Raw genomic sequence first — 57,671 nt, 5'->3', positions numbered from 1 at the left:
ATCAGATGATGCTCAATGTGAAAGTTGACCCGAATAGGCGCCACGCAAGCGCGGGCGATCAAGCCGGCGTGTGTGGTACGGGTATTGCGAAGTACGTCCGGGCTTGATTCCAGACAGGCATGTTCCGCCATGGAACGAATGCGGATGAACAGCGGGAACGGTGTGATGTAGGCCAGTCCCCAAACGCTGTATAGCCAGGCATTTCCACTGATCCAGAACACAGCAAAGAGCAGGGCGTTGGTGAGCAGCATACCGCTGGCGTTTTTGAAGAAGGTCCGTGGATAGTCCCACCAGCGACGACCCTCCTGGGGCAGGCGGCGGATATCGCTGGTCAACGACCACTGAAGCACACCGGCATCCATCAGCAAGCGTCCCATCAGGAACTTGAGGCCGGTGACGCCAGAAAGATCACGCAGGCACTTGCGCATCAATGAGCGGCGAGTCGTAGGCAATCCTGCCACCAGACAGAGATCGGGATCGTCGACAGAAGAAGTTTTGGCGTGATGGGTCAGATGATACGGACGGTACTTGCGCAGCTCATTCCAGATCGGCCGAGCGCACAACCAATCAACCAGTACGTCATTGCACCATTTGGTCTTGAACAAAGTGCCGTGCGCGGCATCGTGCTGCAAAATCCCAAAGCACAACTGGCGTCCGGCAATAATACCCACACCCAGGATCAGTGCGAGGCTGAATCCCCACCAGGGCAAAAAATCGCGGGCCCAGGCCAGACCCAAAAAGGTCAAGGCCAGCACCCCCCAAGTAGAACCCACCGCCCAGGCGCCCCACCAATCTGAGCGTTCGCTAAAGGATTTGATTTCGTCGCGGCTGAGAATATCGCTGATTTTAGTCTTGTTATGCATGTCTATCCTCTACATCAAAGGCCTGTAGTCGGCCTGGGTGATGAGTCAGTTGGGGCTTGAGGGTTGTTGCAAAAAGGTGCGCCAGATCTGGTGACCGTGGTCCACGAAACGTTGGGTGCAGGCAAGGAATTCGGTGCGCAGCGCCACATCGGCCAAGGGGTGCGGCAGCAGGGGGTCGAAGACGATCTGGCGGATGGCTTCGCGGCCGAGGATGAAAGATTCGCGTGCGGCCGCATCCAGCTTCAGTTGCTCGGCGCGCAGGGCCCAGCTCTCCAGTTGCTCGCAATAACGGCGATAGCTGTCGTTAAGCAACTCGCCGTTCCACAGACTTTGTATTCGCTGCGCTTGCGTCTCTTCGAAGCCCGTGGCCTGGAAAACCAATGCCGCCGGCTCCAGGCCGAGCTCGATCAAGCGTTGTCGCAAAGATTCGACATCAGGCTCGACATTGTTCGGACGCACGTACAGATCCTTGTCCAGTTCCGCGAAGCCAAGCATGTGCAGCGCACGTTCACGCTGGCGCAAGATGTTGCGGTCACTGCGCCCCAAGGCATTGCACGCAACCATCAGATAACTACCGTCCCACGGCCGCAGATGCTGCTCCACGCTACGCCACCCAAACAGCTGCGCCGAAATGTCCTTGGCTTGCGGTCCCAACTGATAACTACCGCGCCCCGCACCTTCTAGTAATGCTTCGGTCGTGAGGCGCGCCAGCGTGACCCTGACGTTGTTTTCACTGATTCCGAATAGCTCACACGCGACGATCGCTTCCTTGACTTGCAAGGGAACGCCGTTTTTAGCGACCAGCAGTTCGAGCACCAGGCTTTTTGCGCAAGGTTTCATTGTTTTCCCAAGTCATTACACTTTAGGTGAAAAATTATCGTAATCGGTAATATTACGCAACAGGCTATTAAAATAGTAATTTTGTAATTATCAGGAGTTGATGCGCGAAGGTGGGGCCGCAAGCTATAGCGGCTATCGGTGAAGGTCTTTGCCAGGTGTACTGCTTAAGTCACTCCATCCTCATCTTGGCGAGAAGGCTTTCACGCTGACCAATTTCTTCTTCCACAGCCCTCACTTCCTTCATATAAAGCTCTACCGCGGGTGGCAGTGAGCGCTCTTTGAGGTAGATGAAGCCATAACGGGTACGCAGTGCGAGGTCATGGATGGGTAACGGTACGATTGCACCCGCCATGATTTCCTGCTCAAAGGTCGATAAATTCCCCAAGGCCAGCGCATTACTGGTCTCGACGAACTTGACGATTTGCATCGGTACGTCTATTTCGATCGCCGGTACAAAATCACCCGTCACCGCATCATAAGCGCCAGCACAACCCAATGTTGCCGGGAGCAAATGGCGGGCCAGCCGCAGAGGAAGGCGCGAGGCCACCCACGGATAATCGAGTGTTTGCGCCAACGTCAGTGAGCGACGTTTCGACAGCAGCGGATGGCCGGGGCGGCAAAATAGGCGTCCTTCATGCTCACCCACCAGCTCACAGGTAAATTCCTCCCTGCCGGCTAGCGTGCTGATTTCGGCGATCCCCAGGTCTACTACCCCTGTGGCGACCTGGTGAGCAACCTCACGCCATCCGGCGACATGTGCAGTGACCTTGATGTGCGGATGCCGGGCGTGTAATCGCGCGATGCTGGCGTAACCGCTGGCGATGCTTGGATAGGGACCCAAAGCGACCTTCAGTGCGCCAATATCGCCTCCCGCCAGCAAGGCGATGTCACGTCGCAGGTCTTCCTCGGCCATCAACAAGCGCTGGCTTTTCTCACGAAGCAGCTGTCCAAACGCAGTCAGCACGACGCCTTCTGTGCGTCGGTCGAACAGCGTGACCCCGAGTTCGCTCTCCAATAACTGGATGCTTTTGCTCAATGCCGGCTGGGAAACCCCCAGCGCTTTTGCTGCCCGACCAAAGTGCGCGTGTTCAATCAATGCCAAAAACTGACGTAGGCGGCGTGGTGTCATGTCATAACCTTTATGTTATCGAAAAGCGCTAAAACGGAATTTTTCGTAATCAAATGAATATGCTATTCATGGCCGGACGGGTCAAGTTGACGCGTAACCAATAAATAAAATCGGGCGCAATTCACCGCATTGACGCTCTTGGCACCCCTTTGGCGCAGGAACCCTTCCATGTACAACAAGACCTTCCATCTGGCACTGGCAATCACGCTTGGCAGTGGCGTCAGCCCTGCCGTTTTTGCGGACGATGCAAACGGCGTAAGTTCAGATCCGACCTCAGCACAAAATGTGCACTTCGATAGCAAAGGCAAAGCACCTTCGACCTACACGATCGAACTGCAGAAGGGTGTGCGCAAGGCACTCCCTTTCGCGGACAAGCGCGACTTGGAAGAAGCGAAAAAAGGCTTCATCGCTGCACCGACCTACAACAAGATCATGGCTGAAGCCGGGAACGTCGCCTGGAACATGGGCAGTTATAACTTCTTGCTGGAAGGTAAGGACTACGACAGCATCAATCCGTCCCTGCAACGCCAGGCGGTGCTCAACATGGCCTTCGGTCTGTATGAGGTGGTTCCGGAGAAGATTTACCAAGTGCGCGGGTTTGACTTGGCCAACATCACCTTCATCAAGGGGGATACGGGCTGGATTGTGTTCGATACCCTGTTGTCGAAGGAAACCGCCAAGGCGGCCCTGGACTTCATCAATGAAAAACTCGGCAAGCGGCCGGTCGTAGCGGTGGTGATTTCTCATTCCCACGCCGACCATTTCGGTGGTATCCGCGGCGTGGTCGATGAAGCAGACGTGCGTAGCGGCAAAGTCCCGCTGATCGCACCGCAAGGGTTCATGGAACATGCCGTGGCTGAAAACGTCTACGCCGGCAATGCCATGACTCGGCGCGCGTTCTTCCAATATGGTCTGATGTTGCCGCACAGCCCCTATGGCCATGTCGACATGGCCATCGGAAAAAATGCCTCCATTGGCAACATGGGGCTGATTGAGCCCAATCGCTATATCGCGAAAGACTTCGAGACCTTGACCATCGACGGTGTGGAAATGGAGTTTCAAAGCACTCCCGGCACCGAAGCGCCTGCGGAGATGAATACCTGGTTTCCGCAATTCAAGGCTTTCTGGGCCGCCGAAAACATCATCGGCACGATCCATAACATTTACACCCTGCGTGGTGCCTTGGTCCGTGATCCACTGGTTTGGTCGAAGAACATCAACAACGCTTTGTATCGTTACGGACAACAGGCCGATGTCATGTTCGCATCCCACAGTTGGCCACGTTGGGGCAATGAGCGAATTCAGGACGTCATGCGCGCGCAACGCGATGCCTATGCCAACCTGAACAATGCCGTACTGCACGCCGCCAATCAGGGCGTCACCATCAACGAGATTCAAAACGTCTACAAATTGCCCGAAAGCCTGAAAAACAATTGGGCGACTCATAGCTACCATGGCTCGGAAGAGCACAACAGCCGTGCCGTGATCAACCGCTACCTGGGTTACTGGGATGCCAACCCTGCGACGCTGATGCCGCTGTCTCCGAAAGATTCGGCACCGCTGTATGTAGAAATGATGGGTGGCGCCGACAAGATCATGACCAAGGGGAAATCCCTGTTCGATCAGGGCAAGTACCGCGAAGCCTATGAGATCCTCAATAAACTGGTGTACGCCGAACCCCAAAACAGCAAGGCCAAAGACCTGCTGGCGGATGTTTATGAGCAAGTCGGCTATCAGAAGGAAAGTGCCGGGGTGCGCAACAGCTTCCTCGCTGCGGCGTATGAATTGCGCCATGGCATGCCTAAGGGGGTGCCGCCAAAAACCACCGGACCTGACATGATCCGCGCCATGAGCACCGAGTTGTGGCTGGAATACCTCGGCATCGCTCTGGACGGCAGCAAAGTCGCTGACCAACACTTCGTCTTGAACCTTAAGACTCCGGACAATGGTGAGCAGTTTGTGGTTGAGTTGAGCAATTCGACGCTGACCAATATCAAAGGGCAGCAAGCGAAAAATGCCGACCTCACGATCACCGTTAACCGCTCTGATCTTGAAGGCGTAATGGCGAGGAAAACCGGCTTCGATCAACTCGTCCAGGCTGGCAAAGCTACATTCGAAGGCGACCATAAACCCTTCGCGCAATTGATGGCCGCCATCACCCCATTTACCCCCGCGTTTGAACTAATACCAGGCACCAATCAGTAATCCATCGCCTGCTATACGGTGAAGCAACCTTGCGCACGTGGAGACCTGTCGTGCGCAAGGTGCACAAAATTCGGGAGCACGTTTTTTGGGTTACTGTCCGAGACGAGAGAGTGTGTCGCGCATCGGTTCGACTGATACCCCGATCAACCCATCGAGCGGTCTGTTCATCTCTTGAATAAGCAGGATTGCCGCAGAGGCCGAAAGCGCACACGTTAAAAACGCGGCAATGACCGTCCCGTTGTTGGGGGCGAACAAGCCGAACGCGCCGAAGATAACGGATAGCCATGCTATGAGAATGATCAAAAACAAAACGGGTATCGAACCATGTGCTTGTAGCAGTGTTAACCACCGTGCAGCTAGCACTTCATCGGCAATTTGTTGCGCACGAGCCTTGAGCGCTCGCTGCGAATCATTGCCAGGCTTCAAATCATCAATCTGTTGCCTGAGAGCGTCCGAACGGCTAATGGCCTCTGGGCTGTCGAGTTGCGAGATCGTTGCGCTGTCGTGTGATGTAACAAGCTCGATCACGGAAGCGTAGTTGCGCTTGAGCACCGCACGGATGTCTTGGGTTTCGGGTCCATACCTCGCCAACACCCGGTCAAACTGAAACACCTTGGCCGCATTGACAGTGAGCTCGGTGCTGGTCGTTTCGTACGTAACTTTCGCGGACGAGATCAACAGCCCAAGCACCATGGCAGCCATTGTCGCAATCAGTCCGGTCGCCAGTTTTACAACGGCAATGGATTCATCGCTCAGGTGGTGTTCCGGCAACAACTTCTGTATGTAAAGACCCAGCAATGCGCTGCCGAATACACATGCAAAAGCAATTAGTGCGATGACAAAAGGGCTCAATTCAAATCTCCGGTTATGGCAGCGCAACCGCACGGCTGAAGTCAGCTATTTACTGCACCTGCACAATGGCTGGTGGTGACCAGGTGCCGGAATCCGCTGGAAGACTGACCAGAAAGCATTTGCCGGCCAGGGCTCTCCGGCTGCAAAGGTGAGTGTGTAATTGTGTTGACTGTCGTCGAGTCAATTACCTTTCGCATCGTTGTGAGCGAGAGGATACATGGCTTCGCCAGCATCATTTCCGTAAATGCCAGCCTTTGCAGCGGCGGCGCGAATTAACCAATTACCGTTGTAAAAGGCTTTGTCACCAAAGAGGGAGTCGACTGTCCACCCGGCCAGCCTTTCCCGCACAGCCGGCCAGTAGTACTACTGACATGACACTGTACAGCGCACCCACGAACAGCATGCGTGCTCGTTTCATGTGTCTTTCTCCTTAAAGAATGCGATGACCGTCGGCTTACGTTCGACTGCGGATCAAATCGCCTTTTTGAGTGTCCCGATCAGCATAGAGAGAGTAGGTCAGATTGATAGCTCAGGAAGGCATGGCAGACTTTGTTCACTGAAACAGAGCCCCGGCAATCCTCTCACTCAGGTCTGCATACAGACATTAAATGGTTACATCATCGAGCTCGCCGCCTCTAGATGACTCACCAACCACTCACTAAAACTCCGCGCATTGTTCTCGCTGTCACGATGGGTCAGTAACGCCCAGTTCGGTCCGCGAATGGTGTGTTCCACCAAGGGTTGCAACAACCCGTTGGTGCACGCCTGCCGACTCAGTAACTGGCTGGCCAGCGCAATTCCGAGCCCCGCGCAGGCAGCGTCCAGCAGCAGGCCGGGATCGGAGAAGTTCAGCCCCTGATCTTTCTGGCCAACGTCGATACCGGCTTCTACCGCCCAATGACTCCAGTCCATTTCCCGCTCGCCGTGCAGGGTGGTGCGCTGTTCGCTCGGCAGCGCCAACTGACTTGGGTGACCCGCCGGAAAGAGGCGGTCGGCGTGCAGCACTTTGAAGCTGCATTCAGCCTGTGAACTGATGTCGTCGCGCACCGCAATATCGATCGTCTGGGTGGTCATGTCCGGGACTTCATCGGTGCTGTAAATCCACAGATCCACCTCTGGATGTTGGCGGCGAAAATCCCCCAGGCGTGGCAACAGCCAGTGACGGGCGAACGCCGGTGTGGTGTTGAGCACCAGTTGATTGGGTTTCTGGTATTGCCCGAGACGGCGTATGCCGACGGCCAGTTGTTGCAGCAGCGCCTGGGTAGTGCTGAGCAGGTCGTGGCCGGCGTCGGTCAGACTGACGCTGCGGCCGCTGCGAAAGAACAGGGGTTGTTCAAGGTACGCCTCAAGGCTGCGGATCTGCTGACTGATGGCTGACTGGGTGAGATGCAACTCGTCGGCTGCCTTGTGAAAACTGCCCAAACGGGCGGCGGCTTCGAAGCCGCGAAGGGTGCCAAGTGGGGGCCAGTGTTTGAGCATTGATAAGTACTCCTAATCACTTTTACGCAAAATCCATCGTTTGTTCGCCCGTTTTGGCCGCCGTAGCATGCATGCCAAGACCGCCAAGGCAGTTTTCATTGAACACAATGGCTTAACTAAAAGGGTTTTTTACCATGCAGCAGGTCAAGCAGCAGAACGAAATTCAAAACAGTGGATGGTGGATGCCGGCCGAGTGGGTTCGGCACGCCGCGACCTGGATGGTTTGGCCGCACAACCAGGCGCTCTGGGAGGCGGGTTGGGGCGTCACACTGTCGCTGGTGCAAGAGGATTTCGCGCGTGTGGCCAACGCCATTGCCCGTTTCGAACCGGTAAAAATGGTCGTCGATCCGTCTGCTGTCGCCAGTGCCAAAGCCTTGTGCGGCCCCAACATCGAGCTGATCCCGTTAGCGGTGAACGACAGTTGGTGCCGCGACTCCGGCCCAAGTTTCGTCTGCCATCCGCAACAAGGCCTGGCCGGTGTGAGCTGGCGCTTCAACGCGTGGGGCGGCAAGTCGGCGCATGATCTGGACGAAAGCCTGGCGCGCCGTGCACTCAATCATCTGGGCTTGCAGTGTTTTGGCACACCGCTGAGCAACGAAGGCGGCGCCATCCATGTCGACGGCGAGGGCACGCTGATCACCACCGAGTCGGTGCTGCTCAACTCCAATCGCAACCCGGGCATGAGCAAATCGGAGATGGAAGAGATCTTCACCCGTTTGCTGGGCGTGAAGAAGACCATCTGGCTGCCGGGTGATCCGGACTATGTGACCGGTGACATGACCGACGGCCATGTCGATGGCGTGTGTGCGTTTGCGCGTCCGGGAGTGTTGTTGGTCGACGCCACCCACGACCAAGGCTCGGTGTATGCCGAAGTGGTGCGCGAGAACCGTCGTGCCATGGAGCTGGCCACCGATGCCCACGGGCGCACCTTCGAGATGATCGAGTTGTACGAAGCCACCGATGCTGTCGACACCGACGCCGAAGTGTTCTGCGCCTCCTACACCAATTTCTACATCGCCAACGGCGCCATTATCATGCCGGCCTACGGCATTGATGCCGACGATGTTGCGGCGCAAGTGCTGCGCCAGGCGTTCCCCGGACGTGAAGTGGTGCCAGTGCGGATCAATCATCTGGCCCATGGCGGCGGCGGGGTGCATTGCATTACCCAGCAGCAACCGGCGTGGCCGGTGGAGGGTTGATCTCATGACACTTCTGACGATTGCCACCACGCAAATGCCGTGCACCTGGGACTTGCCACACAACCTCGATCAGGCCGAACAGTTGGTACGTGACGCGGCGGCCGAGGGCGCCCAGGTCATCCTGCTGCAAGAGCTGTTTGCCACGCCGTACTTTTGCATCGAGCAAAACCACAAGCATTTGGCGCTGGCTGAAGAGTTTCGCGACAGCCATGTGCTCAAGCGCTTCGCCGCGCTGGCCAGGGAGTTGGGCGTTGTGTTGCCACTGAGCTGGTTCGAAAAGGCCGGAAACGCGTATTTCAACTCCTTGAGCGTGGCCGATGCAGACGGGCGTCTGTTGGGCGTGTATCGCAAGACGCACATCCCCAACGCCATCGGATACCAGGAAAAGGAATACTTCAGCCCCGGCGATACCGGTTTTCGGGTTTGGGACACCGCGTTCGGGCGTATCGGCGTGGGGATCTGCTGGGATCAGTGGTTCCCCGAAACCGCCCGCTGCCTGGCGTTGATGGGCGCTGAAGTCTTGCTGTTTCCCACGGCCATCGGCTCTGAACCTGGCTGCGCGGCGCTGGACTCACGGGACCACTGGCAAATGACCATGCGCGGCCATGCGGCGGCCAACATCCTGCCGGTTGTGGCTGCCAACCGCATCGGCCGCGAGGTGGCAACTACCGATCCCGAACTGCAAATGAGCTTCTACGGTTCGTCTTTTATCTGTAACCACAAAGGCAAGTTGCTGGCCGAAGCCGACCGCGACAGCACCGGCGTGTTGGTACACACCCTGGACCTCGCTGCCATGCGCGAAGAACGTTTGAGCTGGGGCATTTATCGCGATCGCCGTCCGGACATGTACGGAGCGCTGTTGAGCCAGGATGGCCGTCACCTGAATTCTCGCTGGAACACTCAAGGGGTTTGACATGCACATTGCCAACAAACACTTGCTCGGCGCCTTGGGCCTGGCTGCCCTGTACTGCGCGATACCGTCGCTGCACGCTGAGGAGAAAACCCTGCGGCTGTACAACTGGGCCGATTATTTTGCCGAGAACACGCTCAGCCAGTTCACCGCTGAAACCGGGATCAAAGTGATCTACGACGTCATGGACGGCAGCGAAACCCTGGAAGCCAAGATGCTCGCCGGCGGCAGCGGTTACGACTTGATCTTTCCCGGTGACACGGTCGCCGAGCGCTTGATGCGCGCCGGCAGCCTGCAACCGCTGGACCAGTCAAAACTCACTGCGATGGATGACGTCGAACCCGGTTTGCAGAAGCTGCGTTCGCACTATGAGCATTCGAGCAAGGCCACCGTTCCCTACACCTGGGGCACCATCGGCCTGACCTACAATGCCGAGCAGATCAAACAGCGCATGCCGGACGCGCCGGTCAACAGCCTGGACATGCTGTTCAAACCGGAACTGGCCGCGCGGTTTGCCGATTGCGGGATCTCAATGATCGATTCGCCGGACGAAGTGCTGGCGGTGGTGCTCAACTATCTGGGCAAGGATCCACGCAGCGCCAAACCCGTGGACCTCGCCGCTGCCAGTGACCTGCTGATGAAACTGCGGCCGTACATTCGCAAGTTCCAGTCGCAACCTGTGACTGATCTGGTCAATGGCAACCTGTGCCTGTCCCTCGGCTACAGCGGCGACATGACGCAAGCGCAACGGACGTCGGACACCGCCAGCAAGAAAACCACGTTCCAGTACCGCGTTCCCCGTGAAGGCACCACGGTGTGGATGGACACCATGGCGATTCCGGTCGACGCCAAACATCCGGAGTACGCCTATGCGTTCATCAACTTCGTCATGCGGCCGCAGAACATGGCGGCCATCAGCAACTTCACCGGTTACCCGACCTCCAACGCCAAGGCGCGGCCGAGTGTCGATGTGGCCATGCGCAATAACCCGGACATCTACCTCGACGACGCCACGTATGCACGGCTGATTCCGGGCAAGGATATTCCCCAATCCGATATGCGCGCGCGGATGCGCACCTGGACCAAGTTCAAGACCGCCACTGCTCAGTGACGTTCGGCCGGCACCCCGGTGCCGGCCTTCACCTTTTCAGCAACAACGAACAGCTATCCAAGGATTCACACATGTCGACGCGTCGCGAGTTCATCAAACAAGTCTCCGTGATCGCCGGTCTGGGCGCCGCAGCGTCCATGGGGTGGGTACACGCCGCCACCCGGCGCCCATGGTTCATGCCGGATGAAGGCGATAAACATCAACGGGCTTTCATCGCTTTCGGCGCACAGGATGCGATCTGGGAGGACTTCACCGCCGATGTGCAAGAGGCCGTTGGCCTGATCGCGCGCACCATCGCCCACTATGAACCGGTCACCGTGTTCTGCCGCAGCAACGAACGGAGCCTGGCCGAAGAGCTATGCGGTACGGCCAACATCACCTACGTCACCACCCAGCTCGACGATATCTGGATGCGTGACATCGGCGCCAACTTCGTCATCGACGGGGATGGCGGGTTGGGCGCCGTAGACTTCAACTTCAACGGCTGGGGCAACAAACAGCAGCACGCCAAGGACGCGAAACTGGCCGCCTTGGTTGCCGAAAACGCAGGCGCCAGTTACCTGCGCAGCGAACTGGTGGGCGAGGGCGGTGGTATCGAAGTGGATGGTCACGGCACCGGGATCATGACCGAAAGCAGCTGGATCAACAGCAATCGCAACCCGGACTGGAGCAAGGCAGACGTCGAGCAAGAGCTGAAGGAACGCCTGGGCTTGCGCAAAATCATTTGGCTACCGGGCATCAAAGGCAAAGACATCACCGACGCCCATGTCGATTTCTATGCGCGTTTCGTCAAGCCTGGCGTGGTGATCGCCAACCTCGACAACGACCCCGAGTCCTATGACCGCAAAGTCACGCTGGCCCACCTGGAAATTCTGAAAAACGCCATGGACGCCGATGGACGCAAGCTGCGAGTGCATACCGTGTCGCCGCCGCTGAACCCGCGCAAAAGCAAATTCAACCAAAACAACCCGGACTTCGCGGCCGGTTACATCAACTACTTCGTGATCAACGGGGCGGTCATTGCCCCGCAGTTCGGTGACAAAGCGGCCGATTCCAAGGCCTTCGACCTGTTGTCCGCGCTCTACCCGGACCGTGAAGTGGTGCAGCTCAACATCGATGCCATCTCGGCCGGTGGTGGCGGCATCCACTGCGTGACCAGCCACCAGCCACGGGTTTAATCCGGAGTCGCGCCCGTTGTATCTAAACTTGATTAATGTTAAGTGGCTGTTTTAGAACAAAAATATGTTCTATGGGGGCTTCCCATGCGAACGGAAAGTTGATAAATTTCCGCCCGTTCGTAGCAACTGCTACAGGGGCGTCGCCAAGCGGTAAGGCAGCAGGTTTTGATCCTGCCATGCGTTGGTTCAAATCCAGCCGCCCCTGCCATATTCTGTATAAAAAAGCGCCAGCACCTTACCGGTCTGGCGTTTTTTTATGCCCCTCACTTTCTCTCCAGGCGACATGCCTCAGAGTTCAACGGACTTCGCGCCCTGAACTTGTTGATCCGCATGGTAAGACGAGCGCACCAGCGGGCCGGACGCGACGTTCTTGAATCCCATGCGCAAGCCTTCCTCGGCAAACCATGCAAACACATCCGGGTGCACGAAACGCTGGACCGGCAAGTGGCTGCGCGACGGTTGCAGATACTGGCCGAGCGTGAGCATGTCGACGTCGTGCTCACGCATCCGCTGCATGACCTCGATCACTTCTTCGTCGGTTTCGCCAAGGCCCAGCATCAGTCCGGATTTGGTCGGTACGGACGGGACTAACACCTTGAACTTCTGTAACAGGTCCAGTGACCACTCAAAATCCGAACCTGGCCGTGCCGCTTTATACAAGCGTGGCACGGTCTCCAGATTGTGGTTGAACACATCCGGTGGTTCAGTCGCGGTGATCGCCAGCGCAACGTCCATGCGCCCCCGGTAATCCGGAACCAGGGTTTCCAGTTGCACGCCCGGCGACAGCTTGCGAATTTCCCGCAGGCAATCGACAAAGTGTTGGGCGCCGCCGTCACGCAGATCGTCGCGGTCCACGGACGTGATCACCACGTACTTCAAGCGCAGATCGGCGATGGCCACCGCGAGGTTCATCGGCTCATCGGCGTCCAGCGGTTTTGGCCGACCGTGGCCGACATCGCAGAACGGGCAACGGCGGGTGCAAATGTCCCCCATGATCATGAAGGTCGCCGTGCCCCCGGAAAAACACTCACCGAGGTTCGGGCACGAGGCTTCTTCACAGACACTGTGCAGCTTGTGTTTGCGCAGTAGCTGCTTGATCCGGTCGACCTCGGGAGAGATCGGTATGCGCACCCGGATCCAGTCGGGTTTGCGTAGGAACTCATCGGTCGGAATGATCTTGACCGGAATCCGCGCTACCTTTTCAGCACCGCGCAGTTTGACGCCGACTTGCATTTTGGCCGGGGTGGTGCTGGTTGATTCCACAATTGGGTTCATGTGAGTTTTCTTTTGTTCGAAGGCAGAGACGAGTCCAACACACAGTCCAATGTGGGAGCGAGCCTGCTCGCGAAGGCGGTGAATCATTCAACATTGATGTCGACTGACACTCCGCCATCGCGAGCAGGCTCGCTCCCACAGGGGTTTGGTGGTGCTTGATCAGTCGCGGTAGACCGGGAAGTCACTGCACATTGCAGCGGCTTTTTGGGCGATTTGCGCCTCAATATCGGCATCACCGAGGTGATCAAGCAGGTCGCAGATCCAGCCTGCCAGCTCGATACTCTGCGCTTCCTTGAAACCACGGCTGGTGATCGCTGGCGTGCCGATGCGCAGGCCCGAGGTCACGAACGGCGATTGCGGGTCATTGGGTACGGCGTTCTTGTTCACCGTGATCCCGGCTCGACCGAGGGCGGCGTCGGCGTCTTTGCCGGTCAGGCCCTGACGAATCAGGCTGACCAGGAACAAGTGGTTGTCGGTGCCGCCGGACACAACGTCGAATCCACGGTCGATAAACACCTTGGCCATCGCCTGGGCATTGCGGATCACCTGGGCCTGATAGGTTTTGAAACCTGGCTCCAGCGCCTCCTTGAAGCACACCGCTTTGGCGGCGATCACATGCATCAACGGGCCGCCCTGACCACCGGGGAATACCGCCGCGTTGAGTTTTTTCTCCAGCTCCGGATTGGCCTTGGCCAGGATCAAGCCACCACGCGGACCGCGCAAGGTTTTGTGGGTGGTCGTGGTGACGACGTCGGCGAATGGAATCGGGTTGGGGTACAGACCGGTCGCCACCAACCCTGCAACGTGGGCCATGTCGACGAACAGGTAAGCACCTACCTTGTCGGCAATCGCACGGAAACGTGGAAAGTCCAACGTCTTCGAATAAGCGGAGAACCCGGCAATGATCATCTTCGGCTGATGCTCGACCGCCAGGCGTTCGACCTCGTCGTAATCAATCAGGCCAGTGGTGGTGTCGATGCCGTATTGCACGGCGTTGTAGAGCTTGCCGGAAAAACTGACTTTGGCGCCGTGGGTCAAGTGCCCGCCATGGGCCAGGCTCATGCCCAGCACGGTGTCGCCGGCTTGCAGGAGCGCAAGGAACACCGCGGCGTTGGCCTGGCTGCCAGAGTGCGGCTGCACGTTGGCGTAATCGGCACCGAACAATTGTTTGGCCCGATCAATCGCCAGTTGCTCGACCACGTCAACGTGTTCGCAACCGCCGTAATAGCGCTTGCCCGGATAGCCTTCGGCGTACTTGTTAGTCAGGCCGCTGCCTTGCGCTTCCATCACCCGTTGGCTGGTGTAGTTCTCCGAAGCGATCAGTTCGATGTGGTGCTCTTGCCGTGCGTCTTCGGCGTTCATCGCCGCCAGCAGTTCGTCGTCGTAGCCTTTGATCTGGTCGTGTTTGCTGAACATGGTGGTGTCCTGTGTGGATGACGGGAAGGTGTTGAGGGGCATCAAGCGTCGGCCGATTCCTGGGTCAAACGCGCGTAGGCGTGTTGATCCAGCAGGTGGTTAATGGCCTCGACGTCGGCCGGTTTGAAGCGAAAGAACCAGCCTTCACCCAAGGGATCTTCGTTGACCAGTTCGGGGGCCGTTTCCAGCGTCGCGTTGACCTCGACCACTTCACCGTCCAGCGGCATGCCAATGTTGCTGGCCGCTTTCACCGACTCCAGCACCGCCGCTTCATCACCGGCGCCGAACGTCCCCAACTCGGGCACTTGCACGAACACCACATCGCCCAACGCCTGCTGGGCATACGGTGTGATGCCAACGGTGACGAGGCCGTCCTGCTCAAGCCTCAGCCATTCGTGATCGACGGTAAAACGCAATTCACTCATAACAGCTCCTCATTGTTCAGACCCATCCGCTGCTGGTGGCGGATGACGTTTACAGGCTCGTGCGAGGCAGCGAGCGTGGTTGGGAGAGTGATAGCAAGGGCGGTGCCAATGTGAGTTAGTTGTTTTAAATCAATGAGTTGATATGTTTTTGTGAGAGGCGAAGGTTGCTTTCTGTATTGAATTCAATACAGGCAAAAGGAAGGAGGGCAGCTGGGCAGGAAAACACGGGGTTGTGGTTGGTTGTCTTGAATTCGATACGCTGTAGCGATTTGCAAACACTCACTTCAGCCACAACACAAATCACCTGTAGGAGCTGGCTTGCCGGCGAATGCGGTGTGTCAGTCGCTAAAACATTGCCTGATACGACGCTTTCGCTGGCAAGCCAGCTCCTACAGGGGATTTGTGTTGTTTGAGGGATCAGGGCTTGGCGGGAATTCCATATTTGCGCAGACGAATGGCGATGGCACTGTGCGACGTTTGCAGGCGCGCAGCGAGCAAGCGGCTGGAGGGATAGCTGCGATAGAGCTGCTCCAGCAGATGCTTTTCAAACCCTTCAACGGCCTCTTCAAGGCTGCCCACTTCACCATCGTTTTGCCGCTCCACCGCCGTTCTGGCGATGTCCAGATCGTCAATGTCCACCAGCGGGTTTTCGCAAATCGCCGCCGCGCGGAAAATAACGTTTTGCAGCTGGCGAACATTGCCCGGCCAGCGGTTGCCGAGCAGGGCGGCAAAGGTGCTCGGCGCCAAACGGCACACCGGGCGCTGGATCTGCGCGCAGGCCTGTTGCATGAAGTGATTGGCCATCAACAGGATGTCGTGGCCGCGTTCGCGCAGCGGCGGTACTTGCAGGTTGAGCACATTGAGGCGGTAGAACAGGTCTTCGCGAAAGTGGCCTTCGCTGACCATTTTTTCCAGGTCACGGTGGGTCGCGCTCAGCACCCGAACGTTGACCTTGACCTCGCGATCACCACCAACCCTGCGAAAGCAGCCGTCGCTCAAAAAGCGCAGTAACTTGGCTTGTAGGTAGGGCGACATCTCACCGACTTCGTCGAGGAACACCGTGCCCTGATCGGCCAGTTCCAGCAGGCCGAGTTTGCCGCCACGCTGGGCGCCGGTGAAGGCGCCGGCGGCGTAGCCGAACAGTTCACTTTCGGCGAGGCTTTCCGGCAGTGCCGCGCAGTTCAAGGCGAGAAAGGGCGAATCATGCCGTGCACTGATCGCGTGGCAGGCGCGGGCGACCAGCTCTTTGCCGGTGCCGGTTTCGCCCTGGATCAACAACGGCGCGTCGAGCGTGGCGACGCGTTGGGCGCGGGCCTTGAGCGTGCGAATCGCCGGGGACTCACCCAGCAGCGCATCGAACCCTTCGGCATGGTCATGGTGCAGCGCCGACAGGCGTTCGCCGATGCGGTTTGGCTGATACAGGGTCAGCAGGGCGCCGGCGCCGGTGATCGGCATGGCGTCCAGCAACAACGTCTGACCGCCCAGGCTGACCTCGTGCATTGGCAGGCGAAAACCGTGTTCGATCAACGTGTGTTGCAAGGAAGGATCATCAAACAGTGTCGTCAGCGATTCACCGGCCGGTTCGCGACCACAGAGGGCGATCAACGCCGGGTTGGCCAGCAGCACATAACCGCGGTCATCCACGGCCAATACCGCGTCGGTGCTGGCAGCCAACAAGGCATCGAGCTGCAAGCTTCGGCGTTGCCCCGGAAGGATGTCGACCATCGTCACCGCTTGCACGCCCTCCACGCCGAGAAAGGCCTCGCGCAACTCTTCCAGCACCTCGGCGCCGAGGGTCGGCGCGTCGATGTAAACGTTTGGTGGCACCATCTCGACGGCGTCCAGATTGAACCGGCGCCCACCGAGCAGGGCCAGTACTTCCTGAGTGATGCCGACGCGGTCGATGAAGGTGACGTGGATGCGCATAACGGGCCTGCAAGGGTGGTGAACGGGGTGGCTGCGTCAATGAGTATGCCGGGCGCTGCTCGGGTGTGGCGAGCGGATATCAGCCTTTGGCGGTTTTACGCGAGCTGGCCGCCAGGTCCTCAAGGAAGGCCTGGAGGATCGGCGGTGGTGCTGTTCCGCGTCGGGTAATCACGTCGAACGGCGACACCAACTGCAGACTGTTCGGCGCCAGTTGGTGCATCTCCCCAGTCTTGATCCACTGGTTGGCGAAGTGCGCTGGCAGGAACCCCAGGTAGGCACCGGAGATCAACAAAATGGCCAGGGCCTCGATGTTGTCCACGGTCGCCGCCGCTTTGCTGACACCCAAATGTTCGAGGTCGTATTGCTGCATGTAGCCGCGCACGACAATGCGGCTTGCGGCAATTTCTTCGAGCAGTTCGTCACCTTCGGCCTTGTTGCCATACAACGGATGCCGACGCCCGCAATACAAGCCCAAGGCTTCTTGGTACAGCGGGGTATGCAGCAACCCCGGCACATGGATCGGGAAGTGCCCAATGGCCAGGTGCAGTCGGCCGTCTAGCACCCGTTCTTCCAGTTCCGCGGGGGTGCCGACGTACACGTTGAGGTGCACGTCATGCCCGCGGGACACGAAGCGTTGAGTGGTGCGCGGCAGCGGTGAATCGGGGTCGGTGATGGTGGTGTCGATGATCCCCAGGTTGAGCTTGCCGCTGATGTGCTGTTTGAGCACGTCGGCGTCCATGCAGAAGTTCTCCACCGCCGAGAGCAGGCGCTGCGTCGCTTCATGAATCGCCACGCCTTGTTCGGTCAGGCGAAAGCCGCTGCGCCCACGCTGGCAAAGTTTGACCCCGAGTCGGGTTTCCAGATGAGTCATCTGTTCGCTGATCGTCGACTGGCCGGCATTCAACGCCGCCTGCGCGGCGCTAAAGCCTCCGCACCTGACAATCGTGGCAAACACCCTGAGCAACTTCAGATCGACATCGTGCAGCTGAATCACCTTGGACCTCCTGCGTGTGGATGCATCGGAAATGCCGATATGAGTATCTGATGTTTAGCATTTTTTCCACGAAAACCTGCGCCCATAGTCATTCCAACGGCGGTCGCCTTGCAGTCCGCTCAGCCGATAACAAAAAGTGGAGAGGCTTGAAATGTCCAATAACGGTTATGAATCCGGTCGCCTGAACCTGCCATTCGTAGGTCATTGCACCTTTGGCAAATCCCCGGTGTGCACCGATTGGGATGCACTGGATGCCGACGTCGCGGTGCTGGGCGTTCCCAACGACATGGGTACCCAGTGGCGCTCCGGCGCACGCTTCGGACCACGCGGGATTCGCGAAGCATCGACGCTGTTCTCCTTCGGCCACGCCGGCGCCTATGACCACGAAGACGACGTGATGTACCTGACCGCCGCCGACGTGCGCATGGTCGATGTTGGTGACGCCGACATCGTGCACACCGACATGGTCACCAGTAACGAAAACACCGAATACGCCGTGCGCAAGATCCTCGATGCCGGCGTCATGCCCGTGGTACTCGGCGGCGACCACTCGGTGCACGCGCCGGTGATCAAGGCCTTCGAGGGCCGTGGCCCGATTCACATTATCCACTTCGATGCGCACCTGGACTTCGTCGACGAACGCCACGGCGTGCGCTACGGCCATGGCAACCCGCTGCGTCGCGCTTCGGAAATGAACCACATTGTCGGCATGACCCAGATGGGCATTCGCAACGTCTCGTCCTCCAACCGCGATGACTACGAAGCGGCCCATGCTGCCGGCTCGAAAATCCTTTCGGTGCGTGATGTCCGCCGTCTCGGCGTCGAGGGTGTGCTGGCGCTGATCCCGCAAAACATCAACTACTACATCACTATAGACATCGACGGTTTCGACCCGTCCATCGCCCCCGGCACCGGCACTCCAAGCCACGGTGGCTTCCTTTACTACGAAGTGCTGGAAATCATCCAGGCCCTGGCCAAGCGCAGCAAAGGCAACATCGTCGGTATGGACCTGGTAGAGGTTGCACCGGTGTATGACCCGAGCGGCATGACCTCGATTCTGGCGGCGCAACTGCTGCTCAACAGCATTGGGTTCATCTTCCATGAGCGGGCTCAGGCGCGGCAAGCCGTGAACGAGACCACCACGGCTACGGCGTGAACTGACCGCCGCACAGAGGGCATGAAAATGGACACGATTGTTAAGCAGTACCTGCAAAAATTCGGTGTATCCGAAGCGACCCAGACCTTCCTCAGCAAGGTCCAGAAAATGTTCATCGGTGGCGCCTTTGTCGAGGCCAGCGACGGACAGACTTCCGACGTCATCGAACCGTCGACCGAGGGCCTGATCACGCGCATTCCGATGGGCACCACCGAGGACCTGGACCGCGCCGTGCAAGCCGCTCGCGCACAATTCGACGGTGGCGCCTGGAGTCAGGCCAAACCGGCCGAACGCGAGCGACTGATGCAGCGCCTGGCGGACCTGGTTGAACAGAACGCCGCAGAACTGGCAGAAATCGAATCGATCGACATGGGCAAGTCCGCAGCGTTTGCCAGGGACGTCGATATCCAGGGCACGGTCGATACCTTGCGTTATTTCGCCGGTTGGGCAACCAAGCTGCACGGGCGCACCGTCGAGCCTTCGCTGCCGGGCAATTACCTGGCCTATACACGCAAGGAAGCGGTGGGTGTGGTCGGCGCTATCGTGCCGTGGAACTTCCCGCTGCAAACCATGGCCTGGAAGCTCGGCGCTGCCTTGGCCACCGGTTGCACCGTGGTGGTCAAACCCGCTGAACTGACCTCGCTGTCGGCCCTGCGTTTTGCCGAATTGGTGAAGGAAGCCGGGATTCCCGACGGTGTGATCAACATCGTCTCCGGACGCGGCAGTGTGGTCGGCGCAGCCATGGCCACGCACCCTGGCATCGACAAACTGACCTTCACCGGATCGACCCCGGTAGGCCGTACCGTCGGGCGCGCGGCGCTGGACGAAATGAAGCGACTTACCCTGGAACTCGGAGGAAAATCACCGGTAATCGTGTTGGCTGATGCGGACATTCCAGCGGCTGCACAAGCGATCGCCAACGGCGTATTTTTCAACTCGGGGCAGGTATGCGATGCCGGTACACGCGCCTATGTTCATCGCAGCGTCTACGACGAATTCCTGCGCGAACTGATCGCCTACACCCGTACATTGAAAATGGCTCCGGGCCTGGATCCTGACTGTTTCATTGGCCCACTCGTGTCGGCACTGCAAAAGCAGCGTGTGACCGAGTACATCGAAACCGGCAAGCAGGAAGGCGCCGAACTGGTATACGGCGGCCAGCCTGTCGATGGTCCTGGCTTCTTCGTCGAGCCGACTATCTTCGCCCATTGCCGCAACGACATGCGCATTGTCCAGGAAGAGATCTTTGGTCCGGTGCTGGTCACCGCACCGTTCGACGATGAGGAAGAGGCGCTGGCCCTGGCCAATGACTCGGTGTACGGCTTGGCTGCCGCGCTGTATTCCAATGACCTGGGCAAGGTGCACAGCCTGATTCCACGGTTGAAGGCCGGTTCGGTCTACGTCAACGCCCATGGCACCCTCGATCCGTCGATGCCGTTCGGTGGCTACAAACAGTCCGGTTTCGGCAAGGACCTGGGTGCCGAGCAGCTCGATTACCTGCTCGAAACCAAAGCTGTCTGGATCACGCTTCCCTGAGTCATGGCTGACTCAAACCCCTGTAGGAGCGAGCCTGCTCGCGAAAGCGATGTGACATACAGCATGGATGTCGACTGACACACCGCCATCGCGAGCAGGCTCACTCCCACAGGGGGCGTCGTTCACCCAAAAGAACGCAGTTATTCCATCATGATCTTCCAAAAATAAGAGTACATCATGAATACTGACGCCAAAGCCGCACCTAGTGTGTCGCTCCTCGACGGCAAACCTGTCGTCGAAAGCCATTCGATCGACTTCATTCCGGAAAACGAGCGCACCGACAAACTGTCGAGTCAAGGCCCGTTCTGGTTCCTCGGCAATTTCACCTTCTTCACCATGACCATCGGCTTCGTTGGCCCAAGCGTCGGCCTGACCGCGCTCTGGACCACACTCGCCGGCACGCTGGGCATCATGTTCGGCACCTTGTTCATGGCGTTCCATGGTTCGCAAGGCCCACACTTGGGCTTGCCGCAAATGATCCAGTCGCGTGCGCAGTTCGGCTATCGCGGTGTGATCCTCGTGCTGCTGGCAACGCTGTTTGTGTTTGCCGGGTTCAACATCGTCAACCTGGTGTTGATGATGCAGGGTCTGCACACGTTATTCGGGTTCGATCCCTGGGTGATCGCGGTGGCGGTGACGGTACCGGCGGCGATCCTCGCGATCCTCGGTCATGACTGGATGCACCGCAGCTTCAAATGGGCGTTGTACCTTTCGATTCCGCTGTATGGCCTGGTAACGCTGGCAGTGATGATGGGCTGGGTGCCCGATGCCGTGATGCCGGCACTGGCTGCCGGTGAAGTGGCTCCGGCGCCGCTGGGCTTCAACTGGACCGGCTTCATCGCACAGTTCGCCGCGGCGGCCAGTTACAACATCGCCTACGCACCGTACGTGTCCGACTATTCGCGTTACCTGCCAAAGAACACCTCCAGCGGCAAGCTGATTGCCGTGGTGTTTCTGGGCGCGTCGTTGTCCGGGGCGTGGATGATTTCGGTGGGTGGCTGGCTGGCCGATCACCTGCATTCCACGGATGTGCTGGTTGCTCTCGGACAAGTCGGCAACGTCGTCTCGCCTCTGATAGGTACAGCGGTGGTGGTGATCACCATCCTGGCGTTCCTGCCGGTGATCGCGATGAACATCTACAGCGCGAAACTGACCACGCTGACTTGCGTCGATTCCATCAAGCACATCGAGCCGACCCGCAAGGCGCGCATCCTGGCGATTGGTTTTGTAATCCTGCTGCAACTGGGCGTGGCCCTGAGCATCCAGAGTTCGGGCAAAGGCTTGTCGGTGCTGGGGATCTACCTGGTGGTGATGTTGTACTTCCTGGTGCCCTGGACCTCGGTCAACCTGACTGACTACTTCTTTGTGCGCAAAGGCCGCTACGCCATCCCGCACTTCTTCATGCCCCACGGCAACATCTACGGCAGCTGGGGTCTGCGTGGCATCGCCGCGTACGCCATCGGTTTCGTGTCGATGATCCCGTTCTTCTACATCTACGACGGCGTTGAACAGCGAGAAGTTTATGTCGGCCCGCTCGCCAAAGCACTGGGCAGCATCGACATCGCCTGGCTGGTCGGGCTGATCGTCTCGGGGCTGGTGTACTACTGGTTCAGCCGCTCGATCGACCTCAAGCGCGAAGAAACCGTCATCCAGCACATCGAGAAAACCTCTCCGCAATACACCACTGGCGATTCATTGAGCTTTCGCTCGTCGCCCGTTTTCAACAAATCGGAAGCCGGGAGATAACCATGGCTACGCAAAAATACGACTACATCATCATTGGTGCCGGTTCGGCGGGTTGTGTGTTGGCCAACCGCTTGAGTGAGGATCCTGCTACCTCGGTGTTGGTGCTGGAATTCGGTGGCAGTGACCGCAGCGTGGTGATCCAGATGCCCAGCGCGTTCTCGATCCCGATGAATACCAAGAAGTACAACTGGCGCTACGAAACCGAGCCAGAGCCGTTCCTCAACGGGCGGCGCATCCACTGCCCGCGCGGCAAGGTGCTGGGCGGCTCGTCGTCGATCAACGGCCTGGTCTACATCCGTGGCCACGCCTACGACTTCGACGAGTGGGAATCGCTCGGCGCCCAGGGCTGGGGCTACCGCAATTGCCTGCCGTACTTCAAACGGGCAGAACATTACGAGGAGGGTGGCGACGGCTATCGCGGCGGCACCGGGCCGTTGCACACCACCAACGGCAACCACATGAAAAACCCGCTGTATGGGGCATGGGTGGACGCCGGTGCCGAAGCCGGTTACATCAAGACCGAAGACTGCAACGGCTACATGCAGGAAGGGTTCGGTGCCATGCACATGACGGTGAAAAACGGCGTGCGCTGCTCCACGGCTAACGCTTACTTGCGCCCGGCCATGGGTCGTCCGAACCTGACCGTGATCACCCACGCGATGACCCGGCAGATCATCCTTGAAGGCAAACGCGCCGTCGGCGTCATGTATGACCACAACGGCCAGACCCATCAGGTTCATTGCAACCGCGAAGTACTGATTTCTTCAGGGCCGATCGGATCGCCGCACCTGTTGCAACGCTCCGGTATCGGCCCGGCCGAAGTCCTGCGCAAAGCCGGGATCAGTGTGCGTCATGACCTGCCAGGGGTAGGGGAGAACCTGCAGGATCATGCCGAGGTGTACATCCAGTTCGGCTGCAAGGAACCGGTGACCCTCAACAGCAAAATGGACCCGCTGAGCAAACTGATGATCGGTTTGCGCTGGCTACTGTTCAAGGATGGACTCGGCGCCACCAACCATTTCGAGGCCGGTGGTTTCATTCGCTCGGACAAGGGCTTGCGTTGGCCGGACATCCAGTTCCACTTTCTGCCTGCCGCCATGCGTTACGACGGCAACAAGCCGATCAAGGGACACGGCTTCATGGTGCTCACCGGGCCGAACAAACCCAAGAGCCGCGGCTATGTGCGCGCCCGTTCGGCTGACCCGTACGAGCATCCGCAGATCCAGTTCAACTACCTGCAACGAGAAGAGGACCGCGAAGGCTTCCGCCGCTGCATCCGCCTGACCCGGGAAATCATTGGCCAGAAGGCAATGGACCGCTTCCGCGACGGTGAAATCGCCCCAGGCCCGCTGGTGAACACCGATGAAGAGCTCGATGCCTTCGTGCGGGAAAACCTTGAGAGCACCTACCATCCTTGCGGTTCGTGCCGCATGGGCGAGGACGATATGGCGGTGGTTGATTCCGAGCTGCGTGTGCATGGCATTGCCGGGTTGCGCGTGATTGACTCCTCTGTGTTCCCGACTGAGCCGAATGGCAACCTCAACGCACCGACCATCATGCTCGCCGAGCGGGCCAGCGATCTGGTGCGCGGGCGCAACATGCTGCCAGCCTCCGATGCCCCCGTCGGTCTGGTGCAGGATTGGGAAACCAGCCAGCGCTCGTCGCTGCCGGGACGTAACGTCCGGGTTTAGTGGCGTCGGGTTTTGCTCAGAAACAGTCAGATCGACGGCGTGTCGGTCTGGCTGTTTTGTCATTTTTTGAATTCAATGGCTTAAAGATTAGGGCTGGCGGTAACGCCCTTGTCTTGCCGCGTCTCCTATACTGATCCGCGTTGACAGGTTCAACACCGATCCTGAATGCCGTTGGAGAGGTACCCCGATTCTGACGGTTTTCCCTGCGACCCCATAATAAGGAGAACAAACATGGCAATCCGCATTGGCGACGAGGCACCGGACTTTAGCGTCGAAAGCACCGAAGGCACGCTGAATTTCCACGAATGGATTGGCGACAAGTGGGCCATCCTGTTTTCGCACCCCAAGGATTTCACCCCGGTGTGCACCACCGAACTGGGCTACATGGCTGGGCTCAAACCGGAGTTCGACAAGCGCAATACTAAAATTGTCGGGCTCAGCGTCGACCCGGTCAGCAATCATGAAAGCTGGGCCAAGGACATCGAAGAAACCCAGGGGCACGCGGTCAATTACCCCATGATCGGTGACGAAAACCTGGTAGTGGCGAAGCTGTACGACATGATCCATCCGAATGCCAGTGGCGGCACCCGCACCGCCGCAGACAACGCCACCGTGCGTTCCGTGTTCATCATCGGCCCGGACAAAAAGGTCAAAGCGATGCTCATCTATCCGATGAGTGCCGGGCGTAACTTCGATGAAGTGCTGCGTCTGCTCGACTCCCTGCAATTGAACGCCAAGCACACCGTCGCCACTCCGGTTAACTGGCGTCCGGGGGAGGACGTGATCATCCCTACGTCGGTGTCCGATGAAGACGCGCGGAAGAAGTACCCGGCCGGCTTCAACACCATCAAACCTTACTTGCGCACTGTGGCGCAGCCCAAGTAATCCAACCCCCCGAGGAGCCGCGCAACATGGTCGTAAAAGCCTTTCGCGTCGACGCCAGCCATCTCGACCAGGTTGCGCGCCTTTTCGACGCCTACCGAGGCTTCTACGGCCAGCCCTCGAACCTGACGCAGTCCCGGGATTTCATCGCTGAACGCATCGCCCGGGACGAGTCTGCGATTTTCCTCGCCGAAGATGCCGTGGGTGACGCGTTGGGCTTCGTGCAGTTATACCCGACGTTTTCCTCCATCGATGCTCACCGCACCTGGCTGCTCAGTGACCTGTTCACCACCCCTGAGGCCCGAGGGCGAGGGGTAGGCACGTTGCTGATGAACACCGCTCGCGACTTTGCGGTGTTGAGCGGTGCCAAGGGCATGGTGCTGGAAACCGCCACCGACAATCTCGGTGCGCAGCGGTTGTATGAGTCGTTGGGCTATGTGCGTGATGGGGGGTATTACACGTATTGCCTTGATTTGAGGTTTAACTCATAGACGCACAAGCCGGCGGATTCAGGCGCAATGGTAGGCAACGACACAAGGTCTTGTGGCTTCCGGAAAGTCAGATGATGGCTGATATGCGAGCCTTGATCGAGTCCAAACCCCACCAACATCAAGGCAATTTCCACCCTTCACGAAACTGCTCGTATTGCGCCTCTGGCATCTGCACCAGCAGCGGAGACTCGCGAGGGTCGAGCCACTTGAGCAACGCAGTAATATCCCCCTGATCCATGGCCGTGCAGCCCGCCGTCGGGGACGTGGGGCCACGCCAGATGTGGAAGAAAATGCACGAGCCTGAGGCCGCCGTCGCCGGGGTGTTGTGCTCGATGAAAATGCCTTTGCGATAACCCTCCTCGTTGCGCATGTGTTCTGAGCTGTTCCAGTCTCTAGCCATCGCCGCACCGTCGACCAGTTCGTTGTAGCGCTGGGACTGGCTGTCATCCACGCATTCGGTGGTCGGTGTGAGCGCAAGGTAGGGCAGATGGGTGTCAACGGTAGCGTCGAAACCAAACGCCGTGCCCAGTTTGAAAATCCCCGCAGGTGCTTTTCCATCGCCTTCGCGTTTGACCGGACCCTCAAAAACACCAGCGCCGCTCAGGCCCTTGCCCCAACCCATGCCGTTTTTGCCAACTACCACGGGAAAAGCATCGCCGTACTTTCGAAAGGTTTTCCCGTCACGTTCATAGCGCTGCGCGGTGCCCTGGATGTCATCCCAGTTCTTGGAGGTGACCACGATCAGCTGACCGCTGGCACCGATGACATCGCTGGAGCTCATCGGTGTAATGGGGAAATCCATCACGTCCTTCGGTGCTCCTTCGCCACTGAACGTGAAGTGCCACCATTCCTTCGAATACCCGACGAACCCTTCTTTTTCCATGGCGCTGCTAAGGCGTTGGCGGTTTTCTTTCGCGCTGGCGTTGATCGTCGAGTTAGCGGTATGTGCGCGTTCATCGAAGCAATCGTAACCGGTGCCCATATCGAGGGCGCCGTCGTGCCAGCGCTGATCATAGGGCGCCGTGCAATCGACTTGCGCCGCCGCAGGTGTCCAGGTGTCGGCGGGTAGGGCCTCTGGGCCAATAAGTGTCAGGTCCACGGTTGAACCTTTGGAGTGCCCCGACACCCGCGCCACATAGCCCAGGCGCCAGAAGTCCTGCTTGTCCACGCGCGGATAAAACTCGGCCTTGCGCGGGTCACCCGGCTCTGTCGCGAAGCGCCCCATGTCGGCGACGGCGCGGCTGGGGCGATAACAATCGAATACCTTCAAACCATAGCCTTGCGTGCGCAATGCCGTTTGCACCCGGGCGAGGGCCGTGGCGGTGTCCACGGACAACAGGCATTCGGCTGCGTCATAACCGTCGAGCCGGTGCCCGGTGAAGTTGTGGGCGCCGGCATAGCGCATGTCCTGCTCGATGCTCGGATCGATGGTGCGCAAATAGACCATGTTCGCAGGTCTTGGCTCGGCGCTGGCCATGTCATAAATGACAAGGCTTATCAGTAACATTAGTGCGCGGCCAAGCCCCCTTGTCACGCTCATACGATTTAAATGAATATGTAACAAGATTTCACCATTGGACGGGCAGGGTAACAGCGGCTTCGTGTCAACGATGTCATGGGCCTCTATGACTTATCAATGGTGCAGGGTATGAAGTTGAAGCGGGTTTCGAATAATAATGAGGGACTATGACTGTTCTGGTTACCGGCGCTGCCGGCTTTATTGGTTTTCACACTGTTAAGCGGCTGTGCCAGCAAGGTCTTGAAGTCGTCGGAATCGACAACCTCAACGACTACTACAGCGTAGAACTCAAACAGGCACGGCTCAATGAGTTGAAGTCGTTGCCGGGTTTTCGTTTCCAGAAGCTGGATATCGTTGATAAACCGGCTTTGATGGCATTGTTCAAAGAGCATGCGTTCACCGAGGTGGTGCATTTGGCCGCACAGGCGGGCGTTCGCTATTCGCTGGACAACCCGGACGTCTACGCGCAATCGAACCTGGTGGGTTTTCTGAATGTGCTGGAAGCCTGCCGGCACTATCGCCCCGAGCATTTGATCTACGCGTCGAGCAGTTCGGTGTACGGCACCAACAGCAAGATGCCGTTCAGCGTCGAAGACGCCGTCGATCACCCGGTTTCGCTGTATGCCGCCAGCAAACGCGCCAATGAAATGCTCGCGCACAGTTACAGCCACCTTTACGGAATTCGTGCCAGCGGTCTGCGCTTTTTCACCGTTTATGGGCCGTGGGGCCGGCCAGACATGGCCTTGTTCAAGTTCACCAAAGCGATCCTCAATGGCGAGCCGATCGATATCTATAATCACGGTGAGATGGCCCGCGATTTCACTTATGTCGATGACATCGTCGAAAGCATTGCCCGCCTGCGGGAAAAACCGCCGATACCAGGCAGTGACGGCGAAGCTGCCAACCGAATCTTCAACATCGGCCGGGGCGAGCCTGTGCCGTTGTTGGCGTTCGTCGACTGTCTGGAGAAGGTGCTGGGCATCAAGGCCCGGCGCAACTATTTGCCGCTACAGGCGGGTGATGTGATCAAGACCTGGGCCGATGTGTCGGCGCTGGCGGACTGGGTCGACTTCCATCCACGTGTAACGGTTGAAACCGGTGTGGCGGAATTTGTGAAGTGGTATCGCCACTTTTATCAGCGATGAAGCGTTCGCCCTTGATACCAACCAATAACGCACCCGTGAAGGACTGAGTCATGCGTAGATCGCTTTCGCCCGGCGTTGAGTGCTTAGGCCTGATGTTGCTGGCGTTGCTTCTGATCGGCGCAGGGTTGGGGCTGCGGCAGCCGCAGAATGTCGACGAGGAGCGATTCCTCGGCGTTGCCCTAGAGATGTTGCATAACAGTTCGTGGCTGATTCCGCACCGGGCGGCAGAGATCTACGGCGACAAGCCGCCGATTTTCATGTGGACCGTAGCGTTTTTGAGCTGGCTGACCGGAAAACCCGCCATTGCCCTCTATATTCCGGGCCTGTTGTCCGGCGTGACGGTCACCGCTGTGGTCTACGATCTGGGCCGTCGCCTGTGGAGTCGGCGGATCGGCCGGATTGCGGCATTGTTGTACTTGGCCACTTATCAGACTTACAGCATCTTGCAAACCGGTCAGATTGACAGCTTTTTGGTGCTGTTTACATCGGTCGGCCTGTACGGCCTGGCGCGTCACCTGTTGCTCGGCCCGGCCTGGCGCTGGTTTTACATCGGTTGCGCGGCGATGGGCGTGGGCGTGATCACCAAAGGGGTCGGGTTTGTCCCGGCGCTGATGCTGATTCCGTATGCCTATGCGGTGCGCAAACACTGGCCCGGCGTGGTGGCGATGCCGGACGAGGCGCGCAAGTGGTGGCTGGGGTTGGCGGTGATGTTGGGCGCCACGGCTATCTGGTTGCTGCCCTTGGCGTTGTCCATCGTGGTCAATGGCGGCGCCGATGAAGTGGCCTATGCCAAGGAAATTCTGCTGCGTCAGACCGCAGGGCGATATGCCGCAGCCTGGGACCATCGTGAACCGTTCTGGTATTTCTTCGTTTACGTGATCCCGCAGTATTGGCTGCCGTTGGTGCTGGCGCTGCCGTGGCTGGTGCCCGCGTGGCGTCGTCAACTGCGCAAGCACGACGGGCGCGTATTGGTACTGCTGGGCTGGGTCCTGCTGGTGGTGCTGTTTTTCTGCATCAGCAGCGGCAAACGCAAGTTGTACATTTACCCGGCGCTGCCCGGGTTGGTGTTGGTGGCGGCACCGTTGATTCCCTGGTTGCTCAAACGCTGGTTCAGCCAGCGTCCGCGCGGTCGACGGGTGTTCCAGGCGGTGGCCGTGATCTGGTTTGCGCTGTGGTTCGCCCGTGGCTTCATCGAGCCGGTCAGGGACGGTGCCAACCCGCATAACGCGATCATGGCGCAGGCCGCAACCATGACCGGCGGTGCGGAACTGGTGCTGGTCAACTGGCGCGAGGGGCACTGGCTGTACGCTCGGCAACCGATTGTGCATTTCGGCATGGCCGGCTCCTCGGTCGAGCAAGCGGCACAATGGCTGCGCGACCATCCCAAGGCCTACGCGCTTGTCCCCGACGAGGAGCTGGGCAAGTGTTTCAATGCCCAGACCGCCCGTGAGTTGGGCGAAACCTCGCGTGCGAAGTGGTCTATTGTGGGGGCCGACGCGGACAACGGACAGTGTCATCCGCTATCGCCTGCCCATGTCTATCACTTCACCTGGAACGAACGGGTCAAGGAATTGAGGGCGGCGTTGCGCTGACGGCGCCGATCAGGTGGGCGGGCCAGGCCAAGCGCCTGCCACTCCCATCCATTTCGTCACCGTGGGCGCCTGCCACTGCTCCAGCGCATCGATCAGCGCGGACGGATCGATGTTGAAGATCAGCATGTCGCGGTGTTCGGTTTTCATGAAGCCTTCGTTCACCGCATGCTCAAGCAGGCTGCGCACCGGGTTGAAAAAGTCACCGATGTTCAGGCAGGCGACCCCTTTGTGGTGTTCGCCCAACTGAGTCAGCGTCGCGACTTCAAACAGTTCTTCAAACGTCCCCAAACCGCCCGGCAATGCGATAAACGCATCCGCCCATTCGCTCATGCGCGCCTTTCGGCTGCGCATGTCTTGCGTGACTTCATGCCGGGTCAGGCCGGGATGAAGGTGCCCGAGGTCGAACAACAAGCGCGTGATGATGCCAACGACTTCACCGCCCTCGGCGAGCACCGTGTCGGCCATCACACCCATCAAGCCTTTGTCGGTGCCGCCATACACCAGGCGTATGCCGCGTCTGGCGATTTCCCGGCCCAAGGCTTGGGCGCCCTCAATATAGGCGGGATTGAAGCCGGTGTTGGAACCGGAGAACACGGCAATGCTACGAAGGGGAGGAGGTGTCGGCATCGGATTTTCCTGGGGCTGGGTCAGTGGTTCAGCACACAGGGTGTCGCCCCATCGGCCCGGGCAAAAGAGCCAAGAATGGCGTGTTGAACCGGGCCATGTTCGTCGAGATGCCTAGATCAATTGCAGAATGCGTCTGCCCAGTTGTTCGGCCATCTCTTGCGAGTCGATGTTGGCGAACCCGAGCAGCAGCGCCGAATCGGTCGGGTCATGGATACGCCAGTCGGACAAGGCTTCTGCGTAAATCCCGGCCTGTTGCAGGCGCTCGACCAGTGCGCTGTCGGACGCTTGCCCGGTCAGACGAAGAATCAGGTGCATGCCACCCGGCAGGGCATCAATGCGAATGTGATCGCCCAGGGCTTTCTTGAGCCCGCGCGCCGTGGCCTCGCGGCGTTCACCGTAGAGTTTTCGCATGCGCTGGATATGGCGAGCGAAATGCCCCTCGGTCACAAAGGTGGCGACGATGGCTTGGGTCAATTCCGGGCAACCGCCGAGGAATATCTGGCCGACCTGTTCGAAGCGTTCGACCTGCGCCTCTGGCACCACCAGGTACGCGAGGCGGATACCGGGAAACAGCACTTTGCTGAACGTGCCGCAATAAAGCACACGACCGTCGCGATCCAGGCTCTTGAGTGCAGGCAGTGGACGGCTGATGTAGCGGTACTCACCGTCGTAGTCGTCCTCGACAATCCACGCTTGCTGCCGGGATGCCCACTCCAGCAATTCCAGGCGACGTGGCAACGACAGCGAGACGCACAGCGGGCTTTGATGGGCCGGTGTGACGACGGCTGCACGGGCGCCGGGTGTGCGCTGGATACCTTGCGCGACCTGCATGCCGTCCTGGTCCATGGAAACCGGGGCAACCTGGATTTGCAGGTGTTCCAGCAACTGCCGGGTGGGCAAGTAGCCGGGGTCTTCGACGAGCACTCGGTCACCCGGCTTGAGCAGCGCATGAGTGATCAGCGACAGCGTGTTTCGGTAGCCCGAAGTGACGAACACCTGCGCGGGCGAACACGTTATGCCGCGCGCAACCTGCAGGTAAGTGGCAATCGCAGAGCGTAGTGAGTCCAGCCCGTACACCGAGGGGTTGGCCATGTCCGCCATCTGCGTAGCGCGAACGCAGCGAGCGCCGATTTGCGACCAGACTTTTCTGGGGAAGGCATCCAATGCGGGCAGGGCCATCTGGAACGGCAGAATGGGTGCCTTGTGCCGGATGTACTGGCTGCTCGCCGGGCTGGCTGTTTGCGCCGCACGAGCAGACAGTGCCTTGACATTGATGCCCGCCGCCACAACCGTGCCCGCTTGGCCACGAGACTGGAGGAACCCTTCGGCGGTGAGGAGGGAATACGCGGTATCGATGGTGCCTCGCGCCAGTCCCAGTTCCTTGGCCAATGCCCGTGCGGCGGGAACGCGTTCGCCTGGCATGAGCAAACCGTCCGTTATGGCGCCGCGGAACCGCCAGTAAAGCTGCCGGTAGATCGGTTCGGTAGAGGTCGGGTCGAGGGGGGAGAAGCGCTTGATCTGCTGGTTCATGGCTTCATCCACCGCTCAGGGGCGGTTCGCTTCGTATCAAGGTGCGTCCTTATTTTTGCCCGAGGAAATTCAGCATGATCGCATTGAAGTCCGCCGGTGCCTGCATGAATGCGAAGTGACTGGCGTTGGGCAATATGGCCAGGCCGGCGCCCGGGATGGTTGCGGCCAGGTACTCCGTGTGCTCACGGTTGATCGCTTCATCGTGGTCGCCATCGACAATCAATACCGGTGTTTTTATGGTCTTGAGGTCTGCATCGCTCCACCCTGGCTGCGACGCCCACATATGGCTGATCTGCTCGACGAACTCATCAAACTTGTCGGGTGTTTTCGACAGCTTTTTGTATTCCTGCCCGGCGCGATCAATGTAGGCGGCAAACGTCGGGTTTTTTTCAACGCCTTGGATGACGCCTGAGGTTTTTGAGTTGGCGGCGAAGGCGAATATTTTTCCGACGCGATCAGGGTGACGCATCGCCAGATCCAGACCCAAAATCCCCCCATCGCTCCATCCCACGACGTCCGCCTTATGGATTTTCAGGTGGTCCAGCACCGCAACGACGTCATCGGCCATCAAGTCGTAGCCATAGGCTTGCGCATCCCGACCACTGCGACCGTGGCCACGGCTGTCCAGCAAGATCACGGTGTGATGCGGCGCGAGCACGTTGACCTGATTGCCCCAATAGTCGGAGTTGGCCAGGCCGCCATGCAACAGGACAACGGGAGAACCGTGCCCAATGACGCGGTAGAAAATTTTCGCGCCGTTGACGTCGAGGTAGGCGGACTTGGACGCCATCGTGATCTGGGGCGTGGCGGGCAGTGTTTCCCAGCGCTCGGCAGCGTGTGCAATCGAAAACGAGGCGCACAGCAAAAAAGCGACAGCGGTGAGACGGTTCATGGGGCTCTCCCTTCGGTCATCGAAGCGCTGAAAAATGCGCTTCCACTGCTTGGTCCGACTTGCTCCTGGCCAGCGCTACAGCCTGCGGACCCAAAGCGGTGCCTTCAACAGAGAAGAACGTTAGTGCATGCAGTCCGATCATGCCCAGAACCGCTTTCAGATACGGGGTCAGAAAGTCGGGCTGACGCGGGTCTTCTCCTGAAAATCGTCCTCCCGATGACACGGCAATAAAGACGGGACGGTCGTGCAGCACGCTGGTTTTCCCTTGCGCGCCGACATTGAACGTGCGACGGACGCGAGCGATATGGTCGATCCAGATTTTCAGTGCCGCGGGGACGGTGAAGTTGTGCATGGGGGTGCCGATCACCACAACGTCGGCGCTTTCCAGTTCTTCAATCAGCACTTCCGATTGGGCCATGGAGCCTTCTTGGGACACATCGGCGGACGCTTGTTGGGACATCGCGTAATGCTCATCAACCTGCGGTATGGCATCGCCGCTCACCACCCGGTTGATAACGGTTGCAGTGGGATCGCTCTTTAGCAAATGACCAATGATGTGCCTGGACAGTCGATAGCTCTCGGAAGTTGTCCCGCGAGGGCTGCACGTCACGTGGAGGATTTTCATGGTTCGCCCCTAAATAAAAGTACGTATTCGAGGGGGCATTCTAGGAAGCGGATGACCTATGCCAAAGGTCCAAGAAGTGAGCAGTTGACTGGGCCATGACTGCGCTTTCATGGCCCATGACGCAAGGCGGATCATGGATCTTAGCAATTAGACCAAGACGCAGCACGATGGAGCTCCTCACAGCAAACACAAAGGATTCATCATGAGCAATCGTCTCGACTACGCCAAGGCTGCACCCGAAGGCTACAAAGCTTTTGGCGGGGTATACGTCTACCTGCAAAACAGCGGTCTCTCCCACGAACTGATCGATCTTGTTTATCTACGGGTGTCGCAAATCAATGGCTGCGCCTATTGCATCGATATGCACTCGCGCGATCTGCTCAAACTGGGCGTCGTCGTTGAAAAATTGGTGCTGGTGCCAGTCTGGCGCGATGCGGGTGACGTTTTCACTGACCGCGAACGTATTGCGCTGGGCTGGGCGGAAACCGTCACACGCGTCGCTGATATGGGCGTTCCCGATGCGGAATATGAAGCGGCAGCTGCCGAGTTCAGTGATAAAGAATTGGCTGATCTGACTTACGCGATTGGGTTGATGAACGCCTTTAATCGATTTGGTGTGACGTTCCGTTCGACCCCTGCGGCGGCTGGAAAGTAGAACGCTCTTCAGGTTTCGCCAGGTCGTAATGCCTGGCGATTCAACTTACGTCATTCCTCCCGCAGGACAATCAACATGGCATGGGCACTGCTCGGCATCGCTGGCATTCTCGAAATTGCGTTCGCTTTCTACATGAAGGGCTCGGAAGGATTCACCCGGTTAGTCCCTGGACTTTTGGCGGCCGCCACGGGTTTGTCGAGTGTCTTTCTTCTTTCGCTCTCATTGCGCTCACTGCCGGTGGGAACGGCTTACGCGGTCTGGACCGGTATCGGTGCGGCGGGCACCGCGATTCTGGGCATGGCGCTGCTGGGGGATGCCACCACGGCGCTGAGGATCGCGTGCATTGTGCTTATTTTGGCCGGTGTCATCGGGCTCAGGCTGGTCTCGGGAAACTGAACCCGACGCTGGATGTTTTACGCGGGTAAGGCAATTTGCTGGCCCCGCTGGCGCGAAGTTATCGCCAAAATCACTTTATTTTCAGGTGGTTAGGCGGAATGCAATTGCGCAATGTAACGGTCACGTTGATCTCGTTTACCCTGGCGAGCATGGCGGGTGCGGTCCAGGCCAGGGAGTTGATGCCCAATGACCGCTATATGTGTGACTGGGGCGCGGGGACGGCGGCCAGAGCCCAGGAGCTCAAGTTGTCCGGGGTGTCGCTGTATGCCGCTCGCCAGAAGATACAGACCTACAAGTTCAACAAACCGTGGATGCACATGATGGCCATGGGCATTACCGAGCAAACCTACGACAGCCCGTCGCGGTTCAAACCTGCTGCGGTCCGGCAGAGTTTTTATGAAGAGTGCATCAGGTATAAGTTGGCGCGGAAGTGATAACGCACGAACGTACAGTGTCGTTCCCACATCACTTCAGGCATTTTGCCCCGGCCTTGGCCACTTGCGCATCCTGCTCGGCCTTGACGCCGGACACGCCGACCGCGCCGATCACCTGACCATCAAAAATAATCGGCACGCCACCTTCAAGCGACGTCAGTAACGGCGCGGATAAAAAGGCGTAGCGTCCACCATTGACCATGTCTTCATAGCCCTTGGATTCGCGCCGGCCCAAGGCCGAGGTGCGGGCTTTTTCGGTGGCGATGTAGGCGCTGCTGGGCGCGCAACCGTCGAGGCGTTCCAGTGCCAGGGGATGGCCGCCGTCGTCGACAATCACGATGGTCACGGCCCATTGATTGTTCTGTGCTTCGGTGCGGGCGGCGGCGAGGATCTGGCTGACTTCGGCCTGGCTCAGTACGGCTTTGCTTTTCATGGCAATTCTCCAATGCGCGATCAGGGCAGGGCGGCTTCGACCAGTTCGATCCAGTGCCTGACGGGGGTTCGACCCGCACCGTCAAGGTGCGACTGGCAGCCGATATTGGCGGTGACTATGACTTCGGGAAATCCGCTCTCCAGCGCATTTAGCTTGTTATCGCGCAGTTGTCGGGACAGCTCGGGTTGGGTCAGTGAATAGGTGCCCGCCGAGCCGCAGCACAAGTGGCTATCGGGCACGGGCGTGAGGTTGAAACCCAGGCGCGTCAGCAACGCTTCAACCGCGCCGCCGAGTTTTTGCGCGTGCTGCAAGGTGCAGGGGCAATGGAACGCCAGGCGTTGGGCAGCGTGGATGCCGAGTGCTTCCAGCGGTTCTTCGCGCAACACTTCGACCAAGTCTTTGGCCAACGCACTAACCTTTTGCGCCTTGTCGGCATAGGCCGGGTCGGCGCGGAGCAAGTGGCCATAGTCTTTGATGAACGCACCGCAACCGCTGGCGGTTTGCACGATGGCTTCGACACCGTTTTCAATGCTCGGCCACCACGCATCGATGTTGTGTCGTGCGCGATCAAGGCCGGCGGCCTGAGCGTCGAGGTGATAGTCGACGGCGCCGCAGCACCCGGCCTCGGGGCTCGGTGTGATGCTGATGCCCAGTCGATCCAGCACGCGTGCGGTGGCGGCATTGGTGTTGGGCGACAACCCCGGCTGCACGCAACCTTCCAGTATCAGCACCCGCCTCGGGTGGCGCACAGTCGGGCGCGGTTTGGCCGGGTACACACGCCGAGGCAACTTGGCTTGCAAGGTGTTTGGCAACAACGCACGAAACATCTGTCCGCTGTTGACCAGCGCTTTGAACAGCCCAGGATTGGGCACGACGCGGCGCAAACCTTCGCGCAACAAGCGCTGGTCGAGTGGGCGCGGTACGGCGGCATCCACCACCGCGCGACCAATGTCGAGCAAGTTGTGGTAATCGACGCCAGAGGGGCAGGTGGTTTCGCAGTTGCGGCACGACAGGCAACGGTCCAGATGCTGCTGGGTTTTTTGGGTAGCCTCGTGGCCTTCCAGCACCTGCTTGATCAGGTAGATGCGACCCCTGGGCCCATCCAGCTCATCGCCCAACAGTTGATAGGTCGGGCAAGTGGCATTGCAAAAACCGCAGTGCACGCAGGTGCGCAGAATGCTTTCGGCTTCTTCGGCGCGGGGCAGTTGGCGGGCCTGTTCGCTCAAGGTGGTCTGCATGGGTCAACACTCCGCGTACAAGCGACCGGGGTTGAAGATGCCCCGTGGATCAAGTTGCTGCTTCAGGTTCTGGTGGTAGTGCATCAGCGCAGCAGGCAACGGTTGGAACGGGCTGTCGATCAGGCCGTGGCTGTAACAGGTCACATGCCCGCCAACCTCACCGACGATCTCGCGAATGAGCGACGCCTGCGACTCGGATTTGAGCCAGCGTTGTGCGCCGCCCCAATCGATCAGTTGAATGCCGGGCAGGGAAAGCCGAGGTGTGTTGTGCGGTAAGGACAACCGCCAAAGGGGCTGGTCCTCATCGAAGAAACCCAGTCGATGTTCGTTGAGATCCGCCCAGTATGAAGCGTCGAGCAACTCGCCACCTAAACGGTCATGGGCCGCCGCCACCGAGCCTTCGCCGCCCTCGAGCCGCAAGTGCAGGCGCTGCCCGTCGTGGCACGCCGCGCTGATCGGCAAGGGCTGCTGGCCCCACTCCACGAGGCGAAGCAAAGCGCGATCACTGTCCATTTCCAGGCTGATGCTCAGGCAATGTCGCGGTTTGGGCAGCACCTTGAGCGACACTTCAGTCACCACCCCCAGCGCGCCGTAACTGCCGACCATCAAGCGCGACAGGTCATAGCCGGCGACGTTCTTCATGACTTCACCACCGAAGCGCAAATGCTTGCCGTGTCCGGTGATCACCCGCGTACCGAGGACAAAGTCCCTGACCGAGCCTGACCACGGACGCCGTGGTCCCGACAACCCACAGGCAATCATGCCGCCGACGGTGGCGTCTTCACCAAAGGAGGGCGGTTCGCACGCCAGCATCTGCTGTGCGTCGTCCAAAACTTCGGCCAGTTCTGACAACGGCGTACCGCAACGGGCGGTGATCACCAGTTCGGTCGGGTCATAGCTGACGATGCCTCGGTGGGTGCGCGTATCGAGGACTTCCCCCGCGACGATGCGCCCAAGGAAGGCCTTGCTGTTGGAGCCCTGAATGCGCAGCGGCGTTGCGTTTTGCAGCGCCTGATTGACTTGTTCCAGCAGTGTGGCGCTGTCATCCATGTCGAATTCGCTGCGCATCAGAAGCGCTCCAGATCAGGGAAGGGCATCTGTCCCATATGCACGTGCAGGGCGCCAAATTCGGCGCAGCGGTGCAGGGTGGGAATGTTCTTGCCGGGATTGAGCAGACCGCCCGGATCGAAGGCGGCTTTGACCGCATGGAACAGCGTCAGCTCATCGCTGTTGAACTGCGCACACATCTGATTGATCTTTTCGCGGCCCACACCGTGTTCACCGGTAATGCTGCCGCCGACCTTCACGCACAATTCGAGGATCTTGCCGCCCAGGGTTTCGGCGCGGTCGAGTTCGCCGGGCTGGTTGGCATCGAACAAAATCAGCGGATGCATGTTGCCGTCGCCAGCGTGGAAAACATTGGCTACCCGCAGGCCATATTCGGCCGACAGCGCTGCGATAGCCTGCAACACGCCGGGCAGTTCGCGGCGCGGGATCGTCCCGTCCATGCAGTAGTAATCCGGCGACAGGCGTCCCACCGCCGGGAAGGCATTCTTGCGTCCGGCCCAGAAACGCACGCGTTCGGCCTCATCGCGGGCCTGGCGGACTTCGGTGGCGCCTGCCTGTTCCAGCACCTGGCGCACGCGGTTGCAGTCATCATGCACGTCGGCTTCCACGCCATCGAGTTCACAAAGCAAAATGGCTTCGGCGTCGACGGGATAACCGGCGTGGATGAAGTCTTCAGCTGCGCGAATGGCCAGGTTGTCCATCATCTCCAAGCCGCCGGGAATGATGCCGGCGGCAATAATGTCGCCCACCGCACGGCCGGCTTTTTCGACGGAATCGAAGGCGGCCAGCAGCACTTTTGCGGTCTGCGGTTTGGGCAGCAGTTTGACTGTCACCTCGGTGATTACCCCGAGCATGCCTTCGGAACCGGTGAACAAGGCCAGTAAATCGAAGCCGGGCGAGTCCAGGGCATCGGAACCCAGCGTCAGGTGTTCGCCCTCGACGGTGAGGATCTCGACCTTGAGCAGGTTGTGCACGGTCAGGCCGTACTTGAGGCAATGCACGCCACCGGCGTTTTCGGCGACGTTACCGCCGATAGAACAGGCAATCTGCGAGGAGGGGTCCGGCGCGTAATACAGGCCGAAGGGCGCCGCCGCCTGGGAAATAGCCAGATTACGTACCCCTGGCTGAACCCGTGCGGTGCGGGCATCGGGGTCGATGTGCAAGATGTTGTTGAAGCGCGCCATCACCAGCAGCACGCCTTTTTCCAGCGGCAATGCACCACCAGACAAACCCGTGCCGGCACCACGGGCAACCACCGGGACGTGCCGCTCATGGCAGACTCTAAGGACACCCTGGACTTCGTCGAGGTGGCGGGGCAGCACCACTAGCAGGGGCGTGGTGCGATAAGCGGAGAGCCCGTCGCATTCGTACGGCCTGAGTTCTTCCTGCTGGTGCAGAATTTCCAGATCGGGCAGCCGCGCGTGCAGCGCCTTGAGCAGAGCGGCTTTGTCGACGTCAGGCAAAACGCCGTCGACGCGTTCATCGTAAAGAATGTTCATCGCCTGATCGTAACCCTCAGTTGTTTTTATTCGAGGACTTCCGGTGACAGTTAATGTGCTACTCCATAAGTTAGACCCTTGGGTTGAATCGCGTAACAGAAAATAGTTTGGCGTTTCCTCTTCTATCAATACTCCTCAACATATGCGATTGACTAGTTCCTCCTAGGGATGGTCTGTAGTGGCCATTTATTATGGCTGACTTCGGCCACTGCCGATTTTGAAAGTGGCAAGTCGAACCAAAATGCTCGGATCACTCACTCATTCCTGTCTTTTTAGCCGCTACGAGCACCTCGCGGCGGCTATTCCCCACATCACAGGTGCACCTCTGCTGCATGGCTCAATAAATGTCGACGGGACATCCGCAGATTCGACAATGCAAGCAGCATCACCAGCTGCGCCGTGTTCTTGGCCAAACCATGGAAGCGCGTCTTCACATAACCGAACTGGCGCTTGATCACCCGGAACGGGTGCTCAACCTTCGCCATGACTTGAGCCTTGGCTTTTTCAATTTTGCGCTTGGCTTTGTACAGGGCGCTACGTTTGCCCAGGCACGTCTGTGATCGAGCCGAACTGTCGCACAGCTGTACGGCTGTCTCTATTGCTCGCACAAGTCTGCTACTGCGACGAAGAAGACCTGCACAAGCGGCTGAGCTTGCAATACGTGATCAACGCCGTGCGCAAAGCGCTCCCGGATGCAGCGCACGCTGAAGCGCGCTTGGCGAATGCTCCGAGTCGGCGAAACAGATGGTCGAAACAGTTAAAACAAAAGTGTTTGAGTACGGCATGCGGACCCCATTCTGGGAGAGCCGCTTGAGTCGTTATGAAGAGGTTGGGGGTGGTGTTTTGAGCGCTGTTATGTAACGCTGCGTTTCAACGTCTGTGGGCGAGAACAGAGTAGAGTTTATGCGCCAGCCCCGGCTGGTGACGGCGGGGTTGGCGCATATCGATGAAGTAGTCGATATGCTGGCCGAAGACGAGGAGGAGGGGCGGCAGTCCTGTCTGAAAAGTCACTGGGTAGGCGTTGGAAAAAGTAGAGGCGCCGAGCCTCGTATCGAGAGTGTGGCCACCGATCTGGTGGCGCACTTCGAGGAGCGCGGTCAGGCGCAGAATGGCTAGGACATGGGGGTGACCATGAGATGTGAGATTTGTCTGCACTTGTACAGCGAGATCATTACTCGGCGCCCCGAATGGCACGACGAAGACCCACCATCGCGCGATGAAGAAGGTTCGAGCTATTGGAAAATCGCCTTCGGTTTCGCGCGCATAAGGGTGTTGAACTATGTGCGGTTTTCGATTGGCCCTATTAAAGGGGATTTAGATTGCCAGCCAACAGGAGTCTTGCAGGACTTTCGTTTATGCCATTAACGCGAGCCCACGGTTACTCATGCCGTCGGTATGGATACTGTGACCGATATCGCACTCAAGGTGGGCCGTGGCAACCCGGGCAGGCTTGTAATGAATAGGAGTTCGCTGTGTCCAGATGAGCCCCGCCCAGTAAGCGGCAGCATGAAGGGTTGTGTTATCAGCGAGAGTTGGCAGAGTGCGGGAATTTTTTGCGCGGGCGGTAAGAACTTAAAACTGTTATCTGCAAGTTTAAACAAGACTATTCATCAAAATATGGATCAACTGTGACTAATGATATTTCCCCCCGTCGGACTCTTAGGGATGATGAGACCGACTTGGTTGAACTGCTGCTGAGCTTATGGACGCAAAAATGGCTAATCATACTGGTCACCTTGACGATCACCGCTGGTGCCGCCTTATATGCGTTTCTCAGTAAGCCGGTTTACGAAGCGCGTATTTCCGTACTGCCGCCCTCGCTCAGTAACATTGCTGGCTTCAACCTGGGGCGGAGTGGAGCGCGTGGACTGGTGCCTTTCTCGGTCAGCGATGTATACGCTGTTTTCACTCGTAACCTGCAAGCCGAGGAAGTTCGCCGTCAATTCTTCAGGGAGGTTTACTTGCCGTCACTGGACGCAGAGCAGCGTTCAAGGTCTCTGGACAGGCTCTACATGGAGTTTTCTGGATCACTAAGCGTCAAGGCGCCAGACAAAAATCAGCCAGATCGCTATGTAATTGTTGTTGAGCGTCACGACCCAGGCCAGGCTGCGGACTGGGCTAAGCGCTATATCGACCTGACGGCTCGGCAATCCCTCGGTGAAATGCTGAAAAACGCTCAAAGTGAGCTCTCTGTGCAGGCCGGGAATATAGAGCGGCAGATAAAATCCCAGCGGGATACTGCCAAAGCTCGTCGTGCGGACCGCATTACTCAGCTGCAAGAGGCGCTGAAGGTTGCCGAGGAAGTTGGCCTTGAAAAACCTCCGTTGATTACTGGGCGATCGAATGACAGCGAGCTCGCCGCATTTATGGGTGGTAGCTTGATGTATATGCGCGGAGCCAAGGCGCTACGAGCAGAATTGCAGGTGCTTAAGTCACGCGAATCTGACGACCCCTTCATTTCCGACCTGCGCAACCTTCAGGAACAATACGAGCTTTATGCCGGTGTAAGTCTCGACCCGGAAGGAGTCGCAGTCTTCCGTCAAGATGGTAAAATCGAATTGCCGGATGCCCCCATCAAGCCCAAGAAGGCATTGATTCTGGCGCTTGGCGTGGTGCTTGGCGGTATGCTTGGTCTCTTCATTGCTCTGATTCGTCTGATGATTAAAAAACGTTTAGCCACGACCTAAACACTCCTCCTCTACCGTTTACTGGAGGGGAGTGAGGCGTTAAATAACCAACGCCAGATTCAGGAAGGTACATTGGGCGAAGAAAATTAGCGCTCAACTCCCCATCCGCCGCAACTTTTCGTGGGGCAACCGTTTCACCGAGTATTGTAGGAGGTCGTAACCCTTCTGAGCCCTGTGGGCACCGGAGTGTGTAGACTCCGGCAAGTAGGTGTTTTGATCCGAAAGGTGAGCTGCATGTTATTCGGCCGGTGCGGACCAGAGGGGGCGTGGATGCTTAAGTGCTCATCAGAGGTGCGATTTTTTGCGGTGGTGCGACGACACCGCAATAGGCAGAATAATCTCGAGGCCCCCATCGCAACTCTAGTTTTATCAGTACTTAATACCTGTCCAAGAAGCACTGTTCCCCTATGGAATGAAGGCTGTGAATTAACTATTTGTGTTTCTTTTTTGGGGCTTGTTAATGTTATTGCGTAACTCTCTATTGAATTTAGTTGGGCTAGGCGGTCCGTTACTGGCGGCAATTTTTACTATACCGTATTTAATAGCAGAGCTCGGTCCTGAGCGCTTCGGACTGTTGACCTTGATTTGGGCTGTCGTTAGCTACTTCGGTTTGTTTGATTTTGGACTAGGGCGTGCACTGACCCAGCAGATCGCTATCACATGGTCACGTGATGAAAAACAAGATTTACCGTCAATCACAGGAACCGCCTATCTCATTATGCTTGTCCTTGGCCTTTGCGCGGGTCTGATTATGGCTTTGATAGCGCCAGTTCTTGTTGATCAGATTAAGAATGTTCCTAATAAGTCCGAAGCTATTAGTGCTCTGTACGCAATGGCTGTTGCGATGCCATTCATTGTTCTGACATCAGGATTCCGCGGCGTACTCGAAGCACGACAAGCCTTCGGAGTTATTAATTTGATTCGCATACCCATGGGGCTTTTCACTTTTCTCGGGCCGGCTGCGGTGGTCTGGATTGATGAGCCTAGACTGGACTTGATAGCCTGGGTACTTGTTATGGGGCGAGTCTTAGGGTGTCTCGTGCACGCTTGGTATGCCTTTCGCTCTTTACCGAAAGAGTATAGGGGACTGGTTGTCAAACGAACCTGGGTTCGACCGTTATGCGTCAATGGTGGCTGGTTAACTGTGAGCAATGTCATAAGCCCTTTGATGGGTTACATTGATCGTTTCATCATCGGGGCATTGGTTTCGACTGCAGCTGTCACGTATTACGCGACACCCAATGAGATTGTTACCAAACTCTGGATATTCCCTGCTGCATTGACAGCCGTGCTATTCCCAACCTTTGCCGCGCAGATCAGTCGCGGCGGAGGAGAAACGCGCGAACTTTTCAAGAAGGTTCTGCTCTGGCTTTTTCTTGCGATGACACCAATTGTGGTTGTGCTGATACTTTTCGCCCACGAAATCATGCGTCGGTGGATTAACGAGGATTTTGCCAACCAGAGTGCAACAATCCTGCAGATCTTTGCAGTCGGAATACTGATTAATAGCCTGACACATATTCCATTTACTTTGATTCAGAGCAGTGGGCATGCTCGATGGACAGCGCTGATACATTTAGTCGAGCTTCCAATGTTCATGCTAGCCCTCTGGTGGCTTACCAATAACTATGGTGTCGAGGGTTCAGCATGGGCGTGGCTGTTGCGCATAATTTTTGATACTGGATTGATGTTTGCTTGTGCAAAGCACATCCTTGATTCGCGTTTGGCAGCAGTAAAATATGGCTAACTCAGAATTTCGACTTTGCTATGCCAGATTGAATTTAATTGACGCCGCTACAGGGAGTTTGATTTGAAAGTTCATGACGTTGTGATAATCATGTCGGTGTTCAATGGCGAGAAATATGTGGTTGAGCAAATCGATAGCATACTTTGCCAGGAGTCGGCAAATGTAAAGCTTTGGATCAGAGATGATGGTTCAACTGATAGCACAGTTAGTTTGATTGGTGAAAAATATGCCAATGATGACAGGGTGTTTATACAGAAGGGAAAGAACTTAGGTGCGTGCAAATCGTTTATTGAAGCTGTTTTCTGCTGTGATTTTGTCGGGGATTATTATGGATTCTCAGATGCTGATGATGTTTGGGTGATTGACAAAATCAAGCATTCTGTAGACCTGTTGAAGAAAGAAGGGAGTGATATTCCCGTTGCTGTCTCTACACGATTACAGATTGTTGATGAGTCTTTAGGTCCTATAGGCTACACAAAAGTACCTAGAAAGGGTTTGATCTTTAAAAATGCCATCGTTGAATCTGTCGCGAGTGGCGCATCAATTCTAATGAATGAACAAGCATTTAAGATAGTCAGGTCAGTAAGGCCTAGCCATGCTGTTATGCATGATGCATGGGTGTATTTAGTGATTTCTGCATTCGGGAAATTTATCTACAGTGAGTATCCTACGATAAAATATAGACAGCATGGTAGTAATGTAATCGGAGCCTCAAGGTCTTTAAAGAAGAAAATTATTTCACGATTTTCCAGGTTGTCAAATGTTAGCCCGTTCCGCGCTCAGGCCGAAGAATTTATGCAGTTTTTTGGCAAGTCGCTTAGCAAGGAAAACTATGTGATTCTTGATAGGTATTGCAATCACGATAGTAGCTTTCGACGGAGGGTTATGTTCGCAATTAATCCGAGTGTTTATTTTCAGAGTGCTAAGGCTAGCATTTATTTAAGGCTCTTGTCATTGTTAGGTAAGGGGTAATTAAGTGCAAGAAAAACAGCAAGGGTTTGGCGTCGTTTATTCTGCGGCGCGAAGTCTTTTTAGTTTTAATTTATATGTGCTTTTTTTAATATTGGCTTTCTGTTCGTTTTATTCTGCGCGGGAAAGTTTTTCATATGATTATATTTTTTATATAGGCTATTTTGACGCTATACAAAAAATGCAGCTGAGTGATATTTTTTTATCGCTGCAAAGTAATTTGCCAATTATTTACGTAGGTGTTCCCCCTTCAGGCCTGTTGGAGGTTGGTTTTGTACTGTTTGTGAGGGCTCTGTTTTTTATCACTGAAAGTTCAGAGTTAGTCTACGCGTTAATCGCTACGATATCGCTAATGACGAGGGTTTTCATAATGAGAAGGCTTGGTATAAATTGGGCCTGGATCGTGCTGATAAACATTTACGCGATTACATTGTTTGAGGCTAATGCAATACGCGCCGGTTGTGCTTTGACTTTAATTATTTTTGGTGGGTATTGCCTTTTAAAAGATAGAAAACTTATAGGCTTTGTTCTCCTGGTTTCTTCTATTTCATTTCACGTGCAGGCGGCTTTTGTTTTTTGTTTTTTTGGTTTTTTTTGGTTGTTCTATAATTTTTTCAGCCAAAGTGCTTTAAGGCTTGCCTTGACAGGACTCGGATTGGGGGTGAGTGGGTTAGTGGTTGACAAGGCTATTGCGCTATTGAATGTAAGTAAGATGGAAGACTATAGCGGCAAATATGTTGGGTCGGTTGGGTTTAATAGTATTTCATTGGCGGGCATATTATTAGTTGGGGGTTTTTTCTATAAAATCGTGTCGTCGAGAAAATGCGTCTTGGAGTCAATGGGTGCCGAAGGAAGGATTTTGTTGCCATTTTTAATTTCTTCAGTCCCTGCATTGTCCGCCTTGGTGTTTGCTACGTCTCTTGGTGCTATAGGTGATAGGCTTTGGCAGTTCGCTTTTGTTGTTTTTAGCGTTTTTATGTTGAGAGTGGATGTAAAGGGCTCTTTTAGATATGTTCTGTATTTGTTGTTGATTTTGTGTTTGTTTATTTCAAATATAAATGTGCTGATAAGGTATCCGTTGTCTAATTTTTTATATCCGTTGCTTCCGTACATTGATATTGTTCCTAAGTTTTGATTTTGTGGAGGCTTGGGTTTAAAAAATATAGTGGCCCAGCAGATTATTAGCCGGTCTGTAAGACAGCTTGATAGGTTGGGTGGTGGCGCTGATGAAAAATTGACCCACTTTGCCGATTGAAAATTGACCTAGGGCCGATTGCTGATTTTTGCATCAGTAATTGTGGATAAGCTTAGCAGCACTGTCCCGCTGACATAGGCACTAAGCCCCACCGCATGCAGGCATACGGCAGGGTATTCCCGGTGTCGATCAAAACGGTTCATCGTCCTCTGTGCCGTCACTGTCCTTGCGCTTTCGCTCACGTGATTTGATCTTTGTCTGGGCGACCAAGCTGCTGTGTTGCAGGCGGTAGGACTCCTTGCCTGTTTCGACGATGTGGCAGTGGTGTGTCAGCCGATCCAGCAACGCCGTGGTCATCTTGGCGTCACCGAACACCCTTGACCATTCCGAGAAGCTGAGGTTGGTGGTGATGACCACGCTGGTGTACTCGTATAGCTTGGACAGCAGGTGAAATAACAGGGCACCACCGCTCTGACTAAAAGGCAAATACCCCAGTTCATCGAGTATCACCAGGTCTGTGCGAAGCAGCCCTTGAGCGATTCGGCCCGCCTTACCCTCGTGTTTTTCGCGCTCCAGCAAATTGACCAGATCCACCGTGGAGTAGAAGCGCACGCGTTTGTTATGCGTCGTGATTCCGGACACGGCCAAGGCGGTGGCCAGGTGTGTTTTGCCGGTTCCAGGCCCGCCAATTACACGTCATTCTGCGCGGTATCGGTGAACTCCAGGCTGGACAGATCCCTGACCACGCGGGCGTCTGCGCTGGAAGCGCTGAAGTCGAAGCCTGCCAAATCACGATGTATGGGCAGTTTGGCCATGTTCATCTGATGATTCACCGAGCGTACGGCGCGATCTGCATGTTCCTGTTGAAGCAGGTGTTCGAGCAGCCATTTCGACGACGCCGTCGAGGCTTCGCCTTGGGACGCAAGTTCTTCCCAGGCGCTGGCCATGCCATGCAGACGCAGCTCCTTGAGTTCCGCCATAAGATCACGCATTGCGAGTCTCTTCATCGGTGGTACGGAGCCGGTCGTAGCGCGCGGTATTGGCGACAGGCGCCACCTTGAGTTGAAGGCTGGTTTCGGCGGACGGAGGGGCTGCTGTCGATGTCAGTCGTGCCAGAACCTTCAGGATGTGGTCAGCGCTCAAGCTGCCTGATTCAAGTACCAACTCCACAGCCACCAACACGGCATCGAGCCCGGCGATGGGAACAGCCGCCAGTACCTGCGTCATGACCCGATCACCATTGGCGTGACGCCTCAGACCGCGCTTGAGAAGCAGCAACGGCTTCGGCAGATCGGCAAACGGAGCGCCATTGCGCAGCGCACCGGGCTTGCGTTCGATAAGCGGGATGTAATGCTGCCAGTCCGTGGCCCTGGCTGGGATACGCAACCAACCAAAATGCGCGACTGGCGCACAGCTTCATGTGGGAAACCTGGATCCGTCGAAACAGGCCGCCGATCAGCAGGCCTTCTTCGCTCCAGTCGAACTGAAAGGCCTCACCGAGGGCGAACGTCAACGGTACAAAGGCCCGTAAGGATTTGCCTTGCTCACCGCGCCACGAACGTATGAAGGCGGTGAGCTGGCTGTAGCCGCCGTCGTAGCCCTCGGCCTTGATCTGTTCGAAGAGTGCTTTGGCGCTCCTGCGATTGTGCTTGGCCCGAAACGAATCGGCCTTGAGCGCCTGCTCCAGCGTCTGGTGAAACGGACTGAGTTTGTTGAAGGCTGCGCACCGCTGGTAAGCCGGCTGAGCTGCTTCGGGCGCTCTGACCCATTTTCGGATGGTATTTCTCGACAGCCCGGTACGCTTGGCAATCTGATGCAGCGACAGCTTGTCGCGAAAATACATGCGCCGAATTTTGCCCATCATTTCCATGCTGATCACCCTGTGTTCTCCTGCTCAAAAATTGAGGAGGAGCAGTTGAACGCATGGGTCAGTTTTCAGTCGGCAGAACAGCCTTTACTGGGTCAGTTTTCGGTCAGCGGCAACAAAAGCAACACACCGGCTCGTGCGGACCAAGTTGGGTGGAGATTTCTACCTATGGAAAACTCTGCCAGCCGTGCCGCGACTTGCGAGGGCCCAATCACCATGCCGATGGCCAAGGTCACAGCGGTCGCTGTCCCCAATTGCTTGAGGACATTGAGCAGGTGTACTGAGATACCTGATACGACCAATGCCAGAATCGTCAACATGGCGCCAATCAACAAGAACAGGTGATTGGTGGTATCGGGGCGAAGCTCTGCAGTATTGCGTGTTTCTATAATGACGGGGTGAGGCGATTGTTTTGTGCTTCCAGGAATCAACAGGGCATGAATAGGGAATCCGATTAGCAGATAAGCTGCTGCGATGGCGAAGCAGGTGGGGTCCACTTGGTGACGCGCTGACATCTCTGGGCGCCGAGGGTTGGGTGTCCGCTTTTGGCCGATTCTGTTGAAAAAGTCGGATTTTCAGCTCACCTGAACTCAGGCACGACCACCACCGGAGAACCTAATCACCACATTGAGTGGTTTCTCGGCCCTTCGTTGACCTTTGCTGCTCTGTTAATGGGTTAGTTTGAGGTTTTTAGCTTCGTGCAGGCGCACCTATCCCGTAGAAGGTGGCCCTTGAGATGCAAGTTTGGCCAGACGTCACAGGTTCTGTGCCGCGGCCGCCAGCGTGAACTCATCGGACGCGCCACTCATGCCACGTAGTCGCAAGCGATCCAGTTTCAGGATTCGCTTGAGGTGGGCGAACAACATTTCGACCTTCTTACGTTCGTGGCGAGAGCGCACGTACTCCGGCGTCGCCGCGATGCGTCGAGTCACATCACGAGCGGCTTCATGGATGCTGCGGACGATCTTGCGAATCGAAGTGTTCGGGCAGTATTTGGCTTTCATCGGACATGTCGCGCAGTCGGTCTGCATGGATCGGAAGATGATGGTGTTGGCTTTTGTGACGTGTGAACGCTCGTTCTTGAAGGCTCGCCATTCGCCGCGTAATACGTTGCCGGCCGGGCAGCGGTATTCCTCAGCCTCTTCATTCCAGTGGAAATCGTTACTCGAAAAGCTGTCGTTCTTGCGCTCAGTTTTGTCCCACACCGGCACATGCGGTTCGATGTCTTTTTCCTCCACCATCCAGGCCAGCATCGGCGCTGTGCCGTAAGCGGTGTCGCCAATGAGGCGATCTGGCTTGATGTCGAACTGCGCTTCGACCCGATCGATCATCTTCTTGGTGCTCTCGACTTCTGCGGTTCGATGAGCCGGTGTGGGTTCCACATCCATGATCACGCCGTGCTCGGTATCGATCAGATAATTCGTGGAGTTAGCGTAGAAAGCTGGGCCGGCAGGAGCAGCGGTCCAGTGGGTTTGAGGATCCGCCAGCGACAGGCGTTTCGGTAGCGTTTCGGCCAAAGCCTCTTCATCGAGGCCTTCAAGGTACTCACGCGCGGCGCGGGTGCTCAGGCCCGGATCGCTCCAGTTGACTGCCCCATCCTGAATGGGCTGAAGCATGTGCCCGTGGACGCTGAACAATGAAGATCGAAGTCTTTTATGCTGATGGATGCGGCAACTGCAGCGTGTCCAGGCTCGACCTCAAGGACGTCGTGCTCGCAGCGTTTCCCGGCGGAGCGGTTTGGAGCGAGATCGACATCGTTAAGAACATCGACTAAGCGGTGGGGCAGGGCGTTCTCACGGTCCCGGCTGTCGCGATCGACGGGGCACTTGTATTCACCAAGCTGCCGACGGCTCAACAGCTTGTGTCTGAGTTGACGGCCGCGCAGAGAAACTGAATGGACGCTGAATCGAGGTTGCAACTCGTTCAGCAGGGCCGCCTGGCGGCGACCGTCACAGCGTTTTTGGCGGGCTTGGTATTTAGCTTCAACCCAGTGGCAATGGCTGCCGTGGCGGTGACGCTCGCCTACGTCACAAAGGCCCGGGAAAACCTGCAGGCGACGCAGTATCCGGGCTGATCTATCCTGTGGCTTTGGCAGCTTCTCCCTGCATTTCCGTGCGCCACGGGTCGGGCGTAACCCTAAGACCGGCGATTCCGCAAGCTTGGATGGCAAGTTCGTTCCGCATTTCAAGCCGTGGAAGGAGTTGCGGGATCGGGTGAATGAGGAGGAGTAATGGCGTTGTAGGGACTGACGGGAAGGTCAGTTTTGCGTCTGGTCTGTCAAGTCTTGTAATAGTTCGCATATCTGAGAGAATGCCGTGCTGAGTTTATAGTTCGTGTCGGCAGTGAGGAATCTCTTCTTTGGCGCGTCTCAAGGAGAGGCTTTTATCCAGGTCAAAGAATCAAAGGATTGCGAGCGGATTTTTTAGTCCCCATCCCCATTGCTGAGCTGACGATATTGATTTTTTCTTGATCCGGAGTTTCAGTGAGTCAGATCCCACCCGTAAACAGCTACCAACCCTCGGACGAGATTGATTTAGTTGAGTTGCTTGAGAATCTATGGAAGCAAAAGCTGCTGATTGCTCTTGTGACGCTGTTGACTGCAGTCGTAGCCGCTAGTTATGCCTTTTTGTCCGCGGCAGTCTACGAGGCAAAAACCAGTTTGTTGCCGCCTCGCTTGGCAGATATCGTTGGCTATAATCTGGGGCGAGCGGAGGCTGGGCTGCCAGAATTTACTGAGAAAAAAGTTTATTCCATGTTTACTCAGAACCTTCGTTCAGAGGGGCAGCGCAATAGCTTTTTCGAGCAGGTCTATCTTCCCGCGCAGGAAGCTGACGCAAGCTCAAAAACAAAGGATCAGCTTCGGGAGGCTCTAAACAAGAAACTGGTCATCAGCAATCCTGATATTAAGAACAACCCAGATCGATTCGAAGTGGCAGTGCAGTCCGCAGTGTCGAGCAGGGCGGCAGAGTGGGCAAACTTGTACGTCGAACGGGCGGCGGCCAAGACTCGGCAAGATATGGTTGATACAGCCAAGACTGAAATCAGTACGCGAGTCAAGTCGATCAAGAGTCGAATTGAGGTATTGCGCGAGAGTGCCAGAAAACTTCGTGAAGACCGAATTGCTCGCCTGCAAGAAGCTTTAACCGTTGCAGATAAAGTGGGTGTGCAAGCGCCGCAGGTCAAAGCCAGCAGAACATCGTCGGATGGTGAGTTGGAGCAGTTCGTTGATGGCAATTTGATGTATATGCGCGGTGCCAAGGCCATTCGCGCCGAACTGGCAGTGCTGCAAAGCCGCACGAATGACGACCCATTTATAGCCGGTCTACGCGATTTTGAAAATCAACTGGATTTTCTATCCAAGGTTAGCGTGAGTCCAACTAACGTTGCGGTTTTCACCTTGGATAATATTGCCGAAGCTCCCGACACTCCAATCAAACCTAAAAAAGCGCTGATACTGGCTCTTGGGGTTGTTCTTGGCGGTATGCTAGGTGTGTTTATTGCCTTGATTCGTAGCATGTCGGCGAAGCGTCGCCAGCAAGTAAACTGATAACGCTTCGCAACAGCTAAAAAGAGTGAAGAATGAAAATTCTCGTCACCGGCGGCGCCGGCTTTATTGGTTCTGCGGTTATTCGCCAGATCATTCGCAACACCAATGATTCGGTAGTCAACCTCGATAAACTCACCTACGCCGGCAATCTCGAATCACTGGCTGACATCATCGGTAGCGAGCGCTACGCCTTCGAACAGGTGGATATCTGCGATCGCACCGAAGTTGAGCGAGTGTTTCGCGAGTATCATCCCGATGCCGTGATGCATCTGGCGGCGGAAAGTCACGTTGATCGCTCCATCGACGGCCCAGCGGCGTTTATTGAGACCAATATCGTTGGCACCTATACCTTGCTGGAAGTTGCTCGCCAGTATTGGCAAGGTCTGGACGACAGCCGCAAAGCCGGGTTTCGCTTTCACCATATCTCCACCGATGAAGTGTATGGCGATCTCGACGATCCAGCCGAACTGTTTATCGAAGCCACGCCTTACGCGCCCAGCTCGCCGTATTCAGCCAGCAAGGCCAGTTCCGACCACCTGGTACGCGCCTGGAGTCGTACCTATGGGCTGCCGACGCTGATCACCAATTGCTCGAATAACTACGGTCCGTACCACTTCCCGGAAAAGCTTGTGCCGTTGATCATCCTCAACGCCCTGGAAGGCAAGCCACTGCCTGTGTACGGCAAAGGCGATCAGATTCGTGATTGGCTCCATGTCGAGGATCACGCCCGCGCGCTGTACAAGGTAGTCACCGAAGGCGAGCTCGGCGAAACCTATAACATCGGCGGTCATAACGAAAAAAAAAATATCGAGGTGGTGCATGCGCTCTGCGCTCTGCTCGACGAGTTACGGCCCGACTCGCCACATTGCCCGCACGCCAGCTTGATCACCCACGTCCAAGACCGCCCCGGCCACGATCTGCGCTACGCCATCGACGCCAGCAAGATTCAGCGCGAGCTTAACTGGACGCCCATCGAGACCTTCGAGTCTGGGATTCGTAAGACCGTTGAGTGGTATCTGAACAATCTGCAATGGTGCCGCCGCGTACAAGATGGCAGCTATCAACGTGAGCGCCTGGGCGTTAAGGCATAAGGAAGCAGTACATGAAAGGCATTATCCTCGCCGGCGGTTCCGGTACCCGGCTCTACCCCATCACCAAGGGCGTGTCCAAACAACTGCTGCCGGTTTATGACAAACCGATGGTTTATTACCCGCTGTCGGTGCTAATGCTCTCGGGTATCCGTGACATTTTGTTAATCAGCACACCAGAAGACATTAGTGGTTTTCAGCGCTTACTCGGGGATGGCCGCGATCTAGGCATCAACCTTAGCTATGCGGTGCAGCCCAAGCCGGATGGCTTGGCCCAAGCCTTCATCATTGGTGAAGAGTTTATTGGCCAGGATAACGTCTGCCTGGTGCTGGGAGACAACATCTTCTACGGCCAAGGTTTTGGTCCCATGCTGCGCGCCGCAGTTGCCCGCAGCAAAGGCGCTACCGTGTTCGGCTACCAGGTCAAGGACCCGGAGCGCTTCGGTGTGGTTGAGTTTGACGAGCACAAGCGCGCCATCTCCATCGAAGAAAAACCGCTCAAACCAAAATCCCACTATGCCGTGACTGGGTTGTATTTTTACGATAACGACGTGATTGATATCGCCAAACAAGTCAAGCCTTCTGCGCGTGGCGAGCTGGAAATTACCAGCATTAATCAGGCGTATATGGAGCGAGGAGACTTGCACGTAGAGTTGCTCGGCCGTGGCTTCGCCTGGCTGGATACTGGCACCCACGAAAGCCTGCTGGAAGCGGCGCATTTCGTGGAAACTATCGAGAAGCGCCAAGGCTACAAGGTAGCCTGCCTGGAAGAGATTGCCTTTAATAATGGTTGGTTGAGCGTGGACAATCTGCGTGGCATTGGCCAGTCTCTGAGCAAGAACGGCTATGGTCAGTATCTATTGTCGTTGGTCGAGGACAAGTAATGAGCGAAAAACCGATTTACGTCACCCAGCCCTACCTGCCGCCGCTGGAAGAGTTCATCCCTTATTTGCAGCAAATTTGGGACAAAAAAATCCTCACCAATGGCGGCCCAATGCATCAGCAGTTGGAGCAGCAGCTATGCGACTACCTCGGTGTCGAGCATATTGCGCTGTTCAATAACGGTACCATTGCGTTACTCACTGCATTGCAGGCACTGCGCGTAACTGGCGAGGTCATTACTACACCGTATTCATTCGTTGCCACCGCCCACTCACTGTTGTGGAATGGCATTAAGCCAGTATTCGTCGATATCGATCCTCACACCCTTAACCTCGATCCTGCAAAGGTCGAAGCTGCCATTACTCCGCAGACTACCGCCATTATGCCGGTGCATTGCTACGGTAATCCTTGCGACGTCGAGGCTATTCAGAAGATCGCGGACAACTATAACTTACGCGTGATTTACGATGCCGCTCACGCCTTCGGTGTAAAAGACGCCGGAGGCAGCATCTTGCGGCATGGCGATCTGAGTGTGCTGAGCTTTCATGCTACAAAAGTCTTCAATACCTTTGAAGGTGGGGCAATTATTTGTCCAGATGCCAAGACCAAGAAACGTATTGATCAATTGAAGAACTTTGGTTTTGTTGATGAAATCACCGTGGTCGCTCCCGGTATTAACGGGAAAATGAGTGAAATCAATGCAGCGTTTGGCTTATTGCAACTCAAGCATATCGACCAAGTAATTGCCCGTCGGCGCGAAGTTGACAGGATATATCGTGAGGAACTCCAGGGGGTAAACGGTATTCGAATCGTAGAGGGCGGCAGTCAGGCCGCTGCGAACTACTCGTATTTTCCGATTTTAATTGAGTCGGATCACCCTTTAAGTCGTGATGAGTTGTACCAGAAACTTAAAGATAGCAATATTTTTTCACGACGATACTTTTATCCGCTAATCAGCGAATTCCCAATGTATCGGGGCATGTTATCGGCGCAGCGCAACAACCTTCCTGTAGCTAATGAGGTCTCCGAGAAGGTTCTTTGCCTGCCAATTTATTCAGATATCACCAGTGATGACCTCGCCCGAATTATCCATGTCGTGAGGGCTGCTTGAGATGGGACTGCTCAGCCGCGAACAAATAGAACAGATGGGGTTCTCCCATGTAGGAGAAAATTCGCGCCTTTCCGACAAAGCCGCCTACTATAATTGCGCAAACATCGTCATTGGCAATAATGTGCGGATCGATGACTTCTGCGTGCTCTCTGCGGGCATCGGTGGTATTGAAATCGGGTGCTATATTCATATTGCTGTATACACTTCGCTCATCGGTGCCGGGAAAATAACTCTGTGCGACTTCAGTAACATCTCATCGAAAGTTGCAATTTATAGTAGTAATGATGACTATAGTGGTTCCAGTATGACCAATCCAATGGTTTCCGAGGAGTTTACCAACATCAATTTCGCAGATGTCACTATTGGCCGTCATGTGATTATTGGCTGTGGCAGCATCGTTCTTCCTGGTGTAACCCTTGCCGAAGGTGTCGCTGTTGGCGCATTGAGTTTGGTCTCTGAAAGTTGTACGGAGTTTGGGATTTACACAGGTGTTCCCGTCCGAAGAATCAAGGAAAGAAAAAGAGACTTGCTGGCATTGGAGCAGGCTTTTTTAAAAAACCAGATATGTATTTAAATCGAATAATATAAGATCTCATATTGCTTTTTTGTTTCGCGACTTTAACTTCCTCATGATATGTGGCGGGTAAAATTCTTTAATTTATTCATGCTAAACTATTAAGGTTGATATCTATCTTGTCTCTGAGGCGTAACATATTTGCAAGCTATATAAGTCAGATTTACGTCACCTTGATAGGCATACTTATTTTGCCTTTGTATATCAAGTATATGGGCGCAGAGGCCTATGGTCTGATTGGCTTCTTCACCATGTTGCAGGCTTGGTTCGGGTTACTTGACATGGGGTTGACGCCTACCATTGCTCGTGAAACCGCACGCTACCATAGCGGTACGATGCCTGCTCTGGCGTATCGTCAGCTTTACCGCGCGCTCAGCCTGATATTCATGCTTGTCGCTGTTTTGGGCGGCGCTGGATTGTATCTACTGTCCGGTTTGGTTGCCACCCGTTGGCTTAATGTAGAAAAACTACCGCTTGATGTAGTGACTCTTTCAGTGCAAATCATGGCAATCAACGTAGCCATGCGTTGGATGTGCGGCCTTTACCGCGGTGTTGTTACCGGCTCCGAGCAGTTGGTATGGTTAAGTGGCTTTAGTGCTTTGGTCGCGACTCTCCGTTTTGTTGTCGTACTGCCGGTAATGTGGTATTTCGGCTTTACGCCTTTTGTTTTCTTTGTTTATCAGCTTTTGGTCGCCCTTATTGAAATCATCGGGCTTGGTTCAAAATGCCAACACCTTTTGCCTGCCAGTGAAACGCTTGGCCAGTCCATCGGTTGGTCATTCAAACCGATCCGGCCGATATTGAAGTTTGCTCTGACCATAGCCTTCACCTCATCGGTGTGGGTGCTGGTCACGCAAAGCGATAAACTGGTGCTCTCTGGCATTTTACCTCTGGAAGAGTATGGTTTTTTCACCTTGGCGGTACTAGTCGCCAGCGGCATCATGGTCATTAGCGGTCCTATTAGCAGCGCCATAATGCCACGCATGGCCAGACTGCACGCAGAAGGTAAAAATGACGAATTGATCCGTGTCTATCGAAATTCAACCCAGTTGGTAAGCATAATCGCCGGCTCCGCAGCTATCACTCTAGCCAGCTGCGCTGAACCACTGCTCTTTGCTTGGACCGGTGATCGGCAGCTGGCCGAAAGTGCCGCTCCCGTCCTTCGCCTTTATGCTGTCGGTAATGGGTTACTCGCAATAGCAGCCTTTTCCTACTACCTGCAATATGCCAAAGGTAATTTACGCTACCACCTCATTGGTAATGCAGGTATGACTGTAATCCTTATTCCAAGCATAGTCTTGGCGGCTACGCATTTCGGCGGGGTTGGAGCAGGTTATGTTTGGCTGGCAACAAATTGTTTTTTTCTATTAGGTTGGGTTGCATTTGTACACTATAAGCTTGAGTCGGGACTACATGGAGTTTGGTTAATTAATGATGTAGTGAAAATAATCGCACCTGGCGTTGGGGTGGCTTTACTGATAGGCGTATTCGGGATTGATCAATCAACAAGCGTTAGAGCTTTAGCTTACGTTATATTTGTTTCGGGGGCTGTTTTTGCGTGCATGGCATTCTGCGCTAAATTTATATGGGGTTTGGATTTTTTTAAAAATTTAGGTGTTAAGTAATGATATTTATCCCGTTTTTTGTTTTTGTTTTGTTATTTGTTGTTTACCAGTCAGTAAATAATTTCAGATTTGGCGTTGTTAGTTATTTGATTTTAATATATGTGGCCTCGTCATTTTGCGCAATTATTTTAGACAGTTTTTTTGAATACTATGATAGTTATAATGTTGAATTAGAGCCGGTACTAATTTTTACATTCGCACTTTCTTTGGTTTTTCTGGGGTTCTTCAGGTTTAGAGATCGTGATTTCTGTTGTATTGAACTGAGTAATTTTAAGTTTCTGAGGGTTTTAGAGTTTTCGCTAATTCCGTTATCACTCTCTGCTTTGGTTTTTTTTACAGTGAGCGCTGTTTCTGCATTGACTGGTGATATTGATGCAAATAGGATTTTGATTTCTGCAGGCGATATTTCATCCCTAGGTCAATTCGGGGTGATTAATTCAATTTTTTCATTGGTTGCAAACTTGTTTTTGTTGAATATCGTTTTTGCTTTTTTGAACTTGTCAGAAGGGTATCCAGGGAGGAGGTCAATAGCGCTGCTGCACCTTGTTTCGAGCACTGCGTATATTTTTTATATTCTATCTTATGCGGGTAGGGATGGGGTTGTTTTTTGGATTATGTCACTTGTGTTCTTGTTTTTATTATTTAGGGGGTTTATGAGTCGGGAGAATAAAAAAATTATTTTGATTGGTGCTTTACTTATGATTATTCCAGCACTTATCGTTTTTATGCAGATCTCAGTGTCAAGGTTCGGTGGGGATGGGTCTGCAGCATTGTTGTTTGCTTTGTTTGACTATGCTGGGCAGCAGGTCTTTAATTTTAATGCGCATTACATGATAGACCCTCCAGCAATGCATGGGGCAATCTCATTCGAACCTGTGGTTGAATTAAAGTCGTGGATTTTTGGCGATGTATTTACGCCACTTGATCATAAGGTTTGGTTTGAATATTTTCTCGATCGAGGTGTTATTCCTTGGGTATTTCCAACGTTTATTGGTTCTTTTTTACATGATTTCGGAAAACTTGGAATGTTGTTAGCGGCTTTTTTTATGTTTCTACTAGCGAGAGTCACTTTGCTTTGCATTAAAAGAACCAAGACTTTTCCATTTTCTAATTTCCTGTTGTTTATTCTGGTTTTTCAGATTGTGTCTTGGGGGGTTTTTTATTATAGGCAGTACTCGGCGTTTTACTATCTAGTAGCTATGTTCTTGCTGTTTGTGGTGTTCAAGTTTTCTGGTAGGGCCAAAAGTGTTTATATTTATAAAGTGGAGGGTTAGGTTTTGGAGTATTGCAAGCCAGTTGTAAGTGTTGTATGTGTTACATATAATCATGAATTATTTATTGCTTCGGCAATAGAGTCTTTTCTGTCTCAGAAGGCCGATTTTGAATATGAAATTGTCGTACATGATGATTCTTCGACTGATA

Annotated in this window: 50 protein-coding genes, 1 tRNA gene and 6 pseudogenes (1 of these 57 running past the window's edge); 33 read left to right on the top strand and 24 right to left on the bottom strand. The window is 55.9% G+C overall.

The annotated features are described in order from the left end of the window. The 3 genes from KGB06_RS16050 to KGB06_RS16040 all read right to left on the bottom strand — a co-directional run. Positions 1–863, bottom strand: partial view of a fatty acid desaturase family protein gene (locus KGB06_RS16050; protein ID WP_223517368.1) — the 5' portion only. It extends 127 nt beyond the left edge of the window; 863 of the gene's 990 nt are visible here — the first part of the coding sequence; its start codon is at positions 861–863; the stop codon falls past the left edge of the window. A gap of 45 nt (positions 864–908) precedes the next feature. Then, positions 909–1,679, bottom strand: coding sequence for a PaaX family transcriptional regulator C-terminal domain-containing protein (locus KGB06_RS16045; protein ID WP_223517366.1), 771 nt, complete (start codon positions 1,677–1,679; stop codon positions 909–911). 193 nt (positions 1,680–1,872) lie between these two features. Further along, positions 1,873–2,832 (bottom strand): LysR family transcriptional regulator, encoded by a 960-nt coding sequence (locus KGB06_RS16040; protein WP_223517364.1) that lies wholly within the window; start codon positions 2,830–2,832, stop codon positions 1,873–1,875. Between the two features lie 168 nt (positions 2,833–3,000). Here KGB06_RS16040 and KGB06_RS16035 point away from each other — a divergent pair, with 168 nt between their 5' ends. Further along, positions 3,001–5,037 (top strand): alkyl/aryl-sulfatase, encoded by a 2,037-nt coding sequence (locus KGB06_RS16035; protein WP_223517363.1) that lies wholly within the window; start codon positions 3,001–3,003, stop codon positions 5,035–5,037. 90 nt (positions 5,038–5,127) lie between these two features. Here KGB06_RS16035 and KGB06_RS16030 read toward each other — a convergent pair whose 3' ends face one another. Continuing rightward, positions 5,128–5,889: a hypothetical protein gene (locus tag KGB06_RS16030; protein WP_223517361.1), complete on the bottom strand. Its 762-nt coding sequence runs from the start codon at positions 5,887–5,889 to the stop codon at positions 5,128–5,130. Positions 5,890–6,501: 612 nt separating this feature from the next. Next, positions 6,502–7,368 (bottom strand): LysR family transcriptional regulator, encoded by an 867-nt coding sequence (locus KGB06_RS16025; protein ID WP_223517359.1) that lies wholly within the window; start codon positions 7,366–7,368, stop codon positions 6,502–6,504. A 134-nt stretch (positions 7,369–7,502) separates the two neighbouring features. On the opposite strand from KGB06_RS16025, the gene KGB06_RS16020 reads away from it, so the two are divergent. The 5 genes from KGB06_RS16020 (at position 7,503) to KGB06_RS16000 (ending at position 11,974) form a co-directional block, all read left to right on the top strand. Beyond that, positions 7,503–8,567 carry an agmatine/peptidylarginine deiminase gene (locus tag KGB06_RS16020; RefSeq protein ID WP_223517357.1) on the top strand — a complete coding sequence of 355 codons (1,065 nt, stop codon included), beginning with the start codon at positions 7,503–7,505 and terminating at the stop codon, positions 8,565–8,567. Between the two features lie 4 nt (positions 8,568–8,571). Further along, positions 8,572–9,480, top strand: a complete 909-nt coding sequence (gene aguB, locus KGB06_RS16015) for an N-carbamoylputrescine amidase (RefSeq protein ID WP_223517356.1) — start codon at positions 8,572–8,574, stop codon at positions 9,478–9,480. A 1-nt stretch (position 9,481) separates the two neighbouring features. Next, complete coding sequence (locus KGB06_RS16010) at positions 9,482–10,588, top strand: extracellular solute-binding protein (protein ID WP_223517354.1); 1,107 nt, start codon at positions 9,482–9,484, stop codon at positions 10,586–10,588. A 71-nt stretch (positions 10,589–10,659) separates the two neighbouring features. Further along, positions 10,660–11,766 carry an agmatine/peptidylarginine deiminase gene (locus tag KGB06_RS16005; protein WP_223517352.1) on the top strand — a complete coding sequence of 369 codons (1,107 nt, stop codon included), beginning with the start codon at positions 10,660–10,662 and terminating at the stop codon, positions 11,764–11,766. Positions 11,767–11,899: 133 nt separating this feature from the next. Continuing rightward, positions 11,900–11,974: transfer RNA gene (locus KGB06_RS16000), tRNA-Gln, on the top strand. Positions 11,975–12,054: 80 nt separating this feature from the next. On the opposite strand, the gene lipA is transcribed toward KGB06_RS16000, so the two are convergent. The 5 genes from lipA to KGB06_RS15975 form a co-directional block, all read right to left on the bottom strand. After that, on the bottom strand, positions 12,055–13,041 hold the full coding sequence (gene lipA / locus KGB06_RS15995; RefSeq protein ID WP_223517350.1) for a lipoyl synthase: 987 nt from the start codon (positions 13,039–13,041) through the stop codon (positions 12,055–12,057). 159 nt (positions 13,042–13,200) lie between these two features. Next, entirely contained in the window at positions 13,201–14,457 is a 1,257-nt protein-coding gene (glyA, locus tag KGB06_RS15990; protein WP_223517348.1) for a serine hydroxymethyltransferase, read from the bottom strand. Between the two features lie 41 nt (positions 14,458–14,498). Beyond that, positions 14,499–14,882 carry a glycine cleavage system protein GcvH gene (gcvH, locus tag KGB06_RS15985; protein ID WP_223517346.1) on the bottom strand — a complete coding sequence of 128 codons (384 nt, stop codon included), beginning with the start codon at positions 14,880–14,882 and terminating at the stop codon, positions 14,499–14,501. Positions 14,883–15,299: 417 nt separating this feature from the next. Beyond that, positions 15,300–16,808, bottom strand: coding sequence for a sigma-54-dependent transcriptional regulator (locus KGB06_RS15980; RefSeq protein WP_223517344.1), 1,509 nt, complete (start codon positions 16,806–16,808; stop codon positions 15,300–15,302). Positions 16,809–16,887: 79 nt separating this feature from the next. Further along, positions 16,888–17,802 (bottom strand): LysR family transcriptional regulator, encoded by a 915-nt coding sequence (locus KGB06_RS15975; protein ID WP_223517342.1) that lies wholly within the window; start codon positions 17,800–17,802, stop codon positions 16,888–16,890. Between the two features lie 151 nt (positions 17,803–17,953). On the opposite strand from KGB06_RS15975, the gene speB reads away from it, so the two are divergent. From speB to KGB06_RS15945, 6 genes are all read left to right on the top strand, one after another. Then, positions 17,954–18,958, top strand: coding sequence for an agmatinase (speB, locus tag KGB06_RS15970; RefSeq protein ID WP_223517340.1), 1,005 nt, complete (start codon positions 17,954–17,956; stop codon positions 18,956–18,958). 27 nt (positions 18,959–18,985) lie between these two features. Next, positions 18,986–20,494, top strand: a complete 1,509-nt coding sequence (locus KGB06_RS15965) for an aldehyde dehydrogenase family protein (protein WP_223517338.1) — start codon at positions 18,986–18,988, stop codon at positions 20,492–20,494. A gap of 177 nt (positions 20,495–20,671) precedes the next feature. Then, positions 20,672–22,240, top strand: a complete 1,569-nt coding sequence (locus KGB06_RS15960) for a purine-cytosine permease family protein (protein WP_223517336.1) — start codon at positions 20,672–20,674, stop codon at positions 22,238–22,240. 2 nt (positions 22,241–22,242) lie between these two features. Beyond that, on the top strand, positions 22,243–23,931 hold the full coding sequence (gene betA / locus KGB06_RS15955) for a choline dehydrogenase (protein ID WP_223517334.1): 1,689 nt from the start codon (positions 22,243–22,245) through the stop codon (positions 23,929–23,931). A gap of 231 nt (positions 23,932–24,162) precedes the next feature. Then, entirely contained in the window at positions 24,163–24,816 is a 654-nt protein-coding gene (locus KGB06_RS15950; RefSeq protein WP_223517332.1) for a peroxiredoxin, read from the top strand. Between the two features lie 26 nt (positions 24,817–24,842). Continuing rightward, entirely contained in the window at positions 24,843–25,304 is a 462-nt protein-coding gene (locus tag KGB06_RS15945) for a GNAT family N-acetyltransferase (protein ID WP_223517330.1), read from the top strand. A gap of 118 nt (positions 25,305–25,422) precedes the next feature. Here KGB06_RS15945 and KGB06_RS15940 read toward each other — a convergent pair whose 3' ends face one another. Further along, a complete protein-coding gene (locus tag KGB06_RS15940) occupies positions 25,423–26,811 on the bottom strand; it encodes a M15 family metallopeptidase (protein ID WP_411741853.1) in 1,389 nt (462 codons plus the stop codon). Between the two features lie 179 nt (positions 26,812–26,990). Here KGB06_RS15940 and KGB06_RS15935 point away from each other — a divergent pair, with 179 nt between their 5' ends. Continuing rightward, positions 26,991–27,968, top strand: a complete 978-nt coding sequence (locus tag KGB06_RS15935; RefSeq protein ID WP_223517326.1) for an NAD-dependent epimerase — start codon at positions 26,991–26,993, stop codon at positions 27,966–27,968. A 50-nt stretch (positions 27,969–28,018) separates the two neighbouring features. After that, positions 28,019–29,560, top strand: a complete 1,542-nt coding sequence (locus tag KGB06_RS15930) for an ArnT family glycosyltransferase (RefSeq protein ID WP_223517318.1) — start codon at positions 28,019–28,021, stop codon at positions 29,558–29,560. 9 nt (positions 29,561–29,569) lie between these two features. Here the strand turns inward: KGB06_RS15930 and KGB06_RS15925 are convergent, their stop codons facing one another. From KGB06_RS15925 to KGB06_RS15910, 4 genes are all read right to left on the bottom strand, one after another. Further along, entirely contained in the window at positions 29,570–30,187 is a 618-nt protein-coding gene (locus KGB06_RS15925; RefSeq protein WP_223517316.1) for a TIGR00730 family Rossman fold protein, read from the bottom strand. Positions 30,188–30,298: 111 nt separating this feature from the next. Continuing rightward, positions 30,299–31,717, bottom strand: coding sequence for a PLP-dependent aminotransferase family protein (locus KGB06_RS15920; RefSeq protein ID WP_223517314.1), 1,419 nt, complete (start codon positions 31,715–31,717; stop codon positions 30,299–30,301). A gap of 49 nt (positions 31,718–31,766) precedes the next feature. Beyond that, positions 31,767–32,609 (bottom strand): alpha/beta fold hydrolase, encoded by an 843-nt coding sequence (locus KGB06_RS15915; RefSeq protein ID WP_223517312.1) that lies wholly within the window; start codon positions 32,607–32,609, stop codon positions 31,767–31,769. A gap of 16 nt (positions 32,610–32,625) precedes the next feature. After that, positions 32,626–33,234: an FMN-dependent NADH-azoreductase gene (locus tag KGB06_RS15910; RefSeq protein WP_223517310.1), complete on the bottom strand. Its 609-nt coding sequence runs from the start codon at positions 33,232–33,234 to the stop codon at positions 32,626–32,628. A gap of 202 nt (positions 33,235–33,436) precedes the next feature. Here KGB06_RS15910 and KGB06_RS15905 point away from each other — a divergent pair, with 202 nt between their 5' ends. The 3 genes from KGB06_RS15905 to KGB06_RS15895 all read left to right on the top strand — a co-directional run bounded on the left by KGB06_RS15905 (position 33,437) and on the right by KGB06_RS15895 (position 34,719). After that, a complete protein-coding gene (locus tag KGB06_RS15905) occupies positions 33,437–33,889 on the top strand; it encodes a carboxymuconolactone decarboxylase family protein (RefSeq protein WP_223517309.1) in 453 nt (150 codons plus the stop codon). A 75-nt stretch (positions 33,890–33,964) separates the two neighbouring features. Beyond that, on the top strand, positions 33,965–34,285 hold the full coding sequence (locus tag KGB06_RS15900; RefSeq protein ID WP_223517307.1) for a DMT family transporter: 321 nt from the start codon (positions 33,965–33,967) through the stop codon (positions 34,283–34,285). Between the two features lie 98 nt (positions 34,286–34,383). Beyond that, positions 34,384–34,719 carry a hypothetical protein gene (locus tag KGB06_RS15895; protein WP_223517306.1) on the top strand — a complete coding sequence of 112 codons (336 nt, stop codon included), beginning with the start codon at positions 34,384–34,386 and terminating at the stop codon, positions 34,717–34,719. A gap of 31 nt (positions 34,720–34,750) precedes the next feature. Here the strand turns inward: KGB06_RS15895 and KGB06_RS15890 are convergent, their stop codons facing one another. The 5 genes and pseudogenes from KGB06_RS15890 to KGB06_RS15870 form a co-directional block, all read right to left on the bottom strand. Then, the gene (locus KGB06_RS15890) at positions 34,751–35,152 is read right to left on the bottom strand and encodes a heme-binding protein (RefSeq protein WP_223517304.1); all 402 of its coding nucleotides are present in this window, start codon (positions 35,150–35,152) and stop codon (positions 34,751–34,753) included. 20 nt (positions 35,153–35,172) lie between these two features. Beyond that, complete coding sequence (gene glcF / locus KGB06_RS15885) at positions 35,173–36,390, bottom strand: glycolate oxidase subunit GlcF (RefSeq protein ID WP_223517303.1); 1,218 nt, start codon at positions 36,388–36,390, stop codon at positions 35,173–35,175. A 3-nt stretch (positions 36,391–36,393) separates the two neighbouring features. Further along, positions 36,394–37,458, bottom strand: a complete 1,065-nt coding sequence (gene glcE, locus KGB06_RS15880) for a glycolate oxidase subunit GlcE (RefSeq protein WP_223517301.1) — start codon at positions 37,456–37,458, stop codon at positions 36,394–36,396. Further along, the gene (gene glcD, locus KGB06_RS15875; RefSeq protein WP_223517299.1) at positions 37,458–38,957 is read right to left on the bottom strand and encodes a glycolate oxidase subunit GlcD; all 1,500 of its coding nucleotides are present in this window, start codon (positions 38,955–38,957) and stop codon (positions 37,458–37,460) included. The genes glcE and glcD overlap by 1 nt, the downstream gene beginning before the upstream one ends. Positions 38,958–39,268: 311 nt before the next feature. Continuing rightward, positions 39,269–39,505: pseudogene (locus KGB06_RS15870) on the bottom strand (transposase); the annotation flags it as partial. A 385-nt stretch (positions 39,506–39,890) separates the two neighbouring features. On the opposite strand from KGB06_RS15870, the pseudogene KGB06_RS15865 reads away from it, so the two are divergent. The 5 genes and pseudogenes from KGB06_RS15865 to KGB06_RS15845 form a co-directional block, all read left to right on the top strand. Continuing rightward, positions 39,891–40,163 (top strand): annotated as a pseudogene (locus tag KGB06_RS15865) (hypothetical protein); the annotation flags it as partial. A 422-nt stretch (positions 40,164–40,585) separates the two neighbouring features. Continuing rightward, positions 40,586–41,644, top strand: a complete 1,059-nt coding sequence (locus KGB06_RS15860; protein ID WP_223517297.1) for an LPS O-antigen chain length determinant protein WzzB — start codon at positions 40,586–40,588, stop codon at positions 41,642–41,644. Positions 41,645–42,104: 460 nt separating this feature from the next. Then, positions 42,105–43,391 carry a flippase gene (locus tag KGB06_RS15855; protein ID WP_223517295.1) on the top strand — a complete coding sequence of 429 codons (1,287 nt, stop codon included), beginning with the start codon at positions 42,105–42,107 and terminating at the stop codon, positions 43,389–43,391. Positions 43,392–43,454: 63 nt separating this feature from the next. Beyond that, positions 43,455–44,363, top strand: a complete 909-nt coding sequence (locus KGB06_RS15850; RefSeq protein ID WP_223517293.1) for a glycosyltransferase family 2 protein — start codon at positions 43,455–43,457, stop codon at positions 44,361–44,363. Positions 44,364–44,367: 4 nt separating this feature from the next. Next, positions 44,368–45,495: an EpsG family protein gene (locus tag KGB06_RS15845; protein WP_223517291.1), complete on the top strand. Its 1,128-nt coding sequence runs from the start codon at positions 44,368–44,370 to the stop codon at positions 45,493–45,495. Between the two features lie 249 nt (positions 45,496–45,744). Here the strand turns inward: KGB06_RS15845 and istB are convergent. From istB to KGB06_RS15825, 4 genes and pseudogenes are all read right to left on the bottom strand, one after another. Continuing rightward, positions 45,745–46,547 (bottom strand): annotated as a pseudogene (istB, locus tag KGB06_RS15840) (IS21-like element helper ATPase IstB). Further along, positions 46,540–47,425: pseudogene (locus tag KGB06_RS15835) on the bottom strand (hypothetical protein). The pseudogenes istB and KGB06_RS15835 overlap by 8 nt, the downstream one beginning before the upstream one ends. Positions 47,426–47,517: 92 nt before the next feature. After that, the gene (locus KGB06_RS15830) at positions 47,518–47,937 is read right to left on the bottom strand and encodes a hypothetical protein (RefSeq protein WP_223517290.1); all 420 of its coding nucleotides are present in this window, start codon (positions 47,935–47,937) and stop codon (positions 47,518–47,520) included. Positions 47,938–48,177: 240 nt separating this feature from the next. Then, positions 48,178–49,011 (bottom strand): annotated as a pseudogene (locus tag KGB06_RS15825) (transposase); the annotation flags it as partial. Between the two features lie 47 nt (positions 49,012–49,058). Between KGB06_RS15825 and KGB06_RS15820 the strand changes: the two are divergent. From KGB06_RS15820 to KGB06_RS30115, 11 genes and pseudogenes are all read left to right on the top strand, one after another. Beyond that, a complete protein-coding gene (locus KGB06_RS15820) occupies positions 49,059–49,196 on the top strand; it encodes a hypothetical protein (protein ID WP_223517288.1) in 138 nt (45 codons plus the stop codon). A 120-nt stretch (positions 49,197–49,316) separates the two neighbouring features. Next, positions 49,317–49,496 carry a hypothetical protein gene (locus KGB06_RS15815; RefSeq protein ID WP_223517286.1) on the top strand — a complete coding sequence of 60 codons (180 nt, stop codon included), beginning with the start codon at positions 49,317–49,319 and terminating at the stop codon, positions 49,494–49,496. A 10-nt stretch (positions 49,497–49,506) separates the two neighbouring features. Further along, a pseudogene (locus KGB06_RS15810) lies at positions 49,507–49,653 on the top strand (HU family DNA-binding protein); the annotation flags it as partial. 251 nt (positions 49,654–49,904) lie between these two features. After that, on the top strand, positions 49,905–50,969 hold the full coding sequence (locus KGB06_RS29995) for an LPS O-antigen chain length determinant protein WzzB (RefSeq protein ID WP_223517285.1): 1,065 nt from the start codon (positions 49,905–49,907) through the stop codon (positions 50,967–50,969). Positions 50,970–51,001: 32 nt separating this feature from the next. Continuing rightward, a complete protein-coding gene (gene rfbB, locus KGB06_RS15800; protein ID WP_223517283.1) occupies positions 51,002–52,060 on the top strand; it encodes a dTDP-glucose 4,6-dehydratase in 1,059 nt (352 codons plus the stop codon). 11 nt (positions 52,061–52,071) lie between these two features. Then, a complete protein-coding gene (gene rfbA, locus KGB06_RS15795; protein WP_223517281.1) occupies positions 52,072–52,941 on the top strand; it encodes a glucose-1-phosphate thymidylyltransferase RfbA in 870 nt (289 codons plus the stop codon). Beyond that, positions 52,941–54,050: a DegT/DnrJ/EryC1/StrS family aminotransferase gene (locus KGB06_RS15790; protein WP_223517279.1), complete on the top strand. Its 1,110-nt coding sequence runs from the start codon at positions 52,941–52,943 to the stop codon at positions 54,048–54,050. Before rfbA ends, KGB06_RS15790 begins: the two co-directional genes overlap by 1 nt. Before the next feature lies 1 nt (position 54,051). Beyond that, positions 54,052–54,624: an acyltransferase gene (locus KGB06_RS15785; RefSeq protein WP_223517277.1), complete on the top strand. Its 573-nt coding sequence runs from the start codon at positions 54,052–54,054 to the stop codon at positions 54,622–54,624. 107 nt (positions 54,625–54,731) lie between these two features. Then, complete coding sequence (locus tag KGB06_RS15780; protein ID WP_223517276.1) at positions 54,732–56,249, top strand: oligosaccharide flippase family protein; 1,518 nt, start codon at positions 54,732–54,734, stop codon at positions 56,247–56,249. Further along, complete coding sequence (locus KGB06_RS15775; protein WP_223517274.1) at positions 56,249–57,523, top strand: O-antigen polymerase; 1,275 nt, start codon at positions 56,249–56,251, stop codon at positions 57,521–57,523. The genes KGB06_RS15780 and KGB06_RS15775 overlap by 1 nt, the downstream gene beginning before the upstream one ends. 3 nt (positions 57,524–57,526) lie before the next feature. Continuing rightward, the coding region (locus KGB06_RS30115) for a glycosyltransferase family 2 protein (RefSeq protein ID WP_223517392.1) at positions 57,527–57,671 on the top strand (145 nt) is incomplete at its 3' end.

Origin of the sequence: Pseudomonas sp. GL-B-19 (genome assembly GCF_019956415.1) — a bacterium.
GTDB lineage: Bacteria > Pseudomonadota > Gammaproteobacteria > Pseudomonadales > Pseudomonadaceae > Aquipseudomonas.
Note: the sequence above shows the minus strand (reverse complement) of the source record. Positions and strands in the feature narration are given on the sequence as shown.

Excerpts from the sequence above, each read along its gene's own strand:
- KGB06_RS16040 (WP_223517364.1), bottom strand. The coding sequence starts at position 2,832 with ATGACACCACGCCGCCTACGTCAGTTTTTGGCATTGATTGAACACGCG.
- KGB06_RS16035 (WP_223517363.1), top strand. The coding sequence starts at position 3,001 with ATGTACAACAAGACCTTCCATCTGGCACTGGCAATCACGCTTGGCAGT.
- KGB06_RS16025 (WP_223517359.1), bottom strand. The coding sequence starts at position 7,368 with ATGCTCAAACACTGGCCCCCACTTGGCACCCTTCGCGGCTTCGAAGCC.
- KGB06_RS16020 (WP_223517357.1), top strand. The coding sequence starts at position 7,503 with ATGCAGCAGGTCAAGCAGCAGAACGAAATTCAAAACAGTGGATGGTGG.
- aguB (WP_223517356.1), top strand. The coding sequence starts at position 8,572 with ATGACACTTCTGACGATTGCCACCACGCAAATGCCGTGCACCTGGGAC.
- KGB06_RS16010 (WP_223517354.1), top strand. The coding sequence starts at position 9,482 with ATGCACATTGCCAACAAACACTTGCTCGGCGCCTTGGGCCTGGCTGCC.
- KGB06_RS16005 (WP_223517352.1), top strand. The coding sequence starts at position 10,660 with ATGTCGACGCGTCGCGAGTTCATCAAACAAGTCTCCGTGATCGCCGGT.
- lipA (WP_223517350.1), bottom strand. The coding sequence starts at position 13,041 with ATGAACCCAATTGTGGAATCAACCAGCACCACCCCGGCCAAAATGCAA.
- glyA (WP_223517348.1), bottom strand. The coding sequence starts at position 14,457 with ATGTTCAGCAAACACGACCAGATCAAAGGCTACGACGACGAACTGCTG.
- gcvH (WP_223517346.1), bottom strand. The coding sequence starts at position 14,882 with ATGAGTGAATTGCGTTTTACCGTCGATCACGAATGGCTGAGGCTTGAG.
- KGB06_RS15980 (WP_223517344.1), bottom strand. The coding sequence starts at position 16,808 with ATGCGCATCCACGTCACCTTCATCGACCGCGTCGGCATCACTCAGGAA.
- speB (WP_223517340.1), top strand. The coding sequence starts at position 17,954 with ATGTCCAATAACGGTTATGAATCCGGTCGCCTGAACCTGCCATTCGTA.
- KGB06_RS15965 (WP_223517338.1), top strand. The coding sequence starts at position 18,986 with ATGGACACGATTGTTAAGCAGTACCTGCAAAAATTCGGTGTATCCGAA.
- KGB06_RS15960 (WP_223517336.1), top strand. The coding sequence starts at position 20,672 with ATGAATACTGACGCCAAAGCCGCACCTAGTGTGTCGCTCCTCGACGGC.
- betA (WP_223517334.1), top strand. The coding sequence starts at position 22,243 with ATGGCTACGCAAAAATACGACTACATCATCATTGGTGCCGGTTCGGCG.
- KGB06_RS15950 (WP_223517332.1), top strand. The coding sequence starts at position 24,163 with ATGGCAATCCGCATTGGCGACGAGGCACCGGACTTTAGCGTCGAAAGC.
- KGB06_RS15945 (WP_223517330.1), top strand. The coding sequence starts at position 24,843 with ATGGTCGTAAAAGCCTTTCGCGTCGACGCCAGCCATCTCGACCAGGTT.
- KGB06_RS15940 (WP_411741853.1), bottom strand. The coding sequence starts at position 26,811 with ATGTTACTGATAAGCCTTGTCATTTATGACATGGCCAGCGCCGAGCCA.
- KGB06_RS15935 (WP_223517326.1), top strand. The coding sequence starts at position 26,991 with ATGACTGTTCTGGTTACCGGCGCTGCCGGCTTTATTGGTTTTCACACT.
- KGB06_RS15930 (WP_223517318.1), top strand. The coding sequence starts at position 28,019 with ATGCGTAGATCGCTTTCGCCCGGCGTTGAGTGCTTAGGCCTGATGTTG.
- KGB06_RS15925 (WP_223517316.1), bottom strand. The coding sequence starts at position 30,187 with ATGCCGACACCTCCTCCCCTTCGTAGCATTGCCGTGTTCTCCGGTTCC.
- KGB06_RS15920 (WP_223517314.1), bottom strand. The coding sequence starts at position 31,717 with ATGAACCAGCAGATCAAGCGCTTCTCCCCCCTCGACCCGACCTCTACC.
- KGB06_RS15915 (WP_223517312.1), bottom strand. The coding sequence starts at position 32,609 with ATGAACCGTCTCACCGCTGTCGCTTTTTTGCTGTGCGCCTCGTTTTCG.
- KGB06_RS15910 (WP_223517310.1), bottom strand. The coding sequence starts at position 33,234 with ATGAAAATCCTCCACGTGACGTGCAGCCCTCGCGGGACAACTTCCGAG.
- KGB06_RS15905 (WP_223517309.1), top strand. The coding sequence starts at position 33,437 with ATGAGCAATCGTCTCGACTACGCCAAGGCTGCACCCGAAGGCTACAAA.
- KGB06_RS15900 (WP_223517307.1), top strand. The coding sequence starts at position 33,965 with ATGGCATGGGCACTGCTCGGCATCGCTGGCATTCTCGAAATTGCGTTC.
- KGB06_RS15895 (WP_223517306.1), top strand. The coding sequence starts at position 34,384 with ATGCAATTGCGCAATGTAACGGTCACGTTGATCTCGTTTACCCTGGCG.
- KGB06_RS15890 (WP_223517304.1), bottom strand. The coding sequence starts at position 35,152 with ATGAAAAGCAAAGCCGTACTGAGCCAGGCCGAAGTCAGCCAGATCCTC.
- glcF (WP_223517303.1), bottom strand. The coding sequence starts at position 36,390 with ATGCAGACCACCTTGAGCGAACAGGCCCGCCAACTGCCCCGCGCCGAA.
- glcE (WP_223517301.1), bottom strand. The coding sequence starts at position 37,458 with ATGCGCAGCGAATTCGACATGGATGACAGCGCCACACTGCTGGAACAA.
- glcD (WP_223517299.1), bottom strand. The coding sequence starts at position 38,957 with ATGAACATTCTTTACGATGAACGCGTCGACGGCGTTTTGCCTGACGTC.
- KGB06_RS15855 (WP_223517295.1), top strand. The coding sequence starts at position 42,105 with ATGTTATTGCGTAACTCTCTATTGAATTTAGTTGGGCTAGGCGGTCCG.
- KGB06_RS15830 (WP_223517290.1), bottom strand. The coding sequence starts at position 47,937 with ATGTCAGCGCGTCACCAAGTGGACCCCACCTGCTTCGCCATCGCAGCA.
- KGB06_RS15820 (WP_223517288.1), top strand. The coding sequence starts at position 49,059 with ATGAAGATCGAAGTCTTTTATGCTGATGGATGCGGCAACTGCAGCGTG.
- KGB06_RS15815 (WP_223517286.1), top strand. The coding sequence starts at position 49,317 with ATGGACGCTGAATCGAGGTTGCAACTCGTTCAGCAGGGCCGCCTGGCG.
- rfbB (WP_223517283.1), top strand. The coding sequence starts at position 51,002 with ATGAAAATTCTCGTCACCGGCGGCGCCGGCTTTATTGGTTCTGCGGTT.
- rfbA (WP_223517281.1), top strand. The coding sequence starts at position 52,072 with ATGAAAGGCATTATCCTCGCCGGCGGTTCCGGTACCCGGCTCTACCCC.
- KGB06_RS15790 (WP_223517279.1), top strand. The coding sequence starts at position 52,941 with ATGAGCGAAAAACCGATTTACGTCACCCAGCCCTACCTGCCGCCGCTG.
- KGB06_RS15785 (WP_223517277.1), top strand. The coding sequence starts at position 54,052 with ATGGGACTGCTCAGCCGCGAACAAATAGAACAGATGGGGTTCTCCCAT.
- KGB06_RS15775 (WP_223517274.1), top strand. The coding sequence starts at position 56,249 with ATGATATTTATCCCGTTTTTTGTTTTTGTTTTGTTATTTGTTGTTTAC.